Origin of the sequence: Rheinheimera muenzenbergensis (assembly GCF_036984005.1) — a bacterium.
Classification (GTDB): domain Bacteria; phylum Pseudomonadota; class Gammaproteobacteria; order Enterobacterales; family Alteromonadaceae; genus Alishewanella; species Alishewanella muenzenbergensis.
Genome location: NZ_JALAAR010000009.1, coordinates 115,343 through 173,013, shown reverse-complemented (window position 1 = coordinate 173,013; position 57,671 = coordinate 115,343). Strand labels below are relative to the sequence as shown.

The following is a 57,671-nucleotide window of genomic DNA, read 5'->3' as shown; positions in this document are numbered from 1 at the left end:
GAAGAAGTCTCCGCTGAAGAGCTGGGTGGTGCCGATGTGCACTGTAAAATCTCCGGCGTGGCCGACCATTATGCGTTAAACGATGAGCATGCGCTGCAACTGGCGCGCAATGCGGTATCACGCTTAAACCGCCCTGCCCCGCAAGCGATGGATGTAAAAGCACCGCAAGAGCCACTGTACGATGCCAAAGAACTGTACGGCATTGTCGGCACTGATTTACGTAAGCCGTTCGATGTAAAAGAAGTGATTGCCCGCCTTGTCGATGGCTCCGACTTTGACGAATTTAAGCAATACTACGGCGCCACTCTGGTGTGTGGTTTTGCGCGCATCTTCGGCTATCCGGTAGGCATCGTCGCTAATAACGGGATCTTATTCTCTGAATCGGCACAGAAAGGTGCACACTTTATTGAGCTCTGTGCCCAGCGCAAAATTCCACTGCTGTTCCTGCAAAATATTACTGGCTTTATGGTCGGTAAAAAGTATGAAGCCGAAGGCATTGCCAAGCACGGTGCGAAAATGGTGATGGCGGTAAGCTGTGCCAAAGTGCCTAAATTTACCGTGTTAATCGGTGGCAGCTACGGCGCTGGTAACTACGGCATGTGTGGCCGCGCTTACGACCCCACCATGATGTGGATGTGGCCCAATGCGCGTATTTCAGTAATGGGTGGCGAGCAGGCTGCAGGCGTGATGGCACAGGTAACCAAAGACGGCTTGGCGCGTAAAGGTGAAACACTGTCAACGGATGCCGAAGCGGCACTGAAAAAACCGATTGTCGAGCAGTATGAAAAACAGGGGCATCCATACTATGCCAGTGGCCGCTTGTGGGACGATGGCATTATCGACCCGGCACAAACACGGATGACGGTAGGTCTGGCTTTAGCCGCAGCGCTGAACGCACCGATTGAAGAGAGCCGTTTTGGCGTGTTCAGGATGTGATTTTGAGTATAAACACGCAATTGCTGGTTCAACTGTAGAGGCTAGCGCGCAGCACACTTTGACCAGAACCGTGTTTTTCAGGGACGAAAAACACGAGCCTACAGGGATGTATTTACGGCGTGTTCTGGCAAAGTTGTGCGGAGTGATTGCCGGTTGAATAAACACTTTCATTGAACAGAGAGTAAAAACTTTCGGAGAGAAAATGAACCAGGTTTACACAGAAGTCAGTATCGACCCGCGTGGCGTAGCGACCTTAACCCTGAATCGCCCAGAAGTGCACAACGCCTTTGACGACGCGATGATAGCCGAGCTTATCGCTGTGCTAAAAGACTTAGCCAATAACGATGCAGTACGGGTATTGGTGCTTACCAGCAACGGCAAAAACTTCTCTGCCGGCGCCGATTTAAACTGGATGCGCTCCATGGCGCAAAAAGATTATCAGCAGAATTTAAACGACGCTGGCGAACTTGCCACGCTAATGCACCGGCTGGATAAATTCCCCAAACCTACGCTGGCCTTAGTGAAAGGCGCAGCCTTTGGCGGAGCCTTAGGTTTAGTCGCCTGCTGCGATATCGCTATCGCAGAAGAAAACGCCAGCTTCTGCTTAAGCGAAGTGCGCATTGGTTTAATACCAGCGGTAATCAGCCCCTATGTCATGCGCGCCATTGGCGAGCGCGAAAGCCGGCGTTATTTTTTAACCGCCGAACGCTTTATGGCACCAAAAGCCAAACATCTGGGTCTGCTGCATGAAGTGGTTAATGAAGGTGAGTTAGCTGACAGCGCAGAAACCTTTATCAATACCCTGCTGCAAAACAGCCCGGCAGCATTAACCGCGGCCAAATCGCTGATCCACAATATTTATAACCGCAAGATCAGCAATAACGTAATAGCCCACACTGAACAGGCGATAGCCGAAATACGGGTATCACCCGAAGGTCAGGAAGGCTTAAGCGCCTTCTTAGAAAAACGTAAACCGGCCTGGCTTGGCAAGGAAGACGCATAATGTTTCGCAAAATACTAATAGCAAACCGCGGCGAAATTGCCTGCCGTGTTATCGACACCGCGCACAAACTCGGCATCCGCTGCGTGGCAGTGTATTCAGAAGCCGACGCTAATGCCCGTCATGTCCGCATGGCCGATGAAGCCTATTTGTTAGGCCCGGCGCCCAGTAAAGATTCGTACCTGCGCGCAGATAAAATTATCGCCATCGCTAAACAAAGTGGCGCAGAAGCCATTCACCCGGGTTACGGCTTCTTATCGGAAAACGAAAGCTTCGCCAAAGCCTGTGATGAGGCAGGCGTGATATTTATCGGCCCACCGGTCGGTGCCATTACCGCTATGGGCTCAAAAAGCGCTGCTAAAGATATTATGGCCAAAGCCGGCGTACCGCTGGTGCCGGGCTATCATGGCGATGATCAGACAGATGAGCTACTTAAAACTGAGTCTGAGCGAATTGGCTACCCACAGCTATTGAAAGCCGCCTATGGTGGCGGTGGTAAAGGTATGCGCGTGGTGTGGAAAGCTGAAGAATTTGCCGATGCCTTAGCCAGTGCGCGCCGTGAAGCCAAAGCCGGTTTTGGTAACGACAAAATGCTGATTGAGCGCTACCTGACCAAACCGCGCCATATTGAAATTCAGGTATTTGCCGACAATCACGGCAATGCCGTGTATCTGGCCGAACGCGACTGCTCTATACAGCGGCGTCACCAAAAAGTCATCGAAGAAGCGCCAGCGCCAAACTTCAGCAGCGAGCAGCGTAAAGCCATGGGTGAAGCCGCAGTAAAAGCGGCCAAAGCCATTGATTATCGTGGTGCTGGTACGGTGGAGTTTTTGTTTGATGAAGACGGCTCGTTCTACTTTATGGAGATGAACACCCGGCTGCAGGTAGAGCATCCGGTTACCGAGATGATCACCGGTCAGGATTTAGTTAAATGGCAACTGTTAGTCGCCGCCGGCGAAAAGCTGCCGCTGGCGCAGGACGATATCCAACTCGATGGCCACGCGATAGAAGTGCGGGTATATGCCGAAGATCCGGATAACGACTTCCTGCCGCAAACCGGTAAGCTAACCTACTTACGCCAGCCTGAAGCCAACCGCCATGTGCGGGTGGATACCGGCGTGGTAGAAAACGATGAAGTATCACCCTTCTATGACCCGATGATTGCCAAGTTAATCGTCTGGGATGAAAGCCGCGACCGTGCTATCGCCCGCATGCTGCGTGCGCTGGATGATTACCGCATCGCCGGTGTTACTACTAACCTGGGCTTTTTAACCAGCTTAACCGAGCACCCGGCGTTTAAAGCCGCCGAGCTTGATACCAACTTTATTAATAAGCATCAACAAAGCTTGTTTGCGCCGGCCAATAAAGAAAATAATCAGGCGCTGGTATTGGCGGCGCTGTTTATTCTGCAGCAGCAAAAAGCACCACAAGCGTCGTGTAACAGCTTTAGCCCCTGGCAATTCAGCCATGGCTGGCGCGTTAACGAAACGCCAACTGTTGAGATCAGCCTGCAGCATGGCGAACAAAGCTCCTTTTTAAAAGTACAGCAACTGCAACAGCATTACGTTATTGACGTTGCCGGCCAGCAACTGTGCTGCAGCGCCGAGCTAAACGGTGATGAGTTAAGCGCAGTGCTGGGCGATCACCGCACTAAGGTGCGGGTAAGCCGTTATGCCGACACCATCAGCGTGTTTATCAAACATCAGCGCTATGACTTTAGCTACCAGACCGAAGTAGCCACTGAAGTAGAAGGCGCAGATCACGCCGGCAGTTTAACCGCGCCAATGAACGGCACTATAGTGGCGGTAATAGCCAAAGCCGGGGCAACCGTAAAAGCCGGTGATACGCTGGTGATTATGGAAGCAATGAAAATGGAATACGCCATTAAAGCGCCGAAAAACGGTGTGGTTAATGAGGTGTTTTATGCCGCCGGTGATCTGGTAAAAGACGGCGCCGAACTGGTAGATTTCTCGCCGGAGGAAGCATGAGTTTTCCCAAGCAGGTACGCCTTGTTGAAGTCGGGCCGCGTGATGGCTTACAAAACGAAAGCACGGTATCAGCCAGCGATAAAATCACGCTGATCAATATGCTCAGCGATGCTGGCCATAGCTACATTGAAAGCGGTGCTTTTGTCTCACCCAAGTGGGTGCCGCAAATGGCCGACTCAGCTGAAGTGTTTGCCGGTATTAACCGCAAAGCCGGTGTCACTTACGCCGCGCTGACGCCAAATTTAAAAGGCTATGAGGCAGCCAAAGCTGCCGGTGCCACTGAAGTGGCGATTTTTGGCGCTGCATCTGAAGCCTTTAGCCAAAAGAACATTAACTGCAGCATAGCTGAGAGCCTGGAACGCTTTGCGCCTGTGGTCGACGCAGCCAAAGCCGACGGTATTAAGGTGCGTGGCTATGTGTCCTGTGTGGTCGGCTGCCCTTATCAGGGCGATGTCGCACCAACCGAAGTGGCTTTGGTGGCTAAAGCGCTGCTGGAGATGGGCTGTTACGAAATTTCGCTTGGCGATACCATAGGCGTTGGTACGCCGGATAAGGTTAATGCCATGCTCGATGCGGTGCTTGCTATGGTACCGGCCGATAAGCTGGCGGTGCATTTTCATGACACTTACGGTCAGGCGTTAACCAATATTTACGTGGCGCTAAGCCGCGGTATTGCTGTGATTGATAGCGCCGTAGCTGGTTTGGGTGGCTGCCCTTATGCTGCAGGCGCGTCAGGCAATGTTGCCAGCGAAGATGTGGTGTATTTACTGAATGGGCTTGGCATTTCGCACGGCATAGATTTAACTGCGCTGGCCAAAGCTGGCTGGTTTATTACCGACAAGCTGGGGAAGCAGCCTAGTTCTAAAGTAGGATTGGCGCTTAAGGCCAAGTGCGGTCAGACTGGTAATTAGTTAACAGCAACAAGAAAGGTTCTTCGAACACGGTAATCACTCCGTACTACTTTGCCGAAACACGCCGTAAATACGTCCCTGTAGGCTCGTGTTTTTCGTCCCTGAAAAACACGGTTCCGGTCAAAGTGTACTGCGCGCTTACCTTGGCACAGATCTTAGCGGATGCGGATGTGATTTTTTCTGCGACCGTTGGAGGCCATGAATGCCGACAAATTCGTCTGGAACGAATTTGGACAGCGTAGCTGGCCCGTAGGGTAAACGTTCGGAAGACGTTTACAATTCGAGCCCCATGGATGGTTTATGGCGTGTTGCAGAAAAAACTTCACGCAGCAGCCGCGAAATCGAAGAGCTGCTTGCAACAGATAGTTCAGCAAAGAACAGAGGACAACAAATGGCAGGGTTTAATAAAGTCGTACATAGCTACGAAGACGCCATGGCAGGCCTGCAGGACGGCATGACCGTTATTGCCGGTGGCTTTGGCTTATGCGGCATACCTGAGGGTTTAATTGCTCAGATCAAAAAAATGCAGACCAAAGATCTCACCGTGGTATCAAACAACTGCGGCGTAGATGGTTTTGGTTTGGGCATTCTGCTGGAAGATAAGCAAATCAAAAAAATGGTTGCCTCTTACGTCGGTGAAAACGCCCTGTTTGAAAAGCAATTATTAAACGGCGAGCTGGAAGTAGAATTAACACCACAAGGCACGCTGGCCGAAAAAATGCGTGCCGGCGGTGCCGGTATACCAGCGTTTTTCACCGCCACAGGTTTTGGCACACCGGTAGCGGAAGGCAAAGAAACCCGCGAAATTAAAGGCCGTAACTACGTGCTGGAAGAGTCGATTACCGGTGATTTTGCCATCGTGCGTGCCTGGAAAGCCGACCGCTACGGTAATCTAATGTTCCGCCACACCTCAATGAACTTCAACCCGATGGCAGCCACCGCCGGTAAAATTACCGTGGCTGAAGTAGAAGAAATTGTTGAACCGGGTGAGCTTGAACCATCACAAATTCATACGCCGGGTATTTATGTGCAGCGCGTGATCAAAGCTAACTTTGAAAAACGCATTGAACGTCGTATGGTCCGTCAAGGTTAAGGAGGCAACAATGGCTTTATCTCGTGAACAGGTTGCCATGCGCGTGGCGCAGGAACTGCAAGACGGTTACTACGTTAACTTAGGTATCGGTATTCCTACTCTGGTGGCCAACTATGTGCCGGCCGGTATTGAAGTAATGCTGCAATCTGAAAACGGCTTACTGGGTATGGGCCCCTACCCGACGGAAGATGAAATCGATGCCGATATGATTAACGCCGGCAAAGAAACCGTTACGGCCATTAAAGGCGCGGCGATTTTCAGCTCTGCCGAAAGCTTTGCCATGATCCGTGGCGGCCATGTTGATTTAACCGTGCTGGGCGCCTTTGAAGTCGACCAAAACGGTAACATTGCCAGCTGGATGATCCCGGGCAAACTGGTAAAAGGCATGGGCGGTGCGATGGATTTAGTCGCGGGGGCACAAAACATCATCGTTACCATGACCCACGCCGACAAATACGGTAACAGCAAACTGCTAACCGACTGCACGCTGCCGTTAACTGGCGTAGGCTGTGTGAAAAAAATCGTTACCGACCTAGCCGTACTGGAAGTACGTAACGGCGCATTTCACCTGTTAGAGCGTGCTCCGGGAATTTCGGTAGACGAAATCAAACAAAAAACCGCCGGCAAGCTGGTAATCGACGGCGATATACCGGAGATGGTGTTTAACTAAGTTGCCGCTTTAAGTACTGAACAGCGCTAAGATTGTGATGATCTTAGCGCTGTTTTTTTGACCACGACACAATCACATGATAACCTCTCTAAATATCAACTGATATTGGATGCATCATGACAGCCTTAGTTCGTGAGTTTACTCCTACCCTTTATACTGCGCCAAATCTGTGGCAACAGCTTGGTATTGCCGAGCGCGGGCCTAAATTGTATCAGGCGCTGCATGAAGGATTTAGCTACAGCGTATTTGATAAGCTGTCTTTAGTCTCAATGCTGGATAAAAAGCAGTTAGCGCAGGTTTGCCAGTTAGCCCCAGCTACTTTGGCAAGGCGGGCAAAACTGGGTAAATTTACCCAGGAAGAAAGCGACCGGCTGCATCGTTTTGCTACCGTGTTAGTCGCCGCGAATACGCTGTTTGATACCGATATGGCCGCAACCAAACGTTGGCTTACTGAACCGGTATACGGCCTTGGAGATAAAGCACCGCTGGATATGCTGGCAACCTCAGCTGAAACCCAGGCGATACTGGATTTAATTGGCCGCTTAGAACACGGTGTTTTTGCCTGATGCAACTGTATCGCTTAGTGCATAACAAATGGGCTGCACAAGCATTTGATGGTGAAGGTGCAAAACTTTATGGTGGACGCTGGAACAGCAAAGGTCAACTGTGTGTTTATACTGCCGGCTCTGAAGCGCTGGCCATACTGGAAGTGCTGGTACATTTAAATAATCGCACTGCACTTAAACAATACCGGCTATTTCAATTAACGATTACTGCAGACGAAGTACTGTCGCTCAGTCAGGCCAATTTGCCGGCTAACTGGCAACAGCAACCGGCCAGTATCGACACCGCACGTATTGGCGATAGCTGGCTGGCACAAAACGCCAGTCTGGCGTTATCTGTGCCCAGCGTTATTGCACCACGTGAGCGCAATATTCTGCTCAATCCAACCCATGCCGCTTACCAAGCTTGCATCGACAACAGCACTGAGTTGGATTTTCTGCCTGATCCGCGTTTAACGCTTTAACCGCGCCAACAAGCTGGAGGTATCCCAGCGGCCGCCGCCCATTTGTTGTACTTCGCTGTAAAACTGATCTACCAGTGCCGTTAAGGGTAAATGGCTGCCATTTTGCCGCGCTTCACTCAGCGCTATGCCTAAATCTTTACGCATCCAGTCTACGGCAAAACCAAAATCATATTTGCCATCCAGCATGGTCAGCGAACGGTTTTGCATCTGCCAGGATGATGCCGCGCCTTGTGATATCACCTCAACCACTGCTGCGCCATCAAGCCCGGCATGCTGTGCAAAGTTAAGTGCCTCTGCCAGCCCCTGCACCACACCGGCAATACAAATTTGGTTAACCATCTTTGCCAATTGGCCACTGCCTGCCGGGCCTAATAACTTAGCGCAGCGCGAGTAACTCATTATCGCCGCCTCTGCTTTGGCAAAATCGGCTGGCTCACCGCCAATCATCACTGTCAACACACCGTTTTCAGCACCTGCCTGGCCACCAGATACCGGTGCATCTAAAAAGCCTACGCCTTTAGCTGCGGCGGCAGCGGCCAGCTCGCGCGCTAAGTCTGCCGACGCCGTGGTGTGATCAATCAGCACTGCCCCCGCAGCCATAGCTGTTAATACGCCGTGCTCACCGTACACCACTGAGCGTACATCGTTGTCGTTGCCGACACAAAGAAACACCAGGGTGGCGCCCTGTGCAGCTTGTGCCGGGGTTTGCGCATAAGCGCCACCGTACTGCGCGGCCCACTTTTGCGCTTTGGCGCTAGTACGGTTGTACACCGTTACCTGATAGCCTTTTTGTTGCAGGTAACCCGCCATTGGGTAACCCATTACCCCCAGACCAATAAAGGCGACCTTATTCTCACTATTAATTGACATATTAATGACTTAAATCTGTGACATACTGTGGCGCAAAGCTTACAAAGTTCCGTACCCAATGAAAAGCATTTTAAATAAGGGATCCGCATGGCTAATGTACATCAGTACAAGGTAAAAGACGCTGCAGGTAACGAGCTGGATTTAAGTCAGTATCGTGGCAAGGTATTGCTGATCGTAAACACCGCCAGTCAGTGTGGTTTTACGCCGCAATACAAAGAGCTGGAGCAGTTACACCAGCAATATCATGATAAAGGCTTGCTGATCCTGGCCTTTCCCTGCAATCAATTTGGTGGGCAGGAACCGGGTTCGGATACCGATATTCAACAGTTTTGCCAACTTAATTACGGCCTGAGCTTTCCGGTTATGTCCAAGCTGATGGTAAACGGTCCCGATGCTTCGCCGTTATTCGAGCACTTAAAAGACAGTGCCCGCGGCTTAATGAAAACCCGCGCCATTAAGTGGAACTTTACCAAGTTTCTGGTGAATAAAGATGGCGATGTCGTAAAGCGCTACGCGCCGCGTACTAAGCCGTCAGCCATAGCCGGTGCTATTGAAGAATTGCTGTAACTTTGATCCAGCGCTAAATACTGCCCACGGCTTTGCGCTAAGCTATACCGCAACAGATGGGAGAACCAACATGAAAGTTGCCGTATTCAGCGCCAAAAAGTATGACCGCGACGGGTTAAGCCAATGGGCCGACACCAGTATTCAATTTAGTTACCACGAAACCAGGCTAAATAGCGACAGTGTTAAACTTGCTAGCGGTTGCCATGCAGTGTGTGTGTTTGTAAATGATGAGCTAAATGCCGCCGTACTGCAGCAATTATCGCAAATGGGCATTGAAATGGTCGCGTTACGCTGTGCCGGCTTTAATAATGTCGATTTAACTACTGCCAAAGCATTAGGCATTCGCATTGCCCGGGTACCGGCCTACTCACCTGAGGCAGTGGCAGAGCACACCATAGGCATGATGCTGTGTTTAAACCGCAAGCTGCACAAAGCTTACAACAGAGTACGCGATGATAACTTTGCCCTGGACGGCCTGCTGGGCTTTAACCTGTTTGGCAAAACCGTAGGCTTAATCGGCACCGGCCGTATTGGCCAGGCGACTGCCAGAATACTGCATGGTTTTGGATGTCAGCTATTATGTCATGATATCGCACCCAGTGATGTGCTAACCGAACTGGGCGCTCGCTACGTACCACTGCCAGAGCTGTACGCGCAAAGCGACATTATCAGCCTGCATTGCCCGCTGACACCCGATACCAAACACCTGATTAATCACTACAGTATTGGCAGCATGAAAGATGGTGTGATGCTGATTAACACCAGCCGCGGCGCGCTAATCGACAGCAAAGCAGTTATCGACGGCCTGAAAAACCGCAAAATAGGTTATCTGGGCCTGGATGTATACGAGCAGGAAGCCGATTTATTTTTTGAAAACTTATCCGAGCAAATGATCGATGATGAGATATTTAAACGCCTGCTAACCTTTCCTAACGTGCTAATCACTGGCCATCAGGCGTTTTTTACCAAAGAAGCCTTGCAGGAAATTTGTCAGGTCACCAGCGACAACCTACTGGCGTTTGCCAGTAATACCGCCACGGGCAACGAGTTGGTAAATTAACTGCTGTACGGCAGCATAACAGCAGAAGTAAGGCCGTTATCACGATCAGAAGGTGTACACCAACGAAGCTGAAGTTTCACTATCAGTTTTACGCAATGCACCTTCAGGTCGCGAGTTGTGCCGCAGCACAAAATTAAACCGCATTGACAGTTTATCAATGATTTTTGCCGTAATACTGCTGCGACTGAGTAACGTGGAGTTTTCACCGTTTAACGACAATGCGCCTTCCAGAGTCTGACGAAAGCGCACGTTTTCAAATAAGGCATAATCCATGTTGGCAGCAAAAAACCAGATGGCGCCACTGTTGTTATTGCCGGCGGCACTGCGCTGATAGGAAAAACCCGGGCCGGTTTCTAAATCCAGGTAGCTTTCCAGTTGTTCATACATACGATTGCCATAACCGGCAGCCAGCGTAGCCTGTTCACGAAAAGCACCAAATCGGTCATAACTGTATGAGCCACGGCCAAATATCGATTCACGCCCTGTCACCAGCTTATAGTTGCTCTGGCCGGAGAAACCATAGCGGTTTGCAGTGGTTACCCGGCGTTTTTCATTGGCGTTATTATCCAGCACATTGTTTTTTTGGATCAGGCTATGCAGCTGATATTTATTACGAAAGTATTGTAAATCGTGCACCAGCTCGCTATTCGCCCGAATAGCAAAGGAGTCAGTATTGCCGGAGGTAAGCAAAAACCCCAGTTCAACACTGCCGGTTACCGTGCCAAAAAAACCAATAGGTTGCAGCGGCTCTTCGCTGTCTGGCAACGCTTCCGTCTCAGATGCCTGTACCCCATACAGGCTAAGCATCAGTGCAACACTGATACCAATTAAGAAAAATCGCATTAGCTCGCTAACTTACTCCTAAACCAGCTTTACCCATGAATTTTATACCTTACGACTTATTAGTATTGTTTGTTGTCGTGAGAAAGATTGTAACAGTTGCCTGTATCTCAGCCCGGTTTAACGGGCTGAGAAATTCGGCATTTGGCCGCAAGCTTGATACTGAATTAGCTCACTCAGCAGCGCGCGCTGCAACAAAGTCCAACGCCAGCTGCAACCTGGCCAGGGTCCGCTCTTTACCGATTAACGCCAGCGTAATATCCAGCGCCGGTGAATTGCCGCCACCGGTTACAGCAACACGCAGCGGCATACCAATTTTACCCATGCCGACACCTAACTGCTCGGCAGTCGCGTTAATCACTTGATGCACAGCTTCTTGTGACCAGTCAGCTAACGCGGCTAAATTGGCTTGTACAGCCTGCAATGGCTCAAGTGCCACCGGGCGTAAGTGCTTCTTTGCCGCTTCAGCGTCAAATTCACTAAAGTCTTCATAGAAATAGCGACTAACTTGCACCATTTCTTTAAGTGTTTTTACCCTTTCAGCCTGCGCTTTAACTACTTCCGTCAAGGCAGGGCCCTGGCTGATATCCAACGTCTGCTCAGCAATATGCCACTGCAGTTGCGCCGCCACCTGCTCTGGCGGCAGGGTTTTCATATAATGCTGGTTTAACCATATCAGCTTGTCGGTATTAAATGCCGATGGTGCCCGGTTGCAGCTATCCAGATCAAACAGCTGGATCAATTCTTCTTTGCTGAAAATTTCCTGATCACCATGCGACCAGCCCAAACGAACTAAGTAATTTAGCAGCGCCTCAGGCAAAAAGCCGTTATCCCGATACTGCATAACCCCTACGGCGCCATGACGTTTAGATAAACGCTTGCCATCGTCGCCGAGGATCATCGGCACATGCGCATACTTAGGAATGTCGGCACCCAGTGCCGCCAGAATATTCATTTGCCGCGGTGTGTTATTCACATGGTCATCACCACGGATCACGTGAGTAATACCCATTTTCCAGTCATCGACAACGACTGTCAGATTGTAGGTTGGCGTACCGTCGCTGCGGGCAATAATTAAATCGTCCAATTCACTGTTGGCAATTTCAATTTTGCCTTTAATTAAGTCGTCAATGACGACAGTGCCGCTTTGCGGGTTTTTAAAACGGATAACATAAGGCTTATCGGTTGGGTGGTCGTTACGGTCACGCCACATGCCGTTGTAACGTGGCTTTTCGCCTGCGGCTGCTTGAGCTTCGCGCATAGCATCAACTTCTTCGATGGTACAGAAGCACTTATAGGCTTTACCGTCGGCCAGAAGCTGCGCCACCACTTCTTTGTATAAATCAAAGCGCTGGGTTTGATAATACGGGCCTTCATCGTGATCCAGCCCAAGCCAGTTCATACCCTCTAAAATAGCGTCAACAGATTCCTGAGTAGAGCGCTCCAAATCAGTATCTTCAATCCGCAGAATAAATTTACCGCCGTTTTTTCTGGCATACAGCCAGCTAAACAGCGCGGTACGGGCACCACCAACATGCAAATAGCCAGTTGGGCTTGGAGCAAAACGGGTAACTAGAGACATAATTTATCCATCACAGTGCAATATTGCGCGTATTGTAACAATGCCCTGCGCCGGATGCACCCGCAATACACTGCCCTTTGCTGCTGTTTTATCCTTAGCAGAGGCAGAATGTTTAATAATGCAGCAAGCAAACTGGATTTCATAAAATAATGTTGACAGCTTTTTCATGCTCCCTATAATGAGCGCCATCAAACAGCGTGGATTGTTAGCTCAGCTGGGAGAGCACCGCCCTTACAAGGCGGGGGTCACTGGTTCGAACCCAGTACAATCCACCACTTGATGTCTTATCATGAAAAGCACCGCCTGCTCTTCACGACGAGACGGTGGTCACTGGTTACAACCCAGTACAATCCACCAAAATTTAAAATTGTTTGAAACTCCCATGGATTGTTAGCTCAGCTGGGAGAGCACCGCCCTTACAAGGCGGGGGTCACTGGTTCGAACCCAGTACAATCCACCACTTCCTGTTTTAAAAATCATCGAAAAGCACCGCCCGCTCCTTATTAAGACACGGTTGTCACGGCTACTAACCCAGTACAATCCACCACTTCCTGTTTTAAAAATCATCGAAAAACACCGACCGCTCCTTATTAAGACACGGTTGTCACGGCTACTAACCCAATACAATCCACCACCTCCTGTTTTAAAAATCATCGAAAAGCACCGCGCTAAGCAGCTGTGTAATTTGACTGCCCTGCTTTGTTAAAAATTTGCTATAGTGAAGCCAGTCTTGTTAGTACCGGATCTGACGCTGTCTTATGGAACCCGCAGTTAAACGCGATGAACGCATTCTGATTATTGATGACCAAAGCCTGACTCAAAGTTACCTGCGCTATGCGCTGGAACAATTGGGCTACCACAATTTAAGTTACGCTGACAAAGCGCAAACCGCACTAAATCTCTGTAAGCAAAATAGTTATGACTTAATAGTTTGCGCTTACAATCTGGCACAGGGTAAAGATGGTTATCAGTTATTTGAAGAACTAAAGCATAGCGGTTTGCAAAAGCTAAGCTGTGGTCTGCTGTTTATCAGTGCCGATACCGATCCGCAGCTGGTGCACAGCGTACTGGAGCTGCAACCTGACGAGTTTATGGCGAAACCTTTTGTGATCCGCGATTTACAGCAGCGTATTGAGCGCCTATTAAAACGTAAACAACTGCTACGCCCGGTGTATGATCAGCTCGATCTACAGCAATATGACAAGGCCCTGTTGCTGATAAACCGCCAATTAATGCAGCCTGAGCTGCATAAGTTATTTCCGCTACTGCTTAAATTAAAGGGCGACATTCTGCTGCAAAGCCGTGATTACCCTTCTGCAGAAAGCTTTTTCACTGCCATGCTGCAAGTGCAACCCTTTAGCTGGGCCCGCACCGGCCGGGTACGTTGCATGTTGCACAGAGCGGCCGAACAGGAAGCCTTTGCCGAGCTGGAGCGTTTACTGGCCCGCAGTGACACCCGCTTGTTTGCACTGGATTGTCTGGCAGAGCTGGAGTTTGCCCAGCAGCGTTATCAACAGGCGCAGCTGCATATTCTGGCCGCTGCTGAGCTTGCACCGCGCAACCTGTTGCGCCAGCAAAAACTGCTGCAGTTATCGCGTTTAAACCATGACTATGAAATACAGTACCGTGCTGCGCGCGATATGGTGAAATTTGCCCGTTATTCCATGTACGAACAACCCGAGCTGTATTTAAACCTGGCCCGGGCCAGCATAGAGTTTGCCCTGAGTATTGACGACGATGAACATCAGTCCAGGTTAAACCGCCAGGCGACCTTATCGCTGAATACTGTGCAGCGCCAATACCAGTCTCAGGCGTTAGATCCACAACAACAGGTAATACAGGCCCGGCTGTTGTATTTGCAGGATCATAAACAAAAGGCGCGTCAGCTGCTGGAAGACTTACAAAGCGACACTGATATCAGCTCACTGGAAGCGGCACTGGATAAAGCCAAAGCCTTGCATGAAGTTGGCCTGCTTGAGGCATCAAAACAGTTGTTCAATCGTATTAGTCAGTACTGCCGCCAGCAACAGCCTGAGCCGGTTTTAGCTGCCTACATAGCCCAGGAGCAGCAAGAGCGCGCCGCTATGGCTCAGGGCCCACGTGAGCTGAATAACAACGCCGTGCATCTGTATTTGCATGGTAACTGGCAGGAAGCCTTTAACGCCTTTGTGCTGGCCTTTCAGGTAATGCCGAAAAATGCCGGTATAGCGCTAAATTTATGGCAAACCTTGCTGACGGCTCCCCGGCCGTTATGTCCAGCGGATCAACAACAAAGCCTGTTGCATAAGTGTCAGCAACTTATTGAAAATACTCAGCTAAAAGGCGAGCAACAGCAACGCTATCTGCAATTAAAGCAAAAGTATTTAAGCCAGCTGGCTTAAGTTAACCTGCCTTGGCGGGTGGTGTCGCATCGGGCCATTCGGCAAACACCAGCGTTAAAGTCCGGGAGCGCCAGAGCCAAAATACACTGATCAGTAAAAGTACCGGTGTCACTATTCGCCAGGGCGCATCCAGCATTACTTGTGGCGGTAACTGAGTGATGCTTAACACCAAATCGGCTGCGGCAATGGCAAACAATATTGGCCGGCCAAAACGCCAGACATGGCGCCAGCCTGGTTGCCCTTTGGGTTTACGTTGGCTTAACGCCGCCAGCAACAGCAACAATGGCGATGCCAGCAGGCAGGCAACGATAAAGTCATGCTGCATCGGGTAAAACCAGCGCAGCATGTCGCGCTGCGTCTGTGGTAATGTCAGCACCATTACCCAGCAAATGTAAGGCCGCAGCAACAGCAACAGCAGCGCATAAAACCGCAGCGGAATTTTATGCAGGCCATAATCGTCCAGTACCGGCCACAACGGAGTCTGTTTCATAGTTGCCTTTTACGCTGCGCCAGCAAAGCCAGTAGCACAAAAATAGCCAGCGTGGCCCAGGGTAGCCATAAATTACTCAGCTGCGCTAATTGCCCGGCGACCACAGGCGTCAGAAATATTGTCAGGGCACCATAGCCGAAGGCACACAGCGCAATAAAAATAAGCGTGCGCCAGATAAAATGCATACCGGCAGTCTGACCGCGGACAAACCGGTTTATATCATCACCAAATACCACCAAACTGGTGGCAACCATCGCCAGGGCGATATCACGCACATAAGGGCGAAACAGCGCGCCCCAGTCCAGCAACAACTGATAAAGAAAATCCGGCATTTACATCACTCCGTACTGGGTAAATAAATCCAGCATCTGTTGCTCTGTCCATACCGCAACATTTAGCTCGTTGGCCTTCACCAGCTTAGAGCCAGCATTGTCACCGGCAATAACTGCGTGTGTTTTTGCCGATACCGAGCCAGACACTTTAGCGCCTAAACGCTGTAGCCTGGCTTTGGCATCATCCCGGCCCATACTGCTTAAGGTACCGGTTAACACCAGGGTTTGCCCGGCCAACGGCTGCTCTGCCGCGACTTGCTGCGTTATCTGCGGCCAGTGCACACCGGCGTTTTGCAAGGCGGCGATCACGCTTTGGTTGTGTATTTCGTTAAAAAAGCCCTGCAGATGTTCCGCCACCACAGTGCCGACATCAGCCACCTGCAGCAATTGCTCCAGCTTCGCTTGTTGCAGCAATTCCAGTGAGGCAAAATGGTTCGCCAGGTTTAGCGCCGTGGCTTCTCCCACCTCGCGAATGCCCAGCGCGTAAATAAACCTTGGCAAGGTCGTGGATTTAGATTGCTCTATCGCAGCGAGTAACTTTAACGCCGACTTTTGTGCCATCCGCTCCAGCCCCACCAGAGCGGCCATATCTAACTGATAAATATCAGCCGGCGTTTTTACCAGTTGTTGCTCTACCAGCTGTTCAACCAGCTTATCGCCCAGGCCTTCTATATCCATAGCCTTGCGCGACACAAAATGCTTAATGGCTTCTTTTAACTGTGCCGCACAATACAGGCCGCCACTGCAGCGTGCGACGGCTTCGCCGCTAACCCGCTCTACCTGTGAGCCACATACCGGACAGCTTTTCGGGAAGACAATGTCGCGTACCGTGTCTGGCCGTTGCTCAAGCACCACAGAAACCAGCTGTGGGATCACATCACCGGCGCGGCGCACTATCACCCTGTCACCAATTTTTACTGCCAGCCGGTCTATTTCATCCTGGTTGTGCAAGGTGGCGTTGCTTACCGTTACCCCGCCCACCACTACAGGCTCTAACCGCGCTACCGGCGTAATAGCACCGGTGCGGCCCACCTGAAATTCCACATCCAATAGAGTGGTCAGCATTTCCTGCGCCGGAAACTTAAAGGCTATCGCCCAGCGCGGCGCCCGCGCCACAAAACCCAAAGCCTGTTGCTGCGCCAGGTCGGCAACTTTAATCACCACGCCATCAATTTCATACGCCAGATCTGCTCTGCGTTGCAAAATTTGCTGATAATAATCCAGCGCTGCAGTGGCCCCCTTTACCAGACGGATCTCCGGGCACACCGGCAGCCCCCAGTCTTTCAATTGCATTAATCGCTGATAGTGACTGTGCCCATCAAGCAATGACAGCGGATCCTCAACACTGCCAACCGCATAGGCATAAAACATTAACGGCCGCTGTGCGCTAACTTTGGGATCTAACTGGCGTAAACTGCCGGCGGCAGCATTACGCGGGTTGGCAAATACTTTTTCACCGGCCGCCCGGGCTTTCTCGTTCATGCTGGCAAAACCGGCCAACGGCATAAAAACTTCGCCGCGCACTTCCAGTACCGGTGGTATAGCGGAGCCTTTTAACTTTAACGGTACCGCACGGATGGTTTTAACATTGCCGGTAATATCTTCGCCGGTGAAGCCATCGCCGCGGGTCGCAGCTTGTACCAGCAGGCCGTTTTCATAACGAATGCTGACGGCCAGGCCATCAAGTTTGGGTTCACAACAAAAACTAAATTCGCTACTGGTATCCAACCGGTCAGCCATTCGCTTACAAAATGCCTGAAACTCAACGTCGTCAAACGCATTGTCCAGCGATAACATTGGGATGCTGTGGCTAATTTGGCCAAACTTACTTAGCGGCACCGCGCCAACGCGCTGGGTTGGTGAATCTGCCGTGATAAGTTCAGGGTGCTCACTTTCCAGCTGCTGCAACTGGCGATAGAGTTGGTCATATTCCGCATCGGGAACGGTGGGGTTATCCAGCACATAATATTGATAGCTGTATTGTTCCAGCTGCTGCCGGAGGTGCTGCACTTGCTGCAAAAGAGACTGGCTCATAAATCCTTGCCTGTAAAAATTTACGCCTGAAATTGCTGTAACAAAAACGGCAGGCCTGCTGCCTGCCGTTTAGCTGATGTTATTTTTGCCGTTAACCGTGGATCAGCTGCTGGCGCTGAAATTCACGGATCTTATCTACATAATGGCGTACCGTTTGTACGGTTAACACACTGCGCTGGCCATCCAGCACCTGGCCGCCAAATTCCTCGGCCAGTTTTTTCGCGGCATTGTGCATCAGATTAAAATTACCCAACGGCTCACCCGGCCCCGGTAGCGTCATAAATAAACTTACGCCGCGGGTACTGAGTTTGTCGATATTTTCCAGATCGAAAGTGCCTGGGTTAAACATGTTGGCCAGGCTAAACAACACTGCACCTGAGCCGGCACTGTCCTGATGACGGTGGAATATATCCATATCGCCATATTTAAAGCCCAGCGTCAGCAATGCCGATAATAAATCCGGCCCTTTCATATCTTTATGTTCTGGCAGTAACACATACAAAATCAATACTTCCGCCGGCTCTGCCGCTGTGGCAGTATCTTCTGTGCTATTAAGCGGCTCGTCCAACGCTGTCTGTTGCGGTTCTTCGTCATCCAGCGCATTAAAATTAAGCTGTGGCTCTGCCGGCTCATCAAAGGCTAATTCGGTTTGCACTTCGGTTACCGCCTTGGGTGTCTTTGCTGGCGGTGCCGCAGGTACAGTTTCAGTCGTAACGGCGGCCGGTTTATCTGCGCTGCTGACGGCCGATTTTTTAACCACCCGTACCGGTCCTACGCCCAGATCATCAAAGCCATCGGCTTTTTCGCTGCTGCTATTTGCAGACTCATCAAAATAGCGATGCTTAGGCTGACCGGAATTTTTGCGCACCGTCCATAAGCCGTGCAGCAACAATGCTCCCAATACCAAAGCACCAACAATGATAAAAATTAAACGTAGTTCGTCAGCCATATAATTACCTTTTATTAAGAGGCTGCTGCCATTTTTACAGCATCATCCACATCCACCGCAACCACGCGCGACACGCCGGGTTCCTGCATTGTCACGCCCATTAGCTGCGCCGCCATCTCCATGGCGATTTTATTGTGGCTTATATAAATAAATTGTACCGTTTCAGACATTTCCCGCACCAAATTGCAAAAACGCCCGACGTTAGCATCATCCAGTGGCGCATCCACTTCATCTAACATACAAAACGGTGCCGGATTAAGCCGGAAAATCGAAAACACCAATGATAAGGCGGTTAACGCTTTTTCACCACCCGATAATAAATGGATTGTACTGTTTTTTTTGCCCGGCGGTCGCGCCATTATGGTTACACCGGTTTCCAGTAAGTCATCTTCGGTCAGATCCAGATAAGCACTGCCGCCGCCAAACACTTTAGGAAACAGGGTTTTTAGCCCTTCATTTACCTGCTCGAAGGTATCTTTGAACTTTTGCCGGGTTTCTTTATCAATTTTACGGATCGCAGTTTCCAACGTTTCCATCGCCGCCATCAAATCATCGTTCTGCGCATCCAGATACTGCTTGCGCTCAGACTGCTGTTCATACTCTTCAATTGCCGCCAGGTTAATTGGGCCTAAACGTGCTACCGCATCAGTGGTTTTATCCAATTGCTGCTGCCACAAGGCTTCGTCAGCGTCAGCCGGCAACTCGGCCAATACCTCTTTCATATTGGCTTGCTGCTCGCGCAGCAGTTCCAGCATATTGTTGGCCCGTACCCGGTAGCCTTCGGCATCCAGTTGCAGCTCAGACAATGCCGCGCGCTTTTTGTTCAGCAATTGCATGATGCCCTGCTGACCTTGCTCTAACTGGCGCATTTGTTGCTCAATATTGGCCAATGCATCCTGCTGGCCAATTAAAGTCTGTTCGGCCTCTTCCCGGCTTAACAGGCTTTCCTGCAACTGTTCATGCAGCAGCAACTCAGGTTCATCATCCTGCGCCAATTTGGCATTAAGCTGGCTTACCTGTTCCTGTAGCTGCTGCTGTTGCTGCTGGCTACGGCCCAGGCTTTGCGTTAGCGTCGCTAATTGTTGCTGCGCCATTTTATGTTGCATTAACAGTTGTTGCTGGGCGCTGCGCTGCTGCTCATATCGCGCTTTCAGCTGTTGTAATTGTTGCTGCTGATTACCGCTTTGGTGTTGCAGGTCGTGCTGCCCGGCTTCATGTTGCAGTAACTGTTCGCTGCTGTGTTCCAGCGCCGTGGTTAATTGTTCTATGCGCTCTTGCCGCTGCGCTTGTTCCAGCCCACGCTGATCCAGTTCGGCCTGCAGTTTTTGCGACAGCTTTTGTGCTTGTTGCAGCTCTTGCTCGGCCAGTAGTGTGGCAGTTTGCGCCTGTTGCAGCTGCTGTTGCCATTGTTGCAATTGCTGTAATTGCTGCTGTTGTTGTTGCTCAAGCACAGCCAACTGCTGTTGTGCAGCCAGATACTCTGCCTCAGCCTGGGCATGATTGTCTTCAGCCACTGCAAGCTCTGCTGTCAGCGCCTGCAACCGCTCGGCGCGCTGTAAATAGCTGTCGGCGGCTGCACTGCCGGCCAGCACAGCCCAGTTACTGCCCAGCCAATAGCCTTGCGGCGTAATAACAGATTGCCCTTCTGCCAGTGTACTGACCTGCCTACGGGCATCGTCAGCATTGTCGGCACACCGCACCTGGTTAAAATAGTCCGGGTAGATGCCAGTGATTATTTTTGCCGCCAGACTATCAGGCTGCGGCTGTTGTTTGTTTGGGCTTACCCGGGTTTGCGCCGTTTCATCCGGCTCATCCTGCACGCTGGCGTGTTGCAGTTGGCCCAGCACCAGTACCACGGCCGTGGCCCATCCCGGTTGCACCTGCAATTGTTGTAACAGTTGCTGTTGTTCACTGGCTTGCTGTTGCTGCAGACGCAGCAATTGTTGTTGTTCACGCTGCAATAACTGCAGCTCGGTGTTGAGGCTCTGCAACGGGTTATTCAGCGCTGCCAGCTGTTGCTGCTGCAGGTTTATTTGCTGTTGTAGTTGTTCGTACTGTTGCTGTTGCTGCGCCAACGCCTGCTCGCAGTCTACTAATTCAGCGCCAAGCTGTTGCTGTTTATGCAGTAACGGTGACAACGCCAGCTCGTTTAGCTCCTGTTGCAACAGTTGCTGTGCTGCCCCTTGCTGTTGCCATTGCTGTTGTTCATTTTGTAATTGCAATTGCTGCTGCTGAGCCTGTTGCTGCAAACGAAATTGCTGTTGCTGCCATTGCATCAGGGCCTGCTGCTGGCGTTGTTGCTCATCTTCCAGCTGTTGCAGTTGCATCGCCAACTCTTCAACCTGCTGCTGCATAAGCTCCAGTTGCGGTTCATCCTCCGCCAGTTGCTGCTGCAATTCGTGCTGCTGCGCCTGCTCGGCAGCAATATACTGCTGCGCCTGAGATAAACTGTGTTCGGCCTGGGTTAATTGTGTAGTCAGGTTTTGCTGCTGTTGGCGCTGATGCAGAATTTGCTGCTCTAAGCGGCTGATGCTGGCACCTAACTGATAAAACCGGCTTTGCGCCTGCTCCAGTTGTTGCCGGGTATCCTGCGCTTGCTGCTTCAGTTCCAGCAACACCCGCTGATCACCCAGCTCTTGCGACTGATATTTTTCCAGTTCGGTTTGCTGTTGTTGTAATTGCTGCTCCAGCGCTGTGAAACGGTTGTTGTACTGCAGCCATTTGATGGTAGTCAGTTCGGCTTTGAGTTTACGCTCTTGCGCTTTTAATTCTTTGTAGCGCTGCGCTGCGCTGGCCTGCCGTTTTAACTTATCGATATTTTTACCCAGCTCGTCACGCACATCGGCCAGCCGGTCCAGGTTTTCCCGGGTATGTTTAATGCGGTTTTCGGTTTCACGCCGCCGCTCTTTATACTTGGATATGCCAGCCGCTTCTTCAATAAACACCCGTAATTCCTGCGGCTTAGATTCTATCAGGCGCGAGATCATGCCCTGCTCGATAATGGCGTAGCTGCGCGGCCCCAAGCCGGTGCCAAGAAAAATATCGGTAATGTCACGGCGGCGGCATTTACTGCCGTTTAAAAAGTACAGCGACTGTGCATCGCGGGTAACAATGCGCTTTATCGCGATTTCACTGCGGTCAGCCAGGCCGCCGGCAATGCGGCCTTCAGTGTTTTCAAATACCAGTTCTACCGACGCCTGCGACACAGGCTTGCGCTGCGCCGAGCCGTTAAAAATCACGTCTGTCATGGCATCGCCACGCAGATTTTTGGCCGAACTTTCGCCCAGCACCCAGCGCACTGCATCAATCACGTTTGATTTACCGCAGCCATTGGGGCCAACCACAGCCGTCATTTGCTGCGGAAAAGGCACAGTGGTGCTGTCAACAAAGGATTTAAAACCAGACAGTTTGATCTGTTTTAAGCGCATTCAATAACACGTTATTATTGTATTTTTGCCGAATGTAGCAGCAGCGAAAACCGCTGTCACGGAAAAATCACTCACCCGGCGTACCGCTAAAACTTTTACGCCGCCAGCGCTGCGCTTTCTCGGCCACGGTATTGCTAACCAGCTTGCGGGATTTTTTTGGAAACACCACCACAGGCCGCGAAATTAACAGGTTATTCGGATACACCACTTGTTCGTTATCTTTAGTACGCAGCACTGTACTAAACAGGTTAATTTCAACAATGCGGCCTTCCAGATAGTTGCCACCGTCTACCACTCTGACTTCCATACCTTCGGCAAAGGCTTTTTGCCCGAGTAAAATAAAGAAGGCGGTGATATTACTCAGCAGACTCCAGGCTGCAAACAAGGCGACACCGATAACCGCAATCATTGACGACGCCAATACCAGCAAGCCACGGATATCGACACCCCACACTATGCTTAGTACCACTATCAGTAATAACACCAGCAAAATATGCAACACTACGGCGGCGCGCTTATTCATTTCGGCTTTTAGCCTGCTGCGGGCTATTACCTGATACAGCAGCGGCATGATGCGGCGACTGATAAAAAAGTACAACACCAGCACGGAGAAACTGATGATCAGCTGCACCGTTACCGGGCTCATATGCTGCAGCAGTTGTTGGCTATATTGAAAAAATGACAAGGTAAAGTTCCTGCAGTTAATCCAAATCGTTCAGTGGCCAACGAACAATAAAGTCTTCAAAGTCATCCAGGTTAACCTGCAACTCTGAAATGGTTTTATTGCGCACTGACATTTGTTTTTTATGCATCAGGCTTTTTTTGCCGCCGTTTAGCAGCGGGTGCCAATGCGGTAAACCCCGGCCCTCATGCAGGCGGCGGTAAGCGCAGCTGGTTGGCATAAAAAAGATATCTTTTAAATTGTCCTTGGTTAGCGCAATGCAATCCGGCACCAGCACTGTACGCTGGCTATATTCAGTGCACTCACATTTATGGCTGTTCAAGTAACGACAGGCGATATTGGTGTAATGCACCTGTTCATCCTGATGCAACACCGCCGTAGGGCCTTCTTCTTCATCGTCATCAATAAATTTATTCAGGCAACATTTGGCACAGCCATCACACAAGGCCTCCCATTCTTCCTGGTTCATGTCCTGCAGGGACTTCGTTTCCCAAAAGCGTTCTGCCAGTGTCATGATGCGTTTACCTTAGTTGTAATATGCAGATGTTCTGCCAGTTGTAACTCCAGTGTATCGCCGGCAACCAGCGGGCCAACCCCGGCCGGCGTGCCGGTTAACACTATGTCACCGGGCAGCAGCGTAAAATGCTGGCTCATCTCGCTGATAAGCTGGCAAATGCCACGGATCATATTGGCGCTGTTACCCTGCTGGCGCAGCTGGCCATTTACCGTTAAACGAAATTCTGTCTGTTGCGGATGCTGCAGCTGTGTTTTTTCCACAAAACCGGCCACCGGGCAGGCGCCGTCAAAAGCTTTGGCTATTTCCCACGGCCGGCCCAGTTGTTTTAACTGGGCCTGCACGTCACGCAGGGTTAAATCCAGCGCCAGGCTGTAGCCCCATATAGCGTCTTGCACCTGTGCATAACCGGCATTTTTAAGCGGTTGTGCAATCAGTACGGCCAGTTCGGTTTCATTATGTACCGCACCACGGTTTAACGGAATGCTAAAACCCGGTGCCAGTGCACACAGTGCTGTGGCGGGCTTAATAAAAAACAACGCATCAGGCGCGGTTTTACTTTGCATCTCGGCAATATGGTCCTGATAATTCTGGCCAATACATACTACCTTGCCCACCGGCAGCGCTATGGCCTGGCCAGTTACGCTGACATGCTGATAACTCATGTTATTACTCCGCTGCAACAATCAAATCGGCCAGATGGCCGACACTGGTAACAAAATAGTATGACCGGTTCCAGTGCATCAGCACTTTGTAGTTATCATAGGCTAAAAATGCCCGCCCGCCCTCGCCATCCGGTAGTACCAGAGCTGCATTAATGTCGCGTGCCGGCAAAGCCGTCGCATTTAAGCGCTGCACACCAAGCTTATTCCAGTCAGCCAGGCTGCGCTCCGACTGCGCCCAGCGGCCTAACCACTCGCTGCGCTGCAAGCTACCGCGTGCTATGGCATTAGTTGCATCAAAACCAGCTGGCAGCAGCACCTCGCGGCCCCAGGTTTTGCTGTTATCCCAGCCCTGTTGTTTTAAATAGTTGGCAATAGAGGCAAAGACGTCGGCCTGATTGGTCCAGATATCTTTTTTGCCATCGCCATCACCATCACGGGCATAGGCCATAAAAGAGCTGGGCATAAACTGGCTTTGCCCCATAGCACCGGCCCAGGAGCCTTTCATATCGTCCAGACTGATATGGCCTTGCGCCAGTATATCCAGCGCATGATAAAATTCTTGTTTAAAGAAGCTTTCACGCCGGCCTTCATAAGCCAGTGTAACCAGCGCCGATGGCACCGAGTAATTGCCCATAATGCGGCCGAAGCTGCTTTCCAGCCCCCACAACGCGACGATAAAACGCGGCTGTACACCGTAGTCTGCGGCAATTTTTTCCAGCTGGGGCAAATACTGCTGATAGCGCTCGCGTGCCATTTTAATGCGGGTTTCGCTTACTCTTTTCGGCAGATAGGTACTTAGGGTTTCGACAAACTCAGGTTGTGATTTATCAGCCGACACTATCCGCTGATGAAACTGCAGTGAGGCAAATACCGGCTCAAGCAGTTCTGGCTTGTAGCCTTTGGCCAGAGCCTCTTGTTTTAATGCTGCGCTGTACTGCGCAAAATCAGGCTTAGTGTCCTCAGCATACAGCGAGACACTGAATACGGCAGAGGCCGCAAGTGCAATAAACTTCTTCAACATAGAAAGCGCCTGTTATGGTTAACGATGAATTTAAGGCTGGCGTTTATGCTGTGCCAGCAAATCTTCAACAGGAGGTGGAAACTGCAGATAAAACCCCTGCTCTGCCAACTGTTGTTTCACTTTATCGATATCGGCATTGGCTAAATGTTCCCGGCTGGCCAAATTTATCAGCGTCACCAGTTGCGGTGTACCAAAGCTTTGTAACAGTGCCGCCGGCACTGAGCTAAAGTCATCCCGCTTTTGCACATAAAGATAAGCCCCGTCTTTTTTAACACTTTTATATACTGCACATAGCATCGAATAAAACCACGTATCTGCCTTGCTTAACCTTGGCGCAGACTATAACATGAAGCCAACTCTATGCGTAGGCAGGCAATTGCCGCGGCGCAAATAAAAACGCGTGTTGCAGCTTGGTAAAGCGGTAACCGCAACAAACTCTAACTAGTGCGCATACAACCTTTATGTCAGATCAGTCTTTGGAATTAAAGGGCAGTTTATTTCCTTTATCGGTACTATCCTGCGCCGACCTCAGTGTCGATGCCCTGGCAACGCAATTAAGCCAGAAACTCGCTCAAGCCCCGGCCTTTTTTTATCAGGCGCCGATTATTTTAAACCTGACAAATTGTCAGCAAACACCTGACTTTGCAGCTATTAAGCAACTGTTTAGCGGTTTAAACCTGGTGCTGGTTGGCGTTTGTGGTGCCAATGCTACGTTAAAGCAGCAGGCGCAACAGGCCGGTTTAGCTGCATTGCAGCTGGGTAAAGAGACCAAAGCAGCAAAGACAGCCGATACACCCGTGGCGGCTAAAACCACAGCAGAGCAAGTCAGCGTTGCAATGGACGCCCGTATTGTTGAACAAACGGTGCGCTCTGGTCAGCAAATTTACGCCAAAGGCACAGATTTAATCGTCAGGGGCACTGTCGGTGCCGGCGCTGAGGTTATCGCCGATGGCAATATTCATATTTATGGCACCCTGCGCGGCAAAGCGATTGCCGGTGCAGCCGGTGACAATTCAAAACGGATCTTTTGCTCTAACCTGCAAGCCGAGCTGGTATCTATTGCCGGTAATTATTGGTTAAGTGAAAGTCTGCAAGGCAATTTTTGGGGTAAGGCAGCCTGCGTCAGGTTGCAGGACGACCAACTGGTATTAGCAGAATTAGTATAAGGAATTATTGATGGCAAAAATTATTGTTGTCACCTCAGGTAAAGGCGGCGTAGGCAAAACCACCTCCAGCGCTGCCATTGGCACCGGCCTGGCATTAAAAGGCCACAAAACGGTCATTATCGATTTTGATATTGGCCTTAGAAACCTCGACTTAATTATGGGCTGCGAGCGGCGCGTGGTGTATGACTTCGTTAACGTAATAAACGGCGAAGCCAATTTAAAGCAAACCCTGATAAAAGATAAACGTATCGACAACCTGTTTATCCTGCCGGCATCACAAACCCGTGATAAAGACGCCCTGACCAAAGAAGGTGTAGAGCGGGTATTAAACGAACTGGCCAAAGACTTTGATTTTATCCTGTGTGACTCACCTGCCGGTATTGAAGCCGGCGCCATGATGGCTCTGTACTTTGCCGACGAAGCCGTGGTGGTGACGAACCCTGAAGTATCATCGGTGCGCGACTCAGATCGCATTCTGGGTATGTTATCCAGTAAATCACGCCGCGCCGAACAAGGTCTCGATTCCATTAAAGAGCATCTGCTGCTAACGCGCTACAACCCGGAGCGGGTCGAAAAAGGCGAAATGCTTAGCGTAGAAGATGTAAAAGAGATTTTATCAATTGACCTGTTGGGCGTAATACCGGAATCTCAGGCAGTATTAAACGCCTCTAACTCCGGCCAGCCGGTAATTCTGGATAAAGACAGCGACGCCGGCCAGGCTTATTTAGACACGGTTGACCGCCTGCTGGGCGAAAATGTGCCCTTCCGCTTTTTAACAGTGGAGAAAAAGGGCCTGTTAAAACGGATTTTTGGAGGTTAACGCATGTCGTTACTGGATTATTTTCGTTCAAGTAAAAAGAACACCGCCAGCACCGCCAAAGAGCGGCTGCAGATCATCGTCGCGCACGAGCGCAGAAAACGCAACAGCCCGGACTACCTGCCACAGCTGGAGCGCGACATTTTAGAAGTGATCCGTAAATACGTCGATATTTCGCCGGAAGATATCGCCGTATCGTTAGAGCAGCGCGACGATCAACTGTCTGTGCTGGAACTCAACGTCACCTTCCCGGATGACAAGCGCTAAGCTTAGCCAACAAACCCGCGCCAGCGGGTTTGTTATTTTCAGCCCCAGGCCAAGAACTTAAACACAACACTATGTATCAATTCATCTTTTCAGCACTCTATAGTGTTGGCATCTTAGTGGTGATGCTGTTTGCCACAGCCCTGTCTACCGAACTGGCCGCCTTCACGTTGGCAACGCCATTTGGCCACCTTTGGGGCGCATTTTTATCCGTGATGTTTAGCTACTGGCAATACAGCAGTTGGGGTTTAAGCCGGTTTCAACGCTTTAACCTAGTGCGGCTGCACCTGTGGGCTCAGCGGCTATCCGGGCTGGCCGCCGTTATTTTTGCCAGCATGGCCCTGCTAACTGCCATACTGATGCAGCGGGCTGCTACGTACACCGATGAACAAATCTTAGAGGGCGTTTATCCGTTTCTATTGTTTCTGGCAATCAGCTCAGCCATCTTTGGCGCAGGCCGGTTAAGGCGTTAAAAGTAGCGTAATATTACAGCTACTACCGGCAGTCACTGCTCACAGCTGCTGTAAAGCAGACAATCGAGCAGCAGACAATCGGGTAGCAGACTATAAAGGCAGCAGAAAGCTTTGGTAAAGCTATGACTATTGAACACCATATAACCCTTTGGGATGGCAAATCCGCCGCCGGCATCAAAGCGGTTTTTGACGCCTATCATGCGGATGCAGATTTCTCTGACAAGATTGTCAGCCTGTCATTTACACCCAGCTGTGAAATTGGTGCAACCTGGTTACTTAAAGCATGGCTTGAAGCCGGTAACAGGTTAACGGCAAGGCAAATTGCCAAAATATATCCGGCGCTTAACCATTTACAACATTGGCAGGCTAAGTTACATCTGCTGCAAAGTATGTCATACATGCCAATAAGCGAGGCCGACAGTATTCATGTATACCACTTTTTAAGGTTGACGCTGACAGATCAGAATAAATTCGTCCGGGCTTGGGCATACCATGGCTTTTATCTGTTAAGCAGCCAGCATTCAAAATATCTTAATGAGACTAAACAATATTTTCAGATGGCACTGCGTGATGAAGCACCATCTGTCAAAGCGCGGATCCGCAATATTAGCAAAACAGGTTTTTAGCTATTACACCTTTAGATGCTAATCCCGCCCCTGAGGTACTACACCTTCTTAATTAAAATAAATTTAAAAAGCAACACAAAATACATAGCAAACAAAAAAATGTAGAATGCAAAATCCCGAAAAACAGACGAGTTGATATCAGACACAGAATCACTTAAAAATTCTTCATTTAGAGCGAAAGCACGGTCATTACCAAAGTAAAAAACATGCTCCTCTTCAAATAAAATAAAACTCCTCAGAGTAAAGTAACAAACAAAATTAATCTCATGGTTTGTCTTAAACTTTCCATCTACAAATATATTGTATTGCTCACCTACATATCTGTTTATTGAATTAGATTCAAACTCCACATCATAATCAATCAGTCTAAATCTAACGCTTCCGCTTCTAGAAGACATACCCCTGACTATGTAACCTTCCTCACATCGCTCCTCACCGGGACCTGCAGTGTAATAATCAAGGTTAGAATAAAACTCTACTAACAACAGTGCGACCACAAAAAATAAGTAAAACCAGCGATTCAATTTCCCAAAAACCACAACGGCACCCACACTAAATTTAAAAAAATTAATAGTTATACCAATCAATAAAAACTCGACAGCTAATCATGACAAGCCAACAACCACTATCAAATTTTTTCCATATTAAATATCTAATGTACGCAATCACAAAATACCAATAACCACAGATTGGCTTTAGGCCTGAAATTGCAATAAATACTTCTGACTCGATTAATTAACCATAAAGCCCTGTATTTTTCTAACCAATGCGATAAATCCAACAAAACATAAAATCAAGTAAAAAATGTAAATATAAGTATGAAAATTAGCCGCGCCAACAGAAGACATTAATTCATTATGATTTTTTAAATAATTTGAATAATCACCAAAATATACAACATAATAAACATCAAAGTAAAAAAATCGAGTAATTATTAAATAGCACAAAGTGTGAGGCTCTTGATTAAAGCTATACTCTCCATTTACGACAGAAGTGTAAGACGCCCCCTCATTTCTATTAAATGATTCAGCATAAAATCTAACTCCGGATTCCATTGCATAGAACAACGTAGCAGAGCTTCTTGGGGATGAAAAAGACTCAATCCTACCGCGTTCACAGACCACCTCAGACTGTTCCGCAATGTAGTCAGAGTAGTTCAAACAAACCTCACCAAACAAAATCACAAAAGTAAAAACAATAAGAAAATAGCTTTTCTTTTTAAGAAAAAACATAACAAGCCACTCCAATTGCCATTCTAAATTATAATGTTCAATAGTTATACCAATACTGACAATACGAATGAGAATACCAGTACTTTTCCGAAAATGGCTTTTGGGGAATGTAATCAAGTTCAATCCAGCTCTTTACTTTTGAATCAATGATGCCTATCATCAAGCCTTGCCTAAGAACTAAAAACTCGTTCTGATATTGAATCAACCTGCCACCTTCAACTGAATACATTTCCCCATCCTTCAAAAGGGTCATTGATGAATATCTGCCATGCCGTTTACCATGATCTAGCCGTTCTTCTTTGTTAAGTCCGCTCCATTCATAGTAGCTGGCAGGTACTTTAGATTTACGTTCCTCAACACTAACTCCTGGCAACACCTTGCACACATAGTGAGGTTCATTGAACTCTAAAAGCCATTCATTCTGCCCATCACTATCAGCATCAATCTGCGCAGCAAACAGCTTTTTCAGGCCGCTATGGTACTGCTGCTCAATATCGAGCCAATGTTGCTCAAAGGGCACATCCCTATTTCTGCTGTCAGCATGCAGGTATTGCGCAAACTGCATTTGCAAATCTGGTTCAGCTTCATTAGTTACTCGGCTAAAAGGCGTATTAGAAAAATCAAACTCGTTGCAGGCACCTAGACGTTGCCTTGGTGTACGATTTAAAATTTCCAGCATCGCTTCGCACATTTCTGGTTTACTGTTGTTGCTAAGACGAAAGCTTGGTAACGGCTCTGGTTGGCCGTTTATCTGTGCAATGCGGCTTTTATAAGCGGCAACCAGGCAATCAGCTGTTTTACATTGATCCCGGCTATCAGCCGCCCATTGGCGTTGCGCTGCTTCAATCCGTTGTCGGCATTGCTCACGTTGCTGCTTTATACAGCCGTGCAGTATTTCCTGCTCCGGGTTAATGGCAAACTTTGCTGTATGCAACTGCCAGCGCAGGTCATTGTGATAAGCAACCGCTAACTCTGCATCCAACTGCTTTAAACTGTCATCTGCACAGATCAGTTTTTCTGCGTCAGTTACAGCATTGCTGCAATCCACTTCGGGCGTATATTTAGGCGCTTCAATTACAGGGCGGCGTTTTGCGGCTACCTTGTCTTGCTGCCAATAGGTAACCGCACCTCCTGCCACTACCGTAAGCAGTACAAAGCCTGAGGCCACTTTCCATTTAAACTTCATCTAAACCTCTGTGTTGTGTAAGCTTTGAATACCTCATCGCTCCCTTACCCCTTCATCCACCGCTTTAATCACGGGTTATAATAAAAACTCAATAATCCGCTGCTGGCCGGTTTTTATTTCTAAGCTGACGAAATAGAATCACAACAAAATTAAACTAACGCCGACTGGCTATTTAATTTTGATCTGATCCCATTAATTAATACTGCTCAACGATAATACATCCACCAGTCGTGACCATTCCGAAAATAATTAAATCCGTCATCAAATCATCCTTCTTGTTGAATTAAAATAGAATATAAAAACGCTTTTAATTGTTTCATTTTCTCTGCCGCATCAGACATTTCGCCATAGTTTGCCGAAAGCCTGACTAAAATCGTCTCATGTAAGGTCAGGTAAAGTGTGCACCTGGAATGGGCATTAACCTCTTGCCCCGGAAATATGCAGAACGCATGAAAAACATGCTCTTTATCAAAATAGTAAAACCCTCTGTAATGGCTTTTATCGCTTGGAGTGTCATGGTAATTACGCTTGTTATAATCCAAACCCCAATATTCATCAAAGTGCACACTATCACTCTCTTTGTAAGATAAATAATTGGAGAAATGTTTATACCTTTCACCGCCAGCATTCTCAGATACTTTCAATATGATACTTCTACCGGAGAACCAATAAGGCACCTGACTCTGAATAAACATTTCAGCCGAATCTCGTTTTGGTGCAGAAGAAAATATTTTGTAAGTCACACCTTCCATCTGTTTAAATTTAAAGCCGTGGCATTCTTCTTGTTGTAGGTAAACCAGCTCCAGTTTTTCTCTGTGCCGGTTGTCCGGATCAATGCATAAACCCTCCTTTAAAGGCGAGAACGCTATCTTCCACCACCATGCAAAACTTAAAACAACCAAAACTACTACTGACAAAATTAGATAATTCTTATCTATCTTTTTAAATAAACGCTTCAATGTATTACTCATCGCTCCCTAACCCCTTCATCCACTGCTTTAATCACCGGTGATAATAAAAACTCTATAATCCGCCGCTGGCCGGTTTTTAGTTCTGCTGTTACTGCCATACCGGCGCCTAGTTGCACGTTTGTGGCTAATGCCGAGCGCTTTATCGAACAACTAAATAACACAGCCCGCCTTTAAGCGGGCTGCAAAACCGGCAGTGTGTTATTGCTGTAATGCCTGTTGTGACTGGGTATTAAGATGCTGCTTTAAAAACCTGTCCATCGCTTTAAAGGTTTGCCGCCGGTGGCTGTTGGTGCTGAGGTAATGATCGCCGTCTTCCAGTTCAATGTACTGCACGTCCTTGTTTTCGCTTTTTAGTGCTTTATACATAGCAACACTTTGCTTTACCGGCACACTGCGGTCTTTAGTGCCATGCACCAGCAGCACAGGCAGCTGAATTTTGTCGGCGTGGTTGACAGGAGAGCGCTGTTCCAGCAGGTCAAAATCGTCACCAACCTGCTTTTTTACCACTTCATAGTTGTTGTATCGGCGATGCGACTTAACCAGAGCTTCAACATCGGTCACACCGGCAAAGCTCACTGCGCATTGATACAGATCCGGGGTTTTTACTGCGCCCATTAGCGCAGCATAACCGCCGTAGCTGGCTCCGACTATGCAAATGCGCTTAGGGTCGGCTATGCCTTTATTTATTAACCAACGGGTGCCGTCTTCGACATCGTCTTGCATTTGCAAGCCCCAGCCCTGCAGGCCCATTTGCTTAAAATCGAAACCATAACCGTGTGAGCCGCGAAAGTTCATTTGCAACACTGCATAACCACGGTTGGCAAAAAACTGTGTCCAGTAATCAAAACCCCCGTCATCAAAGCTAATTGGGCCACCGTGCGGGAAAATAATAGTTGGCACAGCCCCCTGCTGATAACCTAGCGGCGTGGTCAGGTAACCTTCGATGTTCAGGCCATCGCGGGCCTGGTATTGAATTTTCTGTTTGGCAACCATTAGCTCAGGATCGAGCTGGCTGTATTTGTCCAATAAAAAGGTCATCGACTTTTCTTTACGCTCGCCCAGCAGATAACTGCCGGGGCTGGTGGCACTGCTGGTTTCAATAATGTAGCGGTTTTTATCATTGCTCATGCTGACAATATGGTTGTCCGCATCCGGTAAAGCTTTGTCTACTGCTTTTTGAAACGCCTGATAGTCAGCATCAACATACTCTTCGCCTATGGCAATCACCTTATTGTCTTGCCAGGAATAGCGGATGTCGGCCGGTACATCGTAGTTTTCATCGGCTTTAACCAGTTGTAACGTTGGCTGGGCGGCCGATAGATCAGTTTTAAATATCGCCAGCTTGCCTTCGTGGTAAGCTGACACATACAAAATATTCGGATCAGCGTCGAAGCCTATAGGCCAGACTTCCTGCTCGGAGAACAGCTCAAACTGCCATAAAGTCCGAAACTCTTTAGTGTCGAGCATTTTCTCCTGTACTTCATAGCGGGTATCATCACGAAACAAAGCAATGCGAGGCCTGTGCTGACGGTCTGCCACCCAGTCGTACAAGTCTTTACGCGCATGCGCCACCATTTCATGCAGCCCGCCGTTCAGGCTCACTTTAACCACACTGGTGCCGGTGCCATGGTTAAAGCCATCTAGCGCCAGTAATATGTTGTGCTCATCCTCTGGCATTAAAGCAACAATATTCGATTGAAATTGCGGCGTACGCACCAGTTTACCTTGTAACTGGCCATTCACAACGCTTCGGTTTTTACCGGTTTCTACATCAATTAGCATCAGGCGGGTTTCAGTTACCGGCGTACCATAACGATGTGAGGCATAGGCAGCGCGCATCAGTAATTGTTTATTGTTGGCCCAGATCACCGAGTAAATTCTCAGGTCGCGACTGTCAGCTTTAACCAGGTATTTTTGCTCCCCAGTTTGTAAATCAAATAATTTCACCAGCACTAACTGCTCTTTTTCAGTATCAAGTGTCTGGATCATCGACAGCTTGCTACCATCAGGCGACAACTTAAGTTTGTCGATTGCCGGCGCACTGGCAAAGGCTTCAACCGGTAATTCTTTTGCTGCAGATACAGCCGACAACACCACGCCCAATAATAAGGCGCAGACAGCGGACAACTTCATTGTTAACATTCCTGTAACCATTATTTTTTGCTGCGGCAAAGTAGCAAAAAACCTTACCACTGGCAAAATATTTCACAGACGTTAACAATAAAATTTGCACAAAAACAAAGCCCGCTTACGCGGGCTTTATTTTTACTAAGTTATAACTGCAGGATTTGCTGCTTCTATTTATTTCGCTTTAACGAACGCGAAGATAATGCAAGCAGCCCTAGCCCCAATAAAGCAATTGAAGCCGGCGCAGGAACGTCATTAAAGTCTGGTGCGGCCTGGTCAATAAAAAACATATCCATACCAAAACAATATGCATCATGCTGATGCCCAGGTTGACCGTGAACGGTGCTGGCAGATGTAAAACGCACTGTATCAACTGCATCGAAATTTGAGCTTAAATAAATTTGTGGGTCGGTCTGCAGCGGGCTGCCGATATTATTTACGCCAACAAAACCCCAAGTGTCAGGCGTCAATAATAAACGTTCTAACATCACACCACCGGCCCAGGCCTCGACATAGGTTTCTTCAGCACCGGAAGCCCAGCCTCCACCGACGATTGTATTGCTGGTTAGGATAAAATAGTTTAAATCAAAGACGCCGCCATTGGATTTTTTGATCTCCATTGCCTGTAAACCATTTTGCCAATGCGCATGAACAACGCTGTTTGAAGCGTTGTAGTAATTACCTACATATTCAAAACTACCAATGAAATCAAACACAAAACCATCTTCTTCATAGTAGTCAACGGATGAACATAGCGTCACATCTGTAGTGTTGCAGCTGGCACCACTATTCAGATAGGCCGTACCACCGGTGAAATCAATAATTGCCGCCTGGGCCAGACCGCTAAAACCGACTACACAACCGGCAACAAGGTTGATTAAACTCTTTTTCATCTTAAATCCTTTAATATTATTATTTTGCCTGAATAAGCGCCGAAAGCTTTAGCAAAAATCACGCCAAACAATAAGATATTGATTTTACTGCATTTATAAAATACCGAGATGAAAAACTGTAAAATAACCAGACAATTTCTATCGGAATAACAATAAGTTAGATATTTTTAATTTAGTCCAGCTCAATAGAGAGATTACTGCCCGCAACAACGCTGAACATGTTAAAGCAAAACAAAGCCCGCTTACGCGGGCTTTAACTTAACAGGACCTTCTGTTATTTGGTGTTATGGCTGGACGAAATCGTCCATTAAGATTAACCCGACATCTGCGGTTAAGCCGGCGCCGTCACGGGCTATGGCGGTGTAAATGCTGTTGGCGGCTAAGGTTAAGGCTACCGGGCCTATTGCCGCCATTTTGCTACCGGCTGGGGTGACGGTTACCACATAGTCACCGCCGGCCAAAGAGACATAACCGGTTTCGGCTTTAAAGGGTACCGCAGCAAAAGCCGGCGTGGCCGCGCTGATGTCTTCTGTCGGCGTGACATAGATATCTACCTCACCGGCCAGCGTTGAGCCATGCACTATGCGTACCTGTGCTTCAGTCGCAATGCGCCGTGGCATATCGGCCAGTACCAGGGGTTCAATGCTGTTATTGCCCAAAGCGCCTACGGCTAATACGCTGTAATAGGCACCGGCCTCTAACGTCAGATCGGCATCAATGACGACCACGCTGTTATCCGCATCGGCGGCCACTTTTACGTTGTAACTGTCGGGCGCGACAGCGACATAAGGGGTAAAGTCTGGAAACGCCAGGGCGTCAACTAAGGTAATGGCATCATTAACAATGACATCTACGGCTGGTGCGTCAGACACATTGTGTACAACGCGCACTGATGCAGTTGCGTTAGCATCTAAAATAGCCATCTCGCTGCCATCTTGCCCTACGGCCAACAACGATACCGGCGATGCGCCGGAGTACTGGCTGTCTATGGCAGCTACCACTAAATCTGTGCCGGATGTGGTTAATGGCAGAGAGCCGCTGTCAAATACCACGGTATCAGTACCGGGCAGCGTAATGCGCACCTGATATTCTGCCGGGTCAACTTCGACATAGTCGGTAGCGTCTTTATACATTAAGGTCGCCAGCGGCGTGCCTAGCGCAGCGCCGGGCGCGGTAACATGGATATCCACCTCTGGTGCGGTAGAGGCTGCGTGTACGACCTGCAAGCGGATTTTACCAGCTGCCACGTCTTCGACTGTTCCCTCTACTACTATTGGCTCCAGCGTTTCTTCAGCCACTTTACCCACGGCAAATACCGTGTAGCGTTTCGCTTCTGCCAGTGGCAGATCCAACGGGCCTATCACCGTAGCGGTATTGCCCTCACCTGGCAGTATAGCTTCAACTTCCACACTATAAGTAGCAGGCGCCAGCGACAGCACTTCAGACGCTTCGCCAAATGCCAGGCCGGTAACAGCCGCAGCGTCATTGGCCAGCACATTAACATCAGGTGCATCAATCGAGGTATGCACTACCTGCAACGACGCATTTACCACTACTGGTGGCGGCGGCGGAGGTGGAGGCTCTGGCGTTGGCGCCGGATCTGAATCGTTGTCTAACCAGCATCCGGATAAAGCCAGTGTCAGCACTGCAGGCAAAGCAAAGATTTTTATTCCTTTCATTGTTGTAACCCTTCAGTTGATAAGTGCTGAAAAATTACGCAACGAAATTAGTGCGGGATCATGAAATAAATCGGCAAAAAAACGTATAAAAGCAGGCAAAAAATCGTCTGATCGGTTTTTGCCTGCGGTGCGTTTAATACTGGTTTAGCTGTCGATATGTGCTGGCCGGGGTAAAAAAGGTCGCAACAACTCGGCGCGCCAACCTTGCAAATACTCGGGCAAGGGCAGCAGAGCCCGATCCTGATCGGACACCCGCCAGCACCAGTTCAGGTATTCGTTTAACTGGCGTTTAACTGAGATAAATTCAGCCGGTATCGCCAGGGCAGCAGCAGCCTGTTTAATAGCCTGTGACAGTTGCTCGCTGGTTTCTTTGTGGCCGCTAAAGCTGTCGGTATGATAAAAACGTTGTGGACACAATTGCTGCGGCACGTCTTTGGCAGCGGCAATAATGTCGACCAGCGTTTTTGCATGGCGGCGCACTTCACGCGCCGGTATCGCCGGGATATTCATTAAGCTCTCCGCCGTGGCTGGCCGGCGCTTGGCCAGTTCCAGCATAGCGGCGTCTTTCACTATCAGGCCTAAGGCGATATCTTTATCCATCGCATATTGCTGGCGCCAGGCGGCCAGTTCACGCAACACAGCCAGCTCACGTGGGCTTAACTGCCAGCTGTTTTTTATTTCGAGAAAACGGTACTGCAATGGCAACTGCTGTAACTTGCGTTTATTCAGTTGCTCACCTTCCCGCAGCAACAGGCTGTGCTGCGCAGGGCTTAATTCCGCACACAGTTTGTTATACAGCGGGTGCAGATAATAGACATCATTGGCCGCATACTGCAGTTGGGTAGCGCTAAGTGGCCGTGCCAGCCAATCTGTGCGCGACTCGCTTTTATCCAGCACCTGAGCACTTAACTGCTCAACCAGCCTGGCATACCCCATGCTGCTGCCCCAGCCCAACAGTTCTGCTGCAAGCTGGGTATCGAACAAGGGTGTAATATCTTTAATGCCAATGGTGGCGAACGCTTCCAGATCTTCGGTGCACGAATGCAGCATTTTGATGCAATCTGGCCGTAATAACAGCTGCTGTAGTGGCTGCCAGTCAGTAATGGTTAGCGGATCGACCAGCGCCAGGCTGCTGCCGTCAAACAACTGAATTAAACCAAGTTTAGGATACAGGGTACTCTGGCGGATAAACTCGGTGTCCAGTGCCAGTACACTGTTGGCCGCAACCTGCTGACAGTAGCTTGCCAGCGCATTATTGTCGGTAATTAACGAATACATGCAGATCCTTTAAAACAAAAGCCGGCAATTACGCCGGCTTATATTACAGCTGATACAGCAACTGTAAGCTAGCCACGAAGTTCCCGCCGCAGGATCTTGCCCACGTTGGTTTTTGGCAACTCAGTGCGAAATTCTACCAGTTTAGGCACTTTATAGCCCGTTAAATGTTGCCGGCAGTGTTGGATCACTTCCTGCTCGGTCAGGCTGGCGTCTTTTTTCACGATAAACAGTTTTACTGCTTCGCCGGTGGCGTCATTTGGTACACCTACGGCGGCCACTTCCAGCACTTTATCGCTCATGGCGACGACTTCTTCAATTTCGTTCGGGTAGACGTTAAAGCCTGATACCAGGATCATGTCTTTCTTACGATCAACAATGTAAAAGAAGCCTTCTTCGTCCATACGGGCGATATCTCCGGTGTATAACCAGCCGTCTTTCAGTACTTTAGCGGTTTCTTCCGGCCGGTTTAAATAGCCCAGCATGACTTGCGGACCTTGCACCAGCATTTCGCCCGGTTCACCCGGAGCAACGTCATTACCTTCTTCATCCACCAAACGGATATCTGTAGACGGTGCCGGCAAACCAATGCTGCCGTTAAAGCTGGTTAAGTCATAAGGGCTTACCGTTACCAGCGGACAACATTCAGTTAAGCCGTAACCTTCCATTAAGCGGGTGCCGGTTACTTTTTGCCAGCGCTCAGCCACCGGGCGCTGCACTGCCATGCCGCCGCCGATAGAGGCTTTTAAACCGCTGAAGTTAAGCTCGCTAAAACCAGGGGTATTGAGTAAACCGTTATATAGGGTGTTGACACCGGTAAAGATGGTGAAATGAAACTTCTGCAGCTCTTTAACAAAGCCTTTCATATCACGCGGATTGGTGATTAGCAGGTTGGTCGCGCCATATTTAAAGAAAGTAAAGAAGTTCGCGGTTAACGCAAAGATATGATACAGCGGCAACGCAGTAACGACCTGCTCGGCGCCTTTTTCCAGCAACTTATCCAAACAGCCGCTAACCTGCTCCAGGTTACCGACCATATTACGGTGTGTTAACATGGCACCTTTTGATACGCCGGTTGTGCCACCAGTGTATTGTAAGAAAGCAATGTCGCTGCCCTGCATGTCGGGCTTGCTGTATTGCAGCGAGGCGCCTTTTTCCAGCACCTGATTAAAGCGGACAAATTTAGCCAGGGTATAAGCCGGTACCAGCTTTTTAATGTGCTTAACCACAAAATTAACGATAGCGCCTTTTACGCTGCCCAAGCGGTCGCCCATAGTGGTTAAGATCACATGATCCAGCTTTACCTTGCCTTCAATGGCGGCCAGGGTATGGGCAAAGTTTTCTACTATTACGATGGCTTTGGCTTTAGAGTCGTTTAGCTGATGTTCCAGCTCGCGTGGTGTATACAGCGGGTTGACGTTAACCACTGCACAGCCGGCCCGCAATATGCCCATTAAAGCAATTGGATACTGCAACAGATTTGGCATCATGATGGCAACTGCATCGCCTTTTTTCAGCCCCAACTCTGTTTGCAGGTAAGCGGCAAAAGCAGTACTTTGCTGATCCAGCTCGGCATAGCTGATGGTTTTACCCATATTGATAAAAGCGGTTTTATCCGGATACTGCGCGATGCTTTGTTGAAAAATATCTAATAATGACGGGTAATGATCGGCATTAATTTCTGCGGGTACGCCTGACGGGTAACGTTTTAACCAAACTCTATCCACCGTCCTCTCCTCTTGTCTAAGGTTATTATTGTTTAGCTTGCTACACGCAATCTGTTGTCGCGCTTTTAATCGGTAACAAGTTTATTTGAGTTATTACTCTAACGCTGAATCATCCCACAATTGCTTTGTTAACACAATTGCGGCAGTTATTCTGCCGGTTTAATGAATTTAAGCGTCATACGGTCACTTTCGCCAATCGACAGATAGCTATTTTTATCCTGTAGCCCCATCGCCAGCGTTGGTGGTAAGGCATAAACCCCTTTAGGGTAGTTTTTGGTATCTAACGGATTTGCATTAACTTCACTGCTGGCAACCAGCTCAAACCCCGCCAGTTCGGCGGCGGCTATCACATAGGATTCATCCAGATACCCTTCAACGGCGGAGCTGGAAATATCGGAAAGCTTGGCAGCCCGGTGCTCAACCATCCCCATCACACCGCCTGGTTTTAAAGCGCCATACAGGGTTTTTAGTGTGTCGGCCAGATGGCCGCTTTCATTCCAGATATGCGCATTACGAAATGTCAGCACCATATCAAATTGTTCAGTAACCGCAGGATATAACATCGGCGGATCAAGTTCGATAAAGCGCGGGTTACCAAAATGCTGCGGATTTTCGGCAATACGCTGCTCCAGCTTTTGGCTGACCCGGGCCCAAAATATACTGCGGTCATCTTTTAACGAACCGTCGTTGTGACGAAACTGTGCCAGCGTTAACTGGCCTTCTGCTTTTAAAAACGGAGCCAAAATTTCGGTATACCAGCCATGTGCCGGCCATATTTCTAAAACCGACATCGTCGGTTCTAAACCAAAAAACTGCAGCGTCTGTTCAGGGTTACGATATTGGTTACGGGACAGATTTTCACTGCTGCGTTGCTCGCTTTGCGCCAATTGTTGCAGTTGAGCAGCCAGGTCTTCGGCATTCGCCAAATTTACGCCACTTACCAACACGGTTAACAGGCCTGAACAGAGCCATGTCTTTGTTATAGTTGTTATCGACATACATCATACCTTGTAAAGTAATACTTAACGGCTGGCTGACTGCCAGCTGAACCGGTAAAGGTTTGAGCCTGTAGCTTGATTTCAGTTCCTTTAAATCAAATGAAACCGCAGATCGCGAAACGGCTTTAGCCTGTTTCGCATGTCAGCCATCGACATCTATTGGTCATACCTGACGTATAAAGTACACTACAGACGCTTAACGTCAAACACTAAAAAGGTATTCTGATGCGCCGACATTTACTTTCTTTATCTTTGCTGCTGGCTCCGGCACTGACATTTTCTGCTCCGAACAACATTATCTATATGATTGGCGACGGTATGGGGCCGGCGTATCTGGCGGCCTACCGCTATATGCAGGACGATCCGGCTACCAAACCGGTTGAAAATACCATTTTTGATGAATTATGGCAGGGCATGGCCACAACCTACCCTGACGACGATACCTATGTTACTGACTCAGCCGCCGGCGCTACCGCGCTGGCTACCGGCTTTAAAAGTTACAACGGCGCTATCTCAGTAAACCGTCAGCATATTCCTATCGGCACCATGATGCAGCTGGCAAAAAAGCTCGGTAAAACCAATGGCATAGTTGCCAGCTCGCAAATTAACCATGCTACGCCGGCCTCTTTTTTGGCGCACAATAAAAGCCGGCGCAATTATAATGAAATAGCCGATATGTATCTGGATTACCGTATTGATGGCAAGCCGGTAGCCGATGTTATGCTCGGTGGCGGAACGCAGTATTTTGTCCGCGACGATAGAAACCTGGTCAGTGAATTTAAGCAAATGGGTTATCAATACGCCGATAACTGGCAACAGCTGTCTGCACTAACTGCCGCACCCGCACTGGCATTATTAGCCGAAACCGGCTTACCAGCGGTATTAAACTCTGAGCAGGATAGCCAATTGGCGACATTAACCACCAAGGCGCTGCAATTACTCACACCAGCGAAAAAAGGCTTTGTGTTGATGGTTGAAGGCAGCCAGATTGACTGGTGCGGCCACGACAATGATATCGCCTGCGCCATGGCAGAAATGCACGATTTTGCCAAAGCCATTGCGGTAGCCAAGGCCTATGTCGATAAACACCCGGATACCATACTGGTCATTACTGCAGATCACGAAACAGGCGGTATGTCGCTGGGTGCTGCCGGTGAATATTTATGGCTACCGAAGGTGGTTGGCAACGTAAAAGCCACCGGACGTAGTATTGCGCAGCAACTGAAAAAAGCTGAGTCAGATGCAGCGGCATTGGCACTGTGGGCTGAACTTACTTCTATTACTCTGACAGATGATGAGCTGAAACAGTTACTGGCCACCCGTCAGCAAGATGAGACGACACTGCGTAAATTGTCTAATCAACTGGTCGCTAAATACTCCTACACCGGCTGGACCACAGGCGGCCATACAGCGGCCGATGTGGCTGTATTGGCCTACGGTAAAGAGGCTAAAGCCTTCGCCGGCTTTCAGGATAATACCCAGATCGCGAAAAAGCTGATGCAGTATATTCAGCAAACTAAGTAGTATGCGTGTTAGTTTACACACCGAAGTGAGAACCGATTTACTCTAAGCTAACCGTGTCAGCCCCGGACGGGCTGACACGAGCCCCCATGGATGGGTTTACGGCGTGTTAGCGTGAGCAAACCGGTTCGATAGCGAGGCGCTAGTTTACCGCCAGCAACTGGCGGCGCAACTTAGGTGCACTGGTATCCGGGTGCAACCAAATATCAAAGAATGCCGCACCAAAAGCCGTATCATCCAGCACGCCGGTTTCAGTGCCGTTAAAATAAAACTGCACCCGGCCATCATCCAATAACAAGGCCGCTAAGCGATCGCCTGCTTTCACATCCTGCCACAGTGCTTGCAACTGTGTTGCCCACTGCTGTTGCTGCGCTTCGCTGCTGTGGCCCAGCTTTTGCCATTCATCGACAGTGGCATCAATAAACTGTTGTTTAGTAATATCACGCTTGTAGGTGAGTTCCAGCAACACCGGCGCATTTTGGCGATAATCGCTAAAGGCACCATCAACCGTCGCCAGGCGGGCATCATATAACTGCCAGAATAAATAGCGGTAAGAGCCTTCACCCACCGTTTTCAGATCGGGTATAGCGTACGCATTCCCCCCCAGCAATAACACAAGTACTAAACTAACCGGCTTTAACATAAAACCTCCTGCTCTGGCCCAGCGCTATCGCGATCAGCGCCCAAACCACAACTAATATCAGCGCAGACCACAGCTGCAGCGGAAATTGCAAAGCGCCACCGCTTAGTGCGGCTCCGCCCCAGTAAGATAAAGGCCCGCCACTGGCCCCCAGCAGCGCGGCCAGCCAGGGCCGGGTTAGCACTTTGGCCATAAACTCAACGGCTGCCAAAGCAAACACAGCCCATAACATTAACAACCATAGCGGCAGCAGGTTAGATCCGGCAAATTGCAGCACGGCAAACTGCACCAGCAAAGCATCTATGCCGATACCAAGCAGCAAAATAAGCAATACCGCTATACGTTCGGCTTTGGCCAAACGCCAAACCCCATACAACCAATACAAGGCTACCGGCAACAGTGCCCATTGCTGCCATAACACCAACGCAAACCAGCTTAGTTGAAAGCCTATTAATGCCCGCCAGTTAAAGCCTGTTGTAACACTCATTGTTGTTTCATCCGCAGCGCCACTGCGTTGCGCAGGTTATAGGGCAGCACAGACAATAGCTTTAACATCACACTTAAGCGCCGTGGAAAACGAATACGGCTATTGCCGCGCCGCAAGCCGTTATAAATGCGCTCAGCAGCCTCGTTTACAGACACCAGAAACGGCATCGCAAAGTCGTTTTTTTGTGTTAGCGGAGTATCAACAAAACCGGGCTCGATTAAATGCACGCTAATGCCACTGCCAGCCAGGTCAACCCGCAGGCTGTCGGTAAAGTAGCTAACAGCGGCTTTACTGGCACCATAGGCTTCAGCGCGGGTAAAGGGGAAAAAGTGCGCCATTGAGCTGACAATCGCCAGTTGCGGCGACAATGAAGCTTTAAGCAGCGGCATAAAGTATTTGCTGGCGGCCACCACCGCATGATAATTAACAGCAAAGGTGCGCTCAAAAGCGGCTAAGTCCAAATCATTGGCATCGACATATTCACAGGTGCCGGCATTTAGTAACACCAGGTCTAAAATCACGCCCTGGTCCAGCAAGTTTGCAGCCGTAGCCTGTATCGCCGTGTTATCAGTAAGATCCAGTGGTAGTGCATGAATGCCGGCATTTTTGCTCAGCTCAGCAAGCTTATCGGCAGAGCGCGCCAATGCATAAACTGTCCAGCCGTTGGCAGCATAGTGCAGCGCCAACTGGCGGCCAATGCCAGAGCTGGCGCCGGTAATTAAACAAGTAGAAGTCATAACCGTCCCTAAACAGGTAAGTACTGTTACGACTACGGCTAAAAGTAGCAGTTGGATTTATTCAGGCGTAAAGATCAACGCCTAACAGGCTTTGTACTTCACTGCGGCGTTGTTCGTTAGCCTGGCTTTGGTAGGCTTCAATCGCCTGCTGACTGCGCCGGTCGGTATTAGAGCGGAAACTGGCTTGTTCGCGGCGTTCATCATCTAAGCGGTTAATCACTTCGGTACTGGCACGCACACCACGGCCGGGCGGCAACTCAGTGCGTTGTTCATCACGCTGCGGCACACGACGTGGCTCAGCACCGTTAAATACGGTACTGATGCTTTGTGTCGCATTTGCTGTAGAGTTGATATTCAGTGTCATAGTACAAAGTTCACTCAGACCTAGCGCTAATTATAGCCAGCGCCGCTAACAAACCAAGCATTTTTACATTTCGGCTAGCCAAACTAATTGAAGTTGCAGCTAGGCGGCAAGTTAACTAGTCCCCATGAGCATAGTTGTCTATGTGATTGGGGGAAGTTAACGCAGCCAACACCGCTGCAGCTTCAGGCAGGACGGTTAGCGCCCAGGCAGTTTTTGCCAGGTTACCTCATCGCGTACATACACCGGTTCTGCCAGCTCAGCGGCTATAAACTGCCCTGCTGTCAATGCCGGCAGCGCCAGTGTCAGCATATCCTGTGCCGATGGGTAGAGAATATCAGCCGCAATAATGGCGGCTTGTTGCTGCAACAGCTCTTGGGCATAGGTTTGCCAACCCGTGCCGACAGCATAGACGTCACCCGTCAGATTAAAGGCACTTAGCTCAGCAGGTTTTAGCGCCAATTCTTCGCTTTCTGCGCGCATCAAACCGTTGTGTAGCGCAAAGCGGCCAATATACACCTCGGCCATGCGGGCATCGATTGCGGCGATAACCTGAGTTGCGCCATGTAGACGCTGCGCCGCCTGCGCCATCGCCGCCAGGGTCGACACGCCATACACCGGCACATCGGCGCCAAACGCCAGGCCCTGGGTTACCCCCACGCCAATACGCACACCGGTAAAACTGCCCGGACCGCGGCCAAACACAATGCCGTCGAGTTGATTAAGGCTAAGCCCGGCCTGGCTTAACAACTGTTGCACCATCGGCAACACCCGTTTGCTGTGCTGCTGCGGGCAGACTTCGTCCAACGTTAATAACTCACTGCCAATTTGCAGCGCAACCGAACAGGCTTCAGTGGAGGTATCTAAGGCAAGTAACTTTGTCATTAACAGCAGGCCATTGTCTAAAAAGGGCAGAATTTTACCGTGAATAGCACGAAAAAACCATGTACCCACTCAGCAGAGTTAAAACCGGTTAAACCGTGCCTGATAGGCCTGCGCCAGTTGCTTAATGTGTTGCTGAGCTTCCTCAGCTGTTGGTCGTTCGCCTGCAGCCGTTTTCGCATCCAGCCACTCTTGTACTTCACCGCTTACATTGCGGCTCTCTTCCAGACAAAATGCAGAGTCGCTAACCCAAATTTGTGGTGATAAGGCACTGACTGCAGTCAGCGGGTTACAATAGCTATAACCATGCTTGCTCATATATTGATCAACAAAAAAACCACCGTATAAAATACGCACAACAACGAAAGCCGCGCCGCAAACCAATACAACTTTAATGCCCCAATCAAATCTTTCTGCAGTTAACTTTTTTAAATCTTTTAAAATCAAACCAAAGGCAGCCAAAAACAGTGCAGGAACAAGACATAACAACGGCAACAAATTATGAGATCCGACGAGATACAATGGCCGCTGTTCGATATTAATTAATTGCTTAAAAGACAGCCCAATTTCCACTAGTAAATAGATGCCCATTCCCCAAAGAACTAACACTAGCAAAATTGTCGAAAACCAGCCTGGCTTTTCATTTTCATGCACTATTCTCGTGTTTGTTGCAGACACTAAAATACCCTCAAATCAGGAATAGCAAACAGCTTTTTAAGAAAACTTTCCTTATCGCTAACATAATCTGCGTGTAGTGCTTTAGAACCTGCTTTGGCTGCTGTAATATCAGCTTCTAGCTGAGCAAGCATGGCGGCAGTTTTTGCAGACAGTTGTATTTTGTTGTCAAGAAAATACACACCGAAAGCAAATGCAGTACCTATAACAACAACGGCCAACATAGGCCCTATGGCCATCATCGACGCCGCACCAACATATTTTGCGACAAGAGCCCAAGACACAACCGAAACAACCACAGAGTAGACCATATCCGCAGCTACCCCGCCGACAAAATGGTGCAAGGTACGTTGGTCATTCATAAGTTGATCCAAACCGTGAAAACTAACAGAAACCACTACTGACACTATAAAACCTACTTTGATAGCATTTACAGCACCTAACTCACCTATTCCCATAGAGACAATTTTGGGGTTGCTAGCCAAATAACGTGTGCCGGTAAGGTGCTTTCTCATGCCGGCATAGCCTTCCAGAATGATGTGCTGCTGCCCCTGGAATTTCTGTACCTGATATTTCGCGAAAGCATTGCCGCTGCGTTTTAAGTCTTTGGCAATAACTGTTAACGCTCCAGCGTCTAATCCAATAGCCGCAAAGCCTGCGATAAACTTAATATTGCTTTCATAGGTTTGCCAGATTTTATCTGCATCACTTTTTAACTGAAGCAGGCTAACCAGCCATTGTTGAGCTTGCTTAGCCGTCATACCATTTTGCTGCTTTATGTTTAAAGCCAGCTCAATAAATTCAGCCGAATTCATAACAACGAGCGTAGTATGGTGCTTTTCCAGAACATGCTCTAGTTCTGCTTGCCTCTGCGCCGTTTTGATTTGCTCTGCTTTGTGATTTGCGTAACTGTGGCTGTTGGGGACTCTCATTTGCTATCTTCCTTAATTGCGCAAGAGCCCCAGAATAGCAAAAAAGACCTTAAACAAAAAACATATTTCACACAATATTTACTATTTATTTCCCTACTTTCATTTTTCGCAGAAAATGTACCGCCTCATCCAGCGAGCGGGTGCGACGCATTGGCGGTAAGCTGGTTAAAAATACTTCGCCATAGGGTTTAGTTACCAAACGGTTATCACAGATCACCATTACACCGCGATCGCTAACATCGCGGATTAAACGACCGACGCCCTGCTTTAAGGTAATCACCGCCTGCGGTAACTGTACTTCCGCAAAGGGATCCAGACCACGTCTGCTGCAGTCTTCACTGCGCGCTTGCAGCAAAGGCTCATCCGGTGAGGCAAAGGGCAGTTTATCAATAATCACGCAGCTTAGCGTATCACCGCGTACATCTACCCCTTCCCAGAAACTGCCGGTGCCCAAAAGCACCGCATTATCCAGTTTAACAAACTGCTCCAACAGCAAACGCTTACCGGTGCTGCCTTGCACCAATACCGGTTGGCGTATTAAGTCTGGCAGTTGTTGCGCCACCAGCTTTAGCATACGGTGGCTGGTAAACAGGAAGAAACAGCGGCCGTTATTGGCTTCAATCAGCCGCAGCGCAATTTGCAGTAACTGACCTGCCATTGCCTGCTCGTGTGGCTCGCTTAAATAGCGCGGCACACAAAGCAAAGCCTGCTCGGCATAACTAAACGGGCTTTCCAGTAGCAGGGTTTTGGCGTTATTCAGCCCCATTTGCGCCGTGTAATGGCTAAAACCGTTATTGACCGACAAAGTAGCCGAGGTAAACACCCAGCTGCGTTCATGTTCTGCCACTATGGCGCGGAATTTATCGGCGATACTCAGTGGCGTTAAATGCAAATTGACATGCAAGCGGCTGGTTTCAAACCATAAACTGACGCCGGTTTGCTGCATATCGGTCAGTTTCTGCAGCCGGGCTTTAGCCAGCGCCAGCCGTTCAAAGGCATTATCGACAAGATCACTGCGGCCGAGGCTGCTTTTCATCACCAGATACAACATATCAATGGCTTCAACCACCCGGTTCAGCGCCTGCTGCATGCCGGGCTTTTGATACTGCTCACGCCAGTTACCACGCCCAGGCTCTGGCGCAAACTGCAGCCGCCAGTCTTTAATCAGCTGCGTCACTTTATCGGCCGTTTTCGCCAGCTGCGGATGGTCGCGCAGCTCGGTTTTACAGGCGACATCGATATCGCGGCACAGCTCCAGCAAAATACGGCTGGAGATATTCTCACCAAAGTAATCACTGGCAATATCGGGCAGCTGATGCGCTTCATCAAAAATAATCACATCCATTTGTGGCAACAGCTCGCCAAAGCCGGTGTCTTTTAATGCTAAATCAGCAAAAAACAAATGATGGTTTACTACTACTAAATCCGCCGCCTGGGCTTTTTTACGTGCTTTGAGTAAATGGCAGTCTTCGTATACCGGGCAATCTTTACCCAGGCAGTTGTCGGTAGTGCTGGTAACGTACGGCAGCGCTTTAGAGTCTTCGCTGATATAACTCAGCTCACCGATATCACCGCTTTGGGTTTCGGCCGACCATTTTTTGATCAGGCTAAGATCCTGAATTAATTGCTCGTCCTGCACTGGTACATGGTTATAGTGCTGCTCAAGCCGGAACAAACATAGATAGTTGCTGCGGCCTTTTAGCAGCGCCAATTGCAATGGGCTGGCCAGCGCTTTAACCACTTTAGGCAAGTCACGAAAATACAGCTGCTCCTGCAAATTCTTGGTACCGGTCGATAGCACCACTTTTTTACCGCTCAGCAGCGCCGGTACTAAATAGGCATAGGTTTTGCCGGTACCGGTGCCGGCTTCAACCACCAGGGCACCCGGCGTTTCGATAACATCGGCCACCGCCTGCGCCATCTGTAACTGGGCATCACGGGCATTAAAACCGGCAATATGCGCCGCTAAGGCACCGCCGGGCGCAAAGGCGCTGGCAACCTGCTTACGCATAATGTCTCAAACTGTAATAGAAGCTGAAAAGCACAGAGAAAACCAGTCGTAAAATAAGGCGGCTATTATGCCTTAATAGCGGGCAAATTCAGACAAAAATATCCAGATGGCCGTCTTTATCGACGTGCTGCTCATCTTCTGGTGTGGTGTAAGGTGCGTCGGGGTAGTCTTGCTGACGGCGCTCGCCTTTGCGCGCAGAGCGGGACAGGATCAGATACTTTTGCTCATGCGGCTTAATCGGCGTTAAGCGCGCATCCTTAAACACCGGCACCACCTGTTTTGGATCAGGTTCGACCGGCGTACCGGGCACACGCTGCACAAAGGGCAGAAAAGCATCCATTAGTCTCTCCTAACGCTATTTACCTGTTATCGGCCAACAGAGTATTAACTTTATGTTAGGAGATGCTAACAGAGGCTAAAGTTCCTTTAACCAGCTTCAGGCAAATGGCTGATCGACGGCCAGCGCCGGCTCGGTAAACCAGCGTGGGCCCTGCGCTGTCATATAAAAATGATCTTCGAGGCGCACACCAAACTCACCCGGCAGCACCAGCATCGGCTCGTTGCTAAAGCACATACCGGTTGACAACGGCAGTTCATTGCCTTCAACCAGATAAGGCCACTCGTGAATATCCAGCCCAATACCATGGCCGGTACGGTGTGGTAAGCCGGGTAACTTATAGCCTGGCCCATAACCTTGTTGCTGCAAATAGCCGCGGGCCGCGCGGTCCACCTGCTGGCAAGGCACGCCGATAGCGGCAGCAGCAAAGGCCGCGGCCTGAGCGGCTTTTTCGTGCTGCCAGACGTCGCGCTGACGCGCACTTGGCGTACCAAACACATAGCTGCGGGTAATATCAGACAGGTAACCGTGCAGGCGGCAGCCGGTATCAATTAACACCATATCGCCGTCATCCAGCGCCTTGGGCTTAGCCACACCATGCGGATAAGCGGTGTCGCCGCCAAACAATACGATGCAAAAATAACTGCCGTCAGTTGCGCCCACTTTGCGATGCGCGGCATCAATAAAGGCTTCGACTTCGGCGGTGCTGATGCCGCTATATAACATACTGGCCACTGCTTTGTGCACGGCCAGGGTCATATCCATGGCCCGCTGCATAATGGCCAGTTCAGCCTCAGACTTACAGCGCCGGCATAGGGCACTGACGCTGGCAGCATTGCTTAACTGCAGTGCCGGGTTAGCCGTCTTTAAGCCATCGGCAATAAAAAAGGCGGCACTTTCATCCAGCGCCAGCGCGGTTTTGCCCTGCAACAGCGTGACACAGAGCTGATACGGGCTTTCGTGCTCTTGCCAGCCATGCAGCTCACCCGGTAATAGCAGCAGCGGCGTTATCGTGCCGCGCTCAAACTCCGGAATAATATAATGCAGGCTGCCATCGGCCAGCAGCAGCGCCGCCACCAGCCGCTCACTGGCGTACCAGCGCAAGCCGGTTAAGTAGTACAAATTAGTGCCGGCCGTTAGCAGCATCGCATCCAGTTGCTGCTGTTGCATTAACTGACAGGCTTTGGCTAGACGCTGGCGAAACTCGTCAGCGTTAATCGGCACTACACCGGCGGTCATATCGTCTAATTGTGCCAATGCCTCTGCGGCGCTTACGCCACCTATTTGCCTGCTCATGCTGTATCTCCGTTTTGCGATGGAAAGTTCTGATAACACAGCGGCCGTAAAAAGCGTTGTACCGCCTGGCTGCCGACGGCAGTATAGCGGCTATCGGTACTGGCCGGAAAGGGGCCGCCATGCTGCATAGCCGCACAGACTTCAACGCCGGTCGGCATTTGATTGTAAATCAGCCGGCCGCAGTGTAACGCCAGCTCCTGCAGCAAAGCCGACGCCGTGGCCAGTTCCGTCTCAGTGGCATACACAGTAGCCGTTAATTGGCCTTGCAGTATGGTAGCCAGCATTTGCATTTGGGTAACGTCAGTGCATTCAATCAACACCGTCGCCGGGCCGAAAATTTCCTGCTGTAGCACGCTTTGTTGCATAAAGGTATTGGCAGAGCAGGCAAACAGCCGCGGCCTGGTGTAGCAACCGCTTTCGTCGCCCTGGCCTTGTGCCAGCAGGCTTACGCCAGCGGTTTGCTGCAATGCCAGACAGCCACTGCGGTAATGGCTGGCAATTTTTGCCGTTAACATAGCACCGGCCTGCGCCTGGCTAAACAGGGTTATCAGTTGCGCCTTAACGGCCTGCGCCGCTTTGGGTAAAAACACCAGTGCCGGCCGGGTGCAAAACTGACCGCAGCCATTAAGCACCGACTGTGCCAGTTGGCTGGCGAAACTTTCAGTGTGCTGCGCCAGATATTGCGGCATCACAAACAGCGGGTTTTGCGAGCCCATCTCGGCAAAAAACGGTATAGGCTCGGGCCGCTGCCAAATCAGCCGCTGAAAATGCATGCCCAGCTGCTCTGAGCCGGTAAAGGCGACGGCTTTGACTGCCGGATGGCGGATCAAGGCTTCAGAAAATGCATGCTGGCGGGCATGTACCAGGTTAAACACCCCGGCGGGCATGGCGGTTTTATCGGCCGCGGCGGCTATCGCTTGTGCCGCCAGCTCAGACGTGGCCGGATGGGCATTATGTGCCTTAACAATTACCGGGCAGCCGGCCGCCAATGCCGAAGCGGTGTCACCGCCGGCAACTGAGAACGCCAGCGGAAAATTACTGGCAGCAAATACCACCACAGGGCCAAGCGGCATTTTTGCCAGCCGAAGCGCTGGCCTCGGCAGCGGTTGCCGCTCAGGTAAGGCCGGCAAATTGCAATCGTTAGCCGGTTGGCGCAGTTCACCGGCAAACAAGCGTAACTGGTTGCAGGTGCGGCCGAGCTCATTCTCAGCGCGGGCGGCTGTCAGCGCGGTTTCCAGCACCATGCTGCTGACAATATCGGCTTTACGCTGTTCCAGCTCAGCGGCTATGGTATCGAGAAAATCTGCTCTGGCACTGGCGGTGACATAGCGATACAGCGCAAAAGCGGCGCTGGCCTGCTCAGTCAGGCTATGCAGTTCGGCCTGCCCTGCTTCAGCAAAGCACCAGGGCAAGGCAGCGTTTTGTGCCGGATTAAACGACGTATTAGTACTTTGCGGCTCGCCACACCAGTGGCCGCCGATATAATGTTGACCTGTTATCATAATTACCTCACCAGAAAGCCTTCAGCGTAGGGATCAGCATCGTCAATGCGGATCTGGTTATAGCCAAACACATGGGCCCAGCCTTCAATGGACGGCACTATGGCCGGGCAACCCGCTACTTCAGTGACCGCTTCTACCCGGCCGGTAAACTGGCTGCCAATAAAGCTTTCATGCACATATTGCTCGCCAGGTTTTAGCAAACCGCGGGCATACCGCTGTGCCATACGGGCACTGGTACCGGTACCGCAGGGCGAACGGTCGATAGCGCCGTCGCCATAAAACACCGCATTAGCACCGTCAGAGCCGGCGGTTTTAGGCTTACCGGTCCACAGCACATGGCTAATGCCATTAATGCTGGGGTTAAGCGGGTGCTGGCACTGATAGGCACGGTTTAATGCCTCACGCAGCAGCGGGCTAAAATGCAACACCTTGTCGGCGCTCCAGTGCTCTAAGCCGGGGAAGTTGGCCTGCGGCTCAACAATGGCGTAAAAGTTACCGCCGTAAGCGACATCTACGCTAAGCTCGCCGAGCTCAGGTACCGTAACGCAGGCATCGGCAATGGCCAGATAAGACGGCACATTAATCAGTTTTACCGCCAGCACTTTGTCACCCTGCTGGCGATAACTGACCTGAATTTGCCCGGCCGGCACATCCAGCACCAACTCGCCCGGCGTTTTCGGCTGGACTAAACCCGCCTCTATCGCGGCTGTGACGGTGCCTATGGTGCCGTGGCCACACATCGGCAAACAGCCACTGGTTTCGATAAACAACACTGACGCATCGGCATTTTCTGAGCAGGGCGGATACAAAAAGGCACCCGACATCATGGCGTGGCCGCGGGGTTCAAACATCAGGCCTTTGCGGATCCAGTCAAAACGGCTGATAAAATCCAGCCGTTTTTCACTCATAGTGGCGCCTTGCAATTCAGGGTGGCCGCTGGTCACCAGCCGCACCGGATTGCCGCAGGTATGGGCATCGATACAAAAAAAGGTGCCTTTTAACATCTACGCTGCTCCTGCTTATTCGGCCAATAACGCCTGATAAGATGTTAGATCCGGCCGGCTGCGCAGTGCTTGCGCCACCACCTGTTCGACGTACTCGCGCTCACTGCCCTGCAATGCCAGGCGTGGCAAACGCACATTTTCACTGCCCCGCCCCAGCAATTGCTCGGCCAGCTTAATGCACTGCACTAGCGTTGGAATGGTATCGAGCCGTAGCAATGGCATAAACCAGCGGTATATTTCGCGGGCTTCCTTGATACGCCCGGCCCGTGCCAGTTTAAATAACATTACCGATTCACGCGGAAACACATTGGTTAAACCGGAGATCCAGCCGGTGGCACCCAGCAACACCGACTCCAGCGCAATATCATCCACACCGCAAAAAATCTGAAAGCGGTCGCCAAAGCGGCTTTGCAGCTCAGTAATACGGCGGGTATCCGTGGTGGATTCTTTAATAGCAACGATATTTGGCTCTTCTGCCAATAGCGCCGTCATCTCAAGGTTAATATCAACGCCATAGCTGACCGGGTTGTTGTAAATCATGATCGGCAAGCGGGTGGCGCGGGCCACCGTCTGGTAATGTACCAGCACTTCGCGGTCTGTGCCGCGGTACACCACCGCCGGTAGCAACATAATGCCATCAACGCCTATTTGCTCGGCAGCTTTAATATAATCAATAGCCTGAGCAGCGCTATGCTCAGTGCAGCCGGCAATAACCGGAATACGCCCAGCCACTGTTTTTACGGTTTGCTGTAAAAACTCGCGCTTTTCTGTCGCCGTTAAAGAAGCATTCTCACCCACTGTACCCAACGCAATAATGCCGTCTATGCCATCGGCTATCAGTTGCTGCAGCATCGTAGCGTTGGCTGCATAGTTAATGCTGCCGTCAGCGTGGAATTGAGTGGAGATTGCCGGATAAACGCCTTGCCAGTTTTGTTGCATCTTTTTTAACCTCTATCATTGATGTTGGATAAAGAATATTGTATACAATCTACATTATCAAGTGATTTTGGAGTTTTACGGTGCAACAACTTTGTATTATCGGTGCCGGTATAGTGGGTTTGAGTAATGCGTTGTTTTTGCAGCAAGCCGGTGTTGACGTGCTGTTGCTCGATGCCAAAGGTATTGCGCAGGGCTGCTCTGCCGGTAATGCCGGCCACTTTGCTACCGAGCAGGTATTTGCGTTGGCCCAGCCGGCCCTGCTGGCCCAATTACCGGCGATGTTGTTAAATCCGCTTGGGCCACTGCATATCCGCGCCGGTTATTTACTGCAGGCACTGCCCTGGTTTGCCCGCTTTGTCGCCAATATGCGTAAAAGCAAACGCGACGCCAACCACAAAGCGCTTAGCGCTTTAAACCATCACAGCCTGGCCAGCTGGCAAAAACTGCTGCATAGCTGCCAGCTAAGCCAGCAAATCCAATATCAGGGCGCGCTGCTGGTAAGCGAAAACCACAATTTATCGGCGTTAAAGCAGCAGTATCAGGCATACCGCGCCGCCGGCATTGACGTGCGCTGGTGCAACAAGCAGCAGCTACAACAACTGGAGCCAGCACTGGCCCCCGGGCTTGCCGGTGCGCTGGATTTTACTGAAGTCGCCCACAGCCAGGATCCGCTGGCCTTGTGTCAGCAGCTCTATCAGCAGTTTTGCCAGCTCGGTGGCCGCTACCTGCAGACTGAGGTACGCCAGATAATACCGGGGCCAGGGCGGCAACGACTGATCTGTAGCGACAGAGAAATTCACTGCCAGCAGCTGATTATTGCCGCCGGCGCCCATTCGGCACACTTTACCCGCCAGTTAGGCTGGCCGGTGCCATTGGAAGCCGAGCGCGGCTATCACCTGATGCTTAAGTCTGTTGCCTTAAGCCGGCCGGTTAGCTCACTGGAGCGCAAATGCATTATGACACCGATGCAGCACGGCTTACGTTTAGCCGGTACTGCCGAATTTGCCGGCCTTAACGGCAAAGCCGATTATCAGCGCGCCACTGTACTGCAGCAACATGCCGACCAGTTACTGCGCCAGCGCACGGCCACTGTGAGTGACAGCACAATGGACACTGTCTGGGCCGGTAACCGGCCATCACTACCCGACTCTTTGCCGGTGCTGGGCCCCTGCCCGCGCCACGATGGCATTTATTACAACTTTGGCCATCAGCATCTGGGCTTAACCCAGGCAGCATTTTCAGCCGAGTTAATCAGCAGTTGTGTATTGAAACAGACGCCGGCGCTTGATCTGACCCCGTTTAGGATCAATCGCTTCTGAATTTTTTTCTGTCGCGAAGCGGCGGAATTTTTGCAGCTGTAAGCAAAAACCTTTAACCAAAACTAAAATATACAATATACAGGAAGCAACAGAGATGAAATTTAACACAGGTAGCACCATCAGGCTGTCGGTACTGGCTTCTGCGATAGCCCTGACACTGTCGGCCAGCCCGGTACTGGCACAAGATAACACCACAGGCTTACTAAAAGGCACTATTAGTGCACAAAACGGCAACCAGCTGGCGGATGTGGTGATTACCCTGCGCCATCTGCAGCAAGGCTTTAGCCGTACCGTGCAAACCAACAGCAAAGGCGAGTATGTGCTGCGCGCCCTGCCGGTGGGCGAATACAGCGTTAGCGTAATGCACAATGGCAAACCGGTTATTGACGGCGAGCGCATTAATATCAGCCTGGGCCAGGCAGTGACCTATGCACCGGTGCTGAGCAGCAGCGACAATATTGAAAAAATTGCTGTTATGGGCTCACGCGTGCAGCGCATTGACGTTAGCGACTCTACCGCCGGCCTGACCTTTGATGATGCCACGCTGGAGCAAATGCCGGTAAATACCGGTTTTGAAAATATCGCCCTGCTAACACCGGGCGTAGCACGCAGCTCTGAATTTAAAGCCTCCAGCTTTGGCGGCGCTTCGGCGGCAGAAAACGGCTACTTTTTAAATGGTATGAATATCAGCGCCCTGCGTACCGGCATCGGCTCTATCGATTTGCCCTGGGAAGCCATAGCGCAAACTCAGGTAAAAACCGGCGGCATTTCGGCAGAATATGACCGCTTTATCGGCGGTGTGGTCAATGCGGTATCAAAAACCGGCGGTAACGATACCCGCTTTGGCGCCGAGCTGCGCTTTGATCCGGCCGCGCTGCATTCGGCGCACGATACTGTGTATAACCCGGGCGGCAGTATCTCTATTAATAACAAAGACTTTGAAGCTGAATTTTATGAAGCCAATGTCTGGGCCAGTGGTGCCCTGATAGAAGATAAACTCTTTATCTATGCCTTGTTTAACCCGAGAAAATACCAGTCGCAATATGCCAACAGTGCCGCCACTGTATTTACCGAACATGAAAAAGACGACAGCCGCTGGTTTGTTAATATGGACTGGTACATCAGTGATGACCATGTCGTCACCTTTACTGCACTGGATAACAGCGCCAAGCTGCGTTACAACAACTTTGGCTGGGATCAGCAGCAAGGTAAAGGCGAGGCCAGCGGTGTCACGAAAAGCACCTCTGGCGGCACTATGTACTCGGCGCGTTATCAGGGCTTTATTACCGACGATTTCTCCGTATCGGCCACGCTGGGCCGGCTGGAAGACTCAGCCGACACTATTCCGACCAATCGCCTGCCCGGTATTTGGGATTACGTTAACCTGAACGGCCAGCGCTATGGTGACTGGACGACCAGCAACCTGATCAGCGAAACCTATCAGCGCGACCAGTTCCGCCTCGACTTTACTTACCTGTTGGATGATCACACCCTGCAATTTGGTTTAGACAGCGAAAAACTCAGTGTCGATTATCTGGAATATCAAAACGGCGTCGATGAAGCCCGTGGTTGGTGGGAATACCGCACCTATGTCGCGATACCGCGCATTGGTCTGGATGCCGGTACTTATGTGATGCGGCGCCAGCGCGACACCGGCGGCAAAACCGAAGTGAACTCTATGGCGTTTTACCTGCAGGACAGCTGGCAAATTAACGATAATCTGGTGTTAAACGCCGGCCTGCGTTACAGCAGCTTTGAAAACACCGCCACCACAGGTGAAAGCTATGTGGAGCTGGACGACCAGCTGGCCCCTCGCGTGCAGTTAATCTGGGACCCCAGCGGCAACGGCGACAGTAAACTGTTTGCCACCTTTGGCCGCTATTTCCAGCCGGTTTCGGCCAATATGAATATCAAACAAGCCAGCGGCCAGCGCGATGTGTATAACTACTATTTGCCTGATCAGTTAAACAGCAATGGCAGCCTGGTGCTGGGTGCCGATGGCGCGCCAAGCCACGGTGCTCTGGTGGCGACCAACGTGGTGCAAAGTGGCGCGGTAGATGTGGAGCGTATCGCCGCCGACAATCTGGGGCCGATGTATTCTGACGAGTTTACCCTGGGCTATGAAAGCCAGTTCAGTGACCGGTTAAAAGGCGGCGTGCGTTTTGTCTACCGTAACCTGAAACAATCAATTGAAGACAGTGACTTAGGGCCGGTTGTTGCGCAGTGGTTAGCGCAGAACAATGTTGCTAACAATGCCAACGAATACTACTTCTATACGCTGATTAATCCGGGTAAAAACGTCACCTTCCATTACGATTTTGACCTGGATGGCACTAAAGAAACCGTAGCACTATCGGCAGACGACTTACGCCTGCCAAAGCCGGAGCGTAAATATCTGGCCTGGGAATTTACCCTGGATGGCAAACCGACAGATGATTTGCAGCTGTGGTTCTCCTATGTCTGGTCACATAACTGGGGCATGACAGAAGGTCTGGTGCGTACCGATAACGGCCAGGCCGATCCGGGCTGGACCACCTCGTACGACTATGCCGAT

General features: G+C 50.0%; 55 protein-coding genes and 2 tRNA genes (2 of these 57 running past the window's edge). 21 read left to right on the top strand and 36 right to left on the bottom strand.

What is annotated here, in order from left to right; translation table 11 throughout:
* The 8 genes from MN202_RS12180 to MN202_RS12145 form a co-directional block, all read left to right on the top strand.
* Nucleotides 1–936: the 3' portion of a carboxyl transferase domain-containing protein gene (locus MN202_RS12180; RefSeq protein WP_335736401.1), read on the top strand. Its footprint begins 672 nt before the window's first position; the window shows 936 of its 1,608 coding nt (coding positions 673–1,608); its start codon lies beyond the left edge, outside the window; it ends in the stop codon at nt 934–936.
* Nucleotides 937–1,138: 202 nt separating this feature from the next.
* Nucleotides 1,139–1,939, top strand: coding sequence for an enoyl-CoA hydratase/isomerase family protein (locus MN202_RS12175; RefSeq protein WP_335736400.1), 801 nt, complete (start codon nt 1,139–1,141; stop codon nt 1,937–1,939).
* Nucleotides 1,939–3,924: an acetyl/propionyl/methylcrotonyl-CoA carboxylase subunit alpha gene (locus MN202_RS12170; RefSeq protein WP_335736399.1), complete on the top strand. Its 1,986-nt coding sequence runs from the start codon at nt 1,939–1,941 to the stop codon at nt 3,922–3,924. Before MN202_RS12175 ends, MN202_RS12170 begins: the two co-directional genes overlap by 1 nt.
* Nucleotides 3,921–4,835: a hydroxymethylglutaryl-CoA lyase gene (locus MN202_RS12165; protein WP_335736398.1), complete on the top strand. Its 915-nt coding sequence runs from the start codon at nt 3,921–3,923 to the stop codon at nt 4,833–4,835. The genes MN202_RS12170 and MN202_RS12165 overlap by 4 nt, the downstream gene beginning before the upstream one ends.
* A gap of 391 nt (nt 4,836–5,226) precedes the next feature.
* Nucleotides 5,227–5,928, top strand: a complete 702-nt coding sequence (locus MN202_RS12160) for a CoA transferase subunit A (RefSeq protein WP_335736397.1) — start codon at nt 5,227–5,229, stop codon at nt 5,926–5,928.
* A gap of 10 nt (nt 5,929–5,938) precedes the next feature.
* The gene (locus MN202_RS12155) at nt 5,939–6,598 is read left to right on the top strand and encodes a CoA transferase subunit B (RefSeq protein ID WP_335736396.1); all 660 of its coding nucleotides are present in this window, start codon (nt 5,939–5,941) and stop codon (nt 6,596–6,598) included.
* A 116-nt stretch (nt 6,599–6,714) separates the two neighbouring features.
* Nucleotides 6,715–7,164 carry a type II RES/Xre toxin-antitoxin system antitoxin gene (gene parS / locus MN202_RS12150; RefSeq protein WP_335736395.1) on the top strand — a complete coding sequence of 150 codons (450 nt, stop codon included), beginning with the start codon at nt 6,715–6,717 and terminating at the stop codon, nt 7,162–7,164.
* Nucleotides 7,164–7,625: an RES family NAD+ phosphorylase gene (locus MN202_RS12145; RefSeq protein ID WP_335736394.1), complete on the top strand. Its 462-nt coding sequence runs from the start codon at nt 7,164–7,166 to the stop codon at nt 7,623–7,625. The genes parS and MN202_RS12145 overlap by 1 nt, the downstream gene beginning before the upstream one ends.
* On the opposite strand, the gene MN202_RS12140 is transcribed toward MN202_RS12145, so the two are convergent.
* A complete protein-coding gene (locus tag MN202_RS12140; protein ID WP_335736393.1) occupies nt 7,614–8,495 on the bottom strand; it encodes an NAD(P)-dependent oxidoreductase in 882 nt (293 codons plus the stop codon). The two genes, MN202_RS12145 and MN202_RS12140, sit on opposite strands and share 12 nt — an antisense overlap.
* An 87-nt stretch (nt 8,496–8,582) precedes the next feature.
* Here MN202_RS12140 and MN202_RS12135 point away from each other — a divergent pair, with 87 nt between their 5' ends.
* Nucleotides 8,583–9,062, top strand: coding sequence for a glutathione peroxidase (locus MN202_RS12135; protein ID WP_335736392.1), 480 nt, complete (start codon nt 8,583–8,585; stop codon nt 9,060–9,062).
* Between the two features lie 70 nt (nt 9,063–9,132).
* Complete coding sequence (locus MN202_RS12130; RefSeq protein ID WP_335736391.1) at nt 9,133–10,122, top strand: 2-hydroxyacid dehydrogenase; 990 nt, start codon at nt 9,133–9,135, stop codon at nt 10,120–10,122.
* Nucleotides 10,123–10,167: 45 nt separating this feature from the next.
* Here the strand turns inward: MN202_RS12130 and MN202_RS12125 are convergent, their stop codons facing one another.
* Both MN202_RS12125 and gltX read right to left on the bottom strand, forming a co-directional pair.
* Complete coding sequence (locus tag MN202_RS12125) at nt 10,168–10,965, bottom strand: DUF481 domain-containing protein (protein ID WP_335736390.1); 798 nt, start codon at nt 10,963–10,965, stop codon at nt 10,168–10,170.
* A 169-nt stretch (nt 10,966–11,134) separates the two neighbouring features.
* Entirely contained in the window at nt 11,135–12,544 is a 1,410-nt protein-coding gene (gene gltX / locus MN202_RS12120; RefSeq protein WP_335736389.1) for a glutamate--tRNA ligase, read from the bottom strand.
* A gap of 199 nt (nt 12,545–12,743) precedes the next feature.
* Here gltX and MN202_RS12115 point away from each other — a divergent pair.
* The 3 genes from MN202_RS12115 (at nt 12,744) to MN202_RS12105 (ending at nt 14,925) form a co-directional block, all read left to right on the top strand.
* A tRNA-Val gene (locus MN202_RS12115) sits at nt 12,744–12,819 on the top strand.
* A 109-nt stretch (nt 12,820–12,928) separates the two neighbouring features.
* Nucleotides 12,929–13,004 (top strand) — tRNA-Val (locus MN202_RS12110).
* 298 nt (nt 13,005–13,302) lie between these two features.
* On the top strand, nt 13,303–14,925 hold the full coding sequence (locus MN202_RS12105) for a response regulator (RefSeq protein WP_335736388.1): 1,623 nt from the start codon (nt 13,303–13,305) through the stop codon (nt 14,923–14,925).
* Nucleotide 14,926: 1 nt separating this feature from the next.
* Here MN202_RS12105 and MN202_RS12100 read toward each other — a convergent pair whose 3' ends face one another.
* From MN202_RS12100 to MN202_RS12055, 10 genes are all read right to left on the bottom strand, one after another.
* Nucleotides 14,927–15,415, bottom strand: a complete 489-nt coding sequence (locus MN202_RS12100) for a DUF2919 family protein (protein WP_335736387.1) — start codon at nt 15,413–15,415, stop codon at nt 14,927–14,929.
* Nucleotides 15,412–15,747, bottom strand: a complete 336-nt coding sequence (locus tag MN202_RS12095; RefSeq protein WP_335736386.1) for a DUF3392 domain-containing protein — start codon at nt 15,745–15,747, stop codon at nt 15,412–15,414. Before MN202_RS12095 ends, MN202_RS12100 begins: the two co-directional genes overlap by 4 nt.
* Nucleotides 15,748–17,781 (bottom strand): NAD-dependent DNA ligase LigA, encoded by a 2,034-nt coding sequence (gene ligA / locus MN202_RS12090; RefSeq protein WP_335736385.1) that lies wholly within the window; start codon nt 17,779–17,781, stop codon nt 15,748–15,750.
* Between the two features lie 91 nt (nt 17,782–17,872).
* Entirely contained in the window at nt 17,873–18,730 is an 858-nt protein-coding gene (gene zipA / locus MN202_RS12085) for a cell division protein ZipA (protein ID WP_335736384.1), read from the bottom strand.
* Between the two features lie 14 nt (nt 18,731–18,744).
* The gene (smc, locus tag MN202_RS12080; protein WP_335736383.1) at nt 18,745–22,158 is read right to left on the bottom strand and encodes a chromosome segregation protein SMC; all 3,414 of its coding nucleotides are present in this window, start codon (nt 22,156–22,158) and stop codon (nt 18,745–18,747) included.
* A gap of 67 nt (nt 22,159–22,225) precedes the next feature.
* The gene (locus MN202_RS12075; protein WP_335736382.1) at nt 22,226–22,843 is read right to left on the bottom strand and encodes a mechanosensitive ion channel domain-containing protein; all 618 of its coding nucleotides are present in this window, start codon (nt 22,841–22,843) and stop codon (nt 22,226–22,228) included.
* A gap of 16 nt (nt 22,844–22,859) precedes the next feature.
* Nucleotides 22,860–23,354: a YcgN family cysteine cluster protein gene (locus tag MN202_RS12070; RefSeq protein WP_335736381.1), complete on the bottom strand. Its 495-nt coding sequence runs from the start codon at nt 23,352–23,354 to the stop codon at nt 22,860–22,862.
* Nucleotides 23,351–24,019 carry a fumarylacetoacetate hydrolase family protein gene (locus tag MN202_RS12065; RefSeq protein ID WP_335736380.1) on the bottom strand — a complete coding sequence of 223 codons (669 nt, stop codon included), beginning with the start codon at nt 24,017–24,019 and terminating at the stop codon, nt 23,351–23,353. The genes MN202_RS12070 and MN202_RS12065 overlap by 4 nt, the downstream gene beginning before the upstream one ends.
* Before the next feature lie 4 nt (nt 24,020–24,023).
* A complete protein-coding gene (locus tag MN202_RS12060) occupies nt 24,024–25,040 on the bottom strand; it encodes a lytic murein transglycosylase (RefSeq protein WP_335736379.1) in 1,017 nt (338 codons plus the stop codon).
* A gap of 30 nt (nt 25,041–25,070) precedes the next feature.
* Nucleotides 25,071–25,337 (bottom strand): YcgL domain-containing protein, encoded by a 267-nt coding sequence (locus MN202_RS12055; protein WP_335736378.1) that lies wholly within the window; start codon nt 25,335–25,337, stop codon nt 25,071–25,073.
* A gap of 164 nt (nt 25,338–25,501) precedes the next feature.
* Here MN202_RS12055 and minC point away from each other — a divergent pair, with 164 nt between their 5' ends.
* The 5 genes from minC (at nt 25,502) to MN202_RS12030 (ending at nt 28,386) form a co-directional block, all read left to right on the top strand.
* Entirely contained in the window at nt 25,502–26,206 is a 705-nt protein-coding gene (gene minC, locus MN202_RS12050) for a septum site-determining protein MinC (protein ID WP_335736377.1), read from the top strand.
* 10 nt (nt 26,207–26,216) lie between these two features.
* Complete coding sequence (minD, locus tag MN202_RS12045; RefSeq protein WP_335736376.1) at nt 26,217–27,026, top strand: septum site-determining protein MinD; 810 nt, start codon at nt 26,217–26,219, stop codon at nt 27,024–27,026.
* A 3-nt stretch (nt 27,027–27,029) separates the two neighbouring features.
* Nucleotides 27,030–27,290: a cell division topological specificity factor MinE gene (minE, locus tag MN202_RS12040; RefSeq protein ID WP_335736375.1), complete on the top strand. Its 261-nt coding sequence runs from the start codon at nt 27,030–27,032 to the stop codon at nt 27,288–27,290.
* A gap of 71 nt (nt 27,291–27,361) precedes the next feature.
* Complete coding sequence (locus tag MN202_RS12035; RefSeq protein ID WP_335736374.1) at nt 27,362–27,760, top strand: hypothetical protein; 399 nt, start codon at nt 27,362–27,364, stop codon at nt 27,758–27,760.
* Nucleotides 27,761–27,882: 122 nt separating this feature from the next.
* On the top strand, nt 27,883–28,386 hold the full coding sequence (locus MN202_RS12030; RefSeq protein WP_335736373.1) for a hypothetical protein: 504 nt from the start codon (nt 27,883–27,885) through the stop codon (nt 28,384–28,386).
* A gap of 38 nt (nt 28,387–28,424) precedes the next feature.
* Here the strand turns inward: MN202_RS12030 and MN202_RS12025 are convergent, their stop codons facing one another.
* The 10 genes from MN202_RS12025 to MN202_RS11980 all read right to left on the bottom strand — a co-directional run bounded on the left by MN202_RS12025 (nt 28,425) and on the right by MN202_RS11980 (nt 40,474).
* On the bottom strand, nt 28,425–28,973 hold the full coding sequence (locus MN202_RS12025) for a hypothetical protein (protein ID WP_335736372.1): 549 nt from the start codon (nt 28,971–28,973) through the stop codon (nt 28,425–28,427).
* Nucleotides 28,974–29,117: 144 nt separating this feature from the next.
* The gene (locus MN202_RS12020) at nt 29,118–29,618 is read right to left on the bottom strand and encodes a hypothetical protein (protein ID WP_335736371.1); all 501 of its coding nucleotides are present in this window, start codon (nt 29,616–29,618) and stop codon (nt 29,118–29,120) included.
* Between the two features lie 37 nt (nt 29,619–29,655).
* Nucleotides 29,656–30,804: a lysozyme inhibitor LprI family protein gene (locus MN202_RS12015; RefSeq protein WP_335736370.1), complete on the bottom strand. Its 1,149-nt coding sequence runs from the start codon at nt 30,802–30,804 to the stop codon at nt 29,656–29,658.
* 266 nt (nt 30,805–31,070) lie between these two features.
* Nucleotides 31,071–31,775: a hypothetical protein gene (locus MN202_RS12010; protein ID WP_335736369.1), complete on the bottom strand. Its 705-nt coding sequence runs from the start codon at nt 31,773–31,775 to the stop codon at nt 31,071–31,073.
* 198 nt (nt 31,776–31,973) lie between these two features.
* Nucleotides 31,974–33,908: an alpha/beta hydrolase family protein gene (locus MN202_RS12005; RefSeq protein WP_335736368.1), complete on the bottom strand. Its 1,935-nt coding sequence runs from the start codon at nt 33,906–33,908 to the stop codon at nt 31,974–31,976.
* A 164-nt stretch (nt 33,909–34,072) separates the two neighbouring features.
* Complete coding sequence (locus MN202_RS12000; RefSeq protein WP_335736367.1) at nt 34,073–34,795, bottom strand: PEP-CTERM sorting domain-containing protein; 723 nt, start codon at nt 34,793–34,795, stop codon at nt 34,073–34,075.
* 284 nt (nt 34,796–35,079) lie between these two features.
* On the bottom strand, nt 35,080–36,474 hold the full coding sequence (locus tag MN202_RS11995) for a DUF4397 domain-containing protein (RefSeq protein ID WP_335736366.1): 1,395 nt from the start codon (nt 36,472–36,474) through the stop codon (nt 35,080–35,082).
* 144 nt (nt 36,475–36,618) lie between these two features.
* Nucleotides 36,619–37,752: a ribonuclease D gene (rnd, locus tag MN202_RS11990; RefSeq protein ID WP_335736365.1), complete on the bottom strand. Its 1,134-nt coding sequence runs from the start codon at nt 37,750–37,752 to the stop codon at nt 36,619–36,621.
* A 68-nt stretch (nt 37,753–37,820) separates the two neighbouring features.
* Nucleotides 37,821–39,476 (bottom strand): long-chain-fatty-acid--CoA ligase FadD, encoded by a 1,656-nt coding sequence (fadD, locus tag MN202_RS11985; RefSeq protein ID WP_335736364.1) that lies wholly within the window; start codon nt 39,474–39,476, stop codon nt 37,821–37,823.
* A gap of 146 nt (nt 39,477–39,622) precedes the next feature.
* Nucleotides 39,623–40,474 (bottom strand): class I SAM-dependent methyltransferase, encoded by an 852-nt coding sequence (locus MN202_RS11980; protein WP_335736363.1) that lies wholly within the window; start codon nt 40,472–40,474, stop codon nt 39,623–39,625.
* A 225-nt stretch (nt 40,475–40,699) separates the two neighbouring features.
* Here MN202_RS11980 and MN202_RS11975 point away from each other — a divergent pair, with 225 nt between their 5' ends.
* The gene (locus tag MN202_RS11975; RefSeq protein ID WP_335736362.1) at nt 40,700–41,998 is read left to right on the top strand and encodes an alkaline phosphatase; all 1,299 of its coding nucleotides are present in this window, start codon (nt 40,700–40,702) and stop codon (nt 41,996–41,998) included.
* 139 nt (nt 41,999–42,137) lie between these two features.
* Here MN202_RS11975 and MN202_RS11970 read toward each other — a convergent pair whose 3' ends face one another.
* The 13 genes from MN202_RS11970 to dapA form a co-directional block, all read right to left on the bottom strand.
* Nucleotides 42,138–42,638 carry a chalcone isomerase family protein gene (locus MN202_RS11970; RefSeq protein WP_335736361.1) on the bottom strand — a complete coding sequence of 167 codons (501 nt, stop codon included), beginning with the start codon at nt 42,636–42,638 and terminating at the stop codon, nt 42,138–42,140.
* Nucleotides 42,622–43,122 (bottom strand): DUF2878 family protein, encoded by a 501-nt coding sequence (locus MN202_RS11965; RefSeq protein WP_335736360.1) that lies wholly within the window; start codon nt 43,120–43,122, stop codon nt 42,622–42,624. The genes MN202_RS11970 and MN202_RS11965 overlap by 17 nt, the downstream gene beginning before the upstream one ends.
* Nucleotides 43,119–43,859 (bottom strand): SDR family NAD(P)-dependent oxidoreductase, encoded by a 741-nt coding sequence (locus MN202_RS11960; protein WP_335736359.1) that lies wholly within the window; start codon nt 43,857–43,859, stop codon nt 43,119–43,121. The genes MN202_RS11965 and MN202_RS11960 overlap by 4 nt, the downstream gene beginning before the upstream one ends.
* A 61-nt stretch (nt 43,860–43,920) precedes the next feature.
* Complete coding sequence (locus tag MN202_RS11955) at nt 43,921–44,223, bottom strand: hypothetical protein (protein ID WP_335736358.1); 303 nt, start codon at nt 44,221–44,223, stop codon at nt 43,921–43,923.
* 195 nt (nt 44,224–44,418) lie between these two features.
* Entirely contained in the window at nt 44,419–45,105 is a 687-nt protein-coding gene (gene tsaB, locus MN202_RS11950) for a tRNA (adenosine(37)-N6)-threonylcarbamoyltransferase complex dimerization subunit type 1 TsaB (RefSeq protein ID WP_335736357.1), read from the bottom strand.
* A 78-nt stretch (nt 45,106–45,183) separates the two neighbouring features.
* On the bottom strand, nt 45,184–45,780 hold the full coding sequence (locus tag MN202_RS11945) for a hypothetical protein (RefSeq protein ID WP_335736356.1): 597 nt from the start codon (nt 45,778–45,780) through the stop codon (nt 45,184–45,186).
* Nucleotides 45,780–46,709, bottom strand: a complete 930-nt coding sequence (locus MN202_RS11940) for a hypothetical protein (protein WP_335736355.1) — start codon at nt 46,707–46,709, stop codon at nt 45,780–45,782. The genes MN202_RS11945 and MN202_RS11940 overlap by 1 nt, the downstream gene beginning before the upstream one ends.
* 85 nt (nt 46,710–46,794) lie before the next feature.
* Complete coding sequence (locus tag MN202_RS11935; protein ID WP_335736354.1) at nt 46,795–48,720, bottom strand: ATP-dependent DNA helicase; 1,926 nt, start codon at nt 48,718–48,720, stop codon at nt 46,795–46,797.
* 88 nt (nt 48,721–48,808) lie between these two features.
* Nucleotides 48,809–49,060 (bottom strand): hypothetical protein, encoded by a 252-nt coding sequence (locus MN202_RS11930; RefSeq protein ID WP_335736353.1) that lies wholly within the window; start codon nt 49,058–49,060, stop codon nt 48,809–48,811.
* A gap of 96 nt (nt 49,061–49,156) precedes the next feature.
* Entirely contained in the window at nt 49,157–50,353 is a 1,197-nt protein-coding gene (locus tag MN202_RS11925; protein WP_335736352.1) for a M24 family metallopeptidase, read from the bottom strand.
* Nucleotides 50,350–51,855 carry an aldehyde dehydrogenase (NADP(+)) gene (locus MN202_RS11920; protein WP_335736351.1) on the bottom strand — a complete coding sequence of 502 codons (1,506 nt, stop codon included), beginning with the start codon at nt 51,853–51,855 and terminating at the stop codon, nt 50,350–50,352. The genes MN202_RS11925 and MN202_RS11920 overlap by 4 nt, the downstream gene beginning before the upstream one ends.
* Before the next feature lie 2 nt (nt 51,856–51,857).
* A complete protein-coding gene (locus MN202_RS11915; RefSeq protein WP_335736350.1) occupies nt 51,858–52,859 on the bottom strand; it encodes a 4-hydroxyproline epimerase in 1,002 nt (333 codons plus the stop codon).
* A 15-nt stretch (nt 52,860–52,874) separates the two neighbouring features.
* Entirely contained in the window at nt 52,875–53,798 is a 924-nt protein-coding gene (gene dapA, locus MN202_RS11910) for a 4-hydroxy-tetrahydrodipicolinate synthase (RefSeq protein WP_335736349.1), read from the bottom strand.
* Between the two features lie 80 nt (nt 53,799–53,878).
* Here dapA and MN202_RS11905 point away from each other — a divergent pair, with 80 nt between their 5' ends.
* Both MN202_RS11905 and MN202_RS11900 read left to right on the top strand, forming a co-directional pair.
* A complete protein-coding gene (locus MN202_RS11905; RefSeq protein ID WP_335736348.1) occupies nt 53,879–55,117 on the top strand; it encodes an NAD(P)/FAD-dependent oxidoreductase in 1,239 nt (412 codons plus the stop codon).
* A gap of 94 nt (nt 55,118–55,211) precedes the next feature.
* A protein-coding gene (locus tag MN202_RS11900) for a TonB-dependent receptor (RefSeq protein WP_335736347.1) crosses the window boundary here: on the top strand, nt 55,212–57,671 show its 5' portion. Its footprint extends 513 nt past the window's final position; the window shows 2,460 of its 2,973 coding nt (coding positions 1–2,460); its start codon is at nt 55,212–55,214; the stop codon falls past the right edge of the window.

Bases quoted from the DNA above. Each gene is read 5' to 3' on its own strand.
- MN202_RS11915 (WP_335736350.1), bottom strand. From the start codon at position 52,859: ATGTTAAAAGGCACCTTTTTTTGTATCGATGCCCATACCTGCGGCAAT.
- minC (WP_335736377.1), top strand. From the start codon at position 25,502: ATGTCAGATCAGTCTTTGGAATTAAAGGGCAGTTTATTTCCTTTATCG.
- tsaB (WP_335736357.1), bottom strand. From the start codon at position 45,105: ATGACAAAGTTACTTGCCTTAGATACCTCCACTGAAGCCTGTTCGGTT.
- MN202_RS12065 (WP_335736380.1), bottom strand. From the start codon at position 24,019: ATGAGTTATCAGCATGTCAGCGTAACTGGCCAGGCCATAGCGCTGCCG.
- MN202_RS12035 (WP_335736374.1), top strand. From the start codon at position 27,362: ATGTATCAATTCATCTTTTCAGCACTCTATAGTGTTGGCATCTTAGTG.
- zipA (WP_335736384.1), bottom strand. From the start codon at position 18,730: ATGGCTGACGAACTACGTTTAATTTTTATCATTGTTGGTGCTTTGGTA.
- MN202_RS12175 (WP_335736400.1), top strand. From the start codon at position 1,139: ATGAACCAGGTTTACACAGAAGTCAGTATCGACCCGCGTGGCGTAGCG.
- MN202_RS12130 (WP_335736391.1), top strand. From the start codon at position 9,133: ATGAAAGTTGCCGTATTCAGCGCCAAAAAGTATGACCGCGACGGGTTA.
- MN202_RS12015 (WP_335736370.1), bottom strand. From the start codon at position 30,804: ATGAAGTTTAAATGGAAAGTGGCCTCAGGCTTTGTACTGCTTACGGTA.
- MN202_RS12000 (WP_335736367.1), bottom strand. From the start codon at position 34,795: ATGAAAAAGAGTTTAATCAACCTTGTTGCCGGTTGTGTAGTCGGTTTT.
- MN202_RS12135 (WP_335736392.1), top strand. From the start codon at position 8,583: ATGGCTAATGTACATCAGTACAAGGTAAAAGACGCTGCAGGTAACGAG.
- MN202_RS11955 (WP_335736358.1), bottom strand. From the start codon at position 44,223: ATGACACTGAATATCAACTCTACAGCAAATGCGACACAAAGCATCAGT.
- MN202_RS11940 (WP_335736355.1), bottom strand. From the start codon at position 46,709: ATGAGAGTCCCCAACAGCCACAGTTACGCAAATCACAAAGCAGAGCAA.
- MN202_RS11935 (WP_335736354.1), bottom strand. From the start codon at position 48,720: ATGCGTAAGCAGGTTGCCAGCGCCTTTGCGCCCGGCGGTGCCTTAGCG.
- MN202_RS12145 (WP_335736394.1), top strand. From the start codon at position 7,164: ATGCAACTGTATCGCTTAGTGCATAACAAATGGGCTGCACAAGCATTT.
- MN202_RS12070 (WP_335736381.1), bottom strand. From the start codon at position 23,354: ATGACACTGGCAGAACGCTTTTGGGAAACGAAGTCCCTGCAGGACATG.
- MN202_RS12170 (WP_335736399.1), top strand. From the start codon at position 1,939: ATGTTTCGCAAAATACTAATAGCAAACCGCGGCGAAATTGCCTGCCGT.
- ligA (WP_335736385.1), bottom strand. From the start codon at position 17,781: ATGAGCCAGTCTCTTTTGCAGCAAGTGCAGCACCTCCGGCAGCAGCTG.
- MN202_RS11930 (WP_335736353.1), bottom strand. From the start codon at position 49,060: ATGGATGCTTTTCTGCCCTTTGTGCAGCGTGTGCCCGGTACGCCGGTC.
- MN202_RS11975 (WP_335736362.1), top strand. From the start codon at position 40,700: ATGCGCCGACATTTACTTTCTTTATCTTTGCTGCTGGCTCCGGCACTG.
- MN202_RS11995 (WP_335736366.1), bottom strand. From the start codon at position 36,474: ATGAAAGGAATAAAAATCTTTGCTTTGCCTGCAGTGCTGACACTGGCT.
- MN202_RS12010 (WP_335736369.1), bottom strand. From the start codon at position 31,775: ATGAGTAATACATTGAAGCGTTTATTTAAAAAGATAGATAAGAATTAT.
- parS (WP_335736395.1), top strand. From the start codon at position 6,715: ATGACAGCCTTAGTTCGTGAGTTTACTCCTACCCTTTATACTGCGCCA.
- minE (WP_335736375.1), top strand. From the start codon at position 27,030: ATGTCGTTACTGGATTATTTTCGTTCAAGTAAAAAGAACACCGCCAGC.
- MN202_RS11965 (WP_335736360.1), bottom strand. From the start codon at position 43,122: ATGAGTGTTACAACAGGCTTTAACTGGCGGGCATTAATAGGCTTTCAA.
- MN202_RS12160 (WP_335736397.1), top strand. From the start codon at position 5,227: ATGGCAGGGTTTAATAAAGTCGTACATAGCTACGAAGACGCCATGGCA.
- MN202_RS12055 (WP_335736378.1), bottom strand. From the start codon at position 25,337: ATGCTATGTGCAGTATATAAAAGTGTTAAAAAAGACGGGGCTTATCTT.
- MN202_RS12105 (WP_335736388.1), top strand. From the start codon at position 13,303: ATGGAACCCGCAGTTAAACGCGATGAACGCATTCTGATTATTGATGAC.
- MN202_RS11920 (WP_335736351.1), bottom strand. From the start codon at position 51,855: ATGATAACAGGTCAACATTATATCGGCGGCCACTGGTGTGGCGAGCCG.
- MN202_RS12020 (WP_335736371.1), bottom strand. From the start codon at position 29,618: ATGTTTTTTCTTAAAAAGAAAAGCTATTTTCTTATTGTTTTTACTTTT.
- rnd (WP_335736365.1), bottom strand. From the start codon at position 37,752: ATGTATTCGTTAATTACCGACAATAATGCGCTGGCAAGCTACTGTCAG.
- MN202_RS11925 (WP_335736352.1), bottom strand. From the start codon at position 50,353: ATGAGCAGGCAAATAGGTGGCGTAAGCGCCGCAGAGGCATTGGCACAA.
- gltX (WP_335736389.1), bottom strand. From the start codon at position 12,544: ATGTCTCTAGTTACCCGTTTTGCTCCAAGCCCAACTGGCTATTTGCAT.
- MN202_RS12165 (WP_335736398.1), top strand. From the start codon at position 3,921: ATGAGTTTTCCCAAGCAGGTACGCCTTGTTGAAGTCGGGCCGCGTGAT.
- MN202_RS12005 (WP_335736368.1), bottom strand. From the start codon at position 33,908: ATGAAGTTGTCCGCTGTCTGCGCCTTATTATTGGGCGTGGTGTTGTCG.
- smc (WP_335736383.1), bottom strand. From the start codon at position 22,158: ATGCGCTTAAAACAGATCAAACTGTCTGGTTTTAAATCCTTTGTTGAC.
- MN202_RS12095 (WP_335736386.1), bottom strand. From the start codon at position 15,747: ATGCCGGATTTTCTTTATCAGTTGTTGCTGGACTGGGGCGCGCTGTTT.
- MN202_RS12125 (WP_335736390.1), bottom strand. From the start codon at position 10,965: ATGCGATTTTTCTTAATTGGTATCAGTGTTGCACTGATGCTTAGCCTG.
- MN202_RS11980 (WP_335736363.1), bottom strand. From the start codon at position 40,474: ATGTCGATAACAACTATAACAAAGACATGGCTCTGTTCAGGCCTGTTA.
- MN202_RS11960 (WP_335736359.1), bottom strand. From the start codon at position 43,859: ATGACTTCTACTTGTTTAATTACCGGCGCCAGCTCTGGCATTGGCCGC.
- dapA (WP_335736349.1), bottom strand. From the start codon at position 53,798: ATGCAACAAAACTGGCAAGGCGTTTATCCGGCAATCTCCACTCAATTC.
- MN202_RS12100 (WP_335736387.1), bottom strand. From the start codon at position 15,415: ATGAAACAGACTCCGTTGTGGCCGGTACTGGACGATTATGGCCTGCAT.
- MN202_RS12060 (WP_335736379.1), bottom strand. From the start codon at position 25,040: ATGTTGAAGAAGTTTATTGCACTTGCGGCCTCTGCCGTATTCAGTGTC.
- MN202_RS11970 (WP_335736361.1), bottom strand. From the start codon at position 42,638: ATGTTAAAGCCGGTTAGTTTAGTACTTGTGTTATTGCTGGGGGGGAAT.
- MN202_RS12155 (WP_335736396.1), top strand. From the start codon at position 5,939: ATGGCTTTATCTCGTGAACAGGTTGCCATGCGCGTGGCGCAGGAACTG.
- MN202_RS12030 (WP_335736373.1), top strand. From the start codon at position 27,883: ATGACTATTGAACACCATATAACCCTTTGGGATGGCAAATCCGCCGCC.
- MN202_RS12140 (WP_335736393.1), bottom strand. From the start codon at position 8,495: ATGTCAATTAATAGTGAGAATAAGGTCGCCTTTATTGGTCTGGGGGTA.
- minD (WP_335736376.1), top strand. From the start codon at position 26,217: ATGGCAAAAATTATTGTTGTCACCTCAGGTAAAGGCGGCGTAGGCAAA.